This is a genomic window from Sphingomonas sp. (assembly GCF_026460985.1).
Lineage (GTDB): Bacteria > Pseudomonadota > Alphaproteobacteria > Sphingomonadales > Sphingomonadaceae > Sphingomonas.
Map to the genome: position 1 here is coordinate 1 of NZ_JAPKNM010000079.1, position 47,784 is coordinate 47,784.

The following is a 47,784-nucleotide window of genomic DNA, read 5'->3' on the forward strand; positions in this document are numbered from 1 at the left end:
AAAGGACATGTACGAGCAGCTTGTTGCTTAACCTGATTACTCGCGCCCTGAGGCCACGAGACCAGGAGCCGCCGCCCACATGTCCCTTCATCTAAATCACTATGTCAAAGAGCGCGGACCTGCCCCGCAAGGAGCCTGCCCCACACTAAAAGGCGCATGTCGGACTGCAGAACAATCCGCCAGGAGCCAAAGAGCGTGATTTCTCGCGTCGGTCGTGAACCACCGCGAAAGTTCCGGCGACGCTTTCGCATCGTGCCGGGAGCGCCGCATTTATGGAGGCGGCCCCGACCCGTCAACCCACAGAATCAAAAAAAGTGACATAAATCGATTCCGTCCGGCGCTCCGCGGGAATCCGCCGGCTCGACCCTTCCTGCTGCGCGGCTCCGGCATCGAAGCCCGGCCCGGTCCTCAGAGATCCGTTATCCGCGTCCAGTCCAGCCCGAATCGTCCCAGGTACTTCCGCAGCCGATCGGCGTCGTTGGCGCTGGTGCGTCGCGTGCGCGACGCCGCGAAGAGCGTGCGCCCGGCCTCGGAAAGCGAACGACTCTTCCGACAGATGCGAACGGCCTCGGCGAGCTGCACGCGGTCGAACGGATCGATCTCCGCAAGCGCCTCGGGCGCAAGAATCTCCGTCAGCACGCTGGCGCCGTCGTCACGCTGCCCGGACCATAGGCGCTTCAAGCGTCCCATCTCGGCCTCGACGCAATCCATGTCGATGCGGCCTTTGGGGCTGAGCGTCGCCATGCGGGTGACGCTGGCCGCGAGATCGCGGAAATTGCCCGGCCAGTTCGCGTCCGGGCTGGTCGCGAAGGCGAGATAGCGCTGACGTGCCTCCTTGTTGAAGCTGGCACGATCGCCCTCGCGCTCGGCGAAGCGGTCCAGCTCATAGTCGAGATTGGGCTCGATATCCTCGCGCCGCTCCGCGAGACCGGGCAACTGGAACGTCCACAGGTTGAGCCGAGCATAAAGGTCGTCGCGGAACGTGCCCGCGGCCACCGCCTCACCCAGATCGCGATTGGTGCCGGCGATCAGCTGAAACTCCGACGCCGCCTCCTTGTCCGAGCCCACGGGCAGGAAACGTTTGTCCTCGATCGCGCGCAGGATCATCGCCTGCTCGTCGAGCCCCAGCTCGCCGATCTCGTCGAGGAACAACATGCCCTCGTCGGCGGCACGCAGCAGCCCGGGCCGATCCGCCACCGCGCCGGTGAAGGCGCCCTTGCGGTGCCCGAACAGGGCGGACATCGCGCCATCGCCCTTCAACGTTGCGCAATTCACCTCGACGAAGGTCCCTGCGATCTGGTGCTTGAGACGCTTGAGCTCGTAGATGCGCCGGGCGAGTTGGCTCTTGCCCGCGCCGGTCGGCCCCATCAGCAGGATCGGCGCCTTGGACCGCAACGCCACCCGCTCGATCTCGTCGATCATGCGGTTGAAGGCAGCATTCCGCGTCTCGATCCCGGATTTCAGAAACGAGGTTCCTTCCTGCGCGGCAACGGCGAAGCGCGTGGCGATGCTGTCGTAGCGGGACAGGTCGAGATCGATCGTGTTCCAGATCCCCGCAGGGTTGAGCGTACCGCGTTCGGGTTGGGTCTGGAGGAGGCGCCCGGGCAGATAGCGCGCTTCGGTGAGCAGAAAGAGGCAGATCTGCGCCACATGCGTGCCCGTGGTGATGTGGATCAGGTAATCCTCAGCCTCCGGATCAAAGGGCTCGGCGCGGGCGAAGTCGAGGAGCTTGCCGTAGACTTCCTCGAAGTCCCACGGATCGCGGAAGTCGAGCACGCGCATTTCGACCGCGGTCTCGGGCGAAACCGACGCGATGTCCTCGGCGACATATTCGGCGAGGCGCCGGTGCGCGGTGCCATGGATCAGGGTCAGCCGATCGACGCGGAGATCCTGATGCATCGCGAGTCCGACGGTCGGGCGCCACTTGTTCCAGCGGGATGGCCCGAACTTGCTGGCGTCGAGCGTGGAGCCGAGGAATCCGATCACGACATTAGGCTTCATGCTTATACGATAAGATAATCTCTGATCCGAATCGATAGGGGTTTCTGTGGACTTCAATTGGTCGGCGGATCGCTGATTGACAATCAGTGCTCAATCTAACGCCGTATTATCAATCTCTTATCGGAATTTGAGCCGCGCTACCGGCAAGTTGGCACGCGTCCTGCGAAGTAGATTGTCGTCGGATGGGAGCGGTCGAACCTTCCAGCCGGCGGCAAGATGCGGGGCGGCCGGAATGGGCCGGCCGCCCCAAAAGGAATTCACAGGGCGTAGCTCAGTCTGCGCGAGAGCGCCCGCCTTGGGAGCGGGAGGTCGCAGGTTCAAATCCTGCCGCCCTGACCAGTTGAGGAGTTGGACGATGGCCAACAAGGGACTTTTCGCTTCGGCAGTGGCGAAGCTGTTGCCGCGTGCGGACACGCTGAACCGCGAGTTCGCCCCGGCCTACACCTATGGGCCGGAGCACAAGCTCGCGCAGCTCGCCGCGACCGGCACGCTGGCCGACAATTTCTACGGCGCCGCGGAAACGCAGCTGGCCGAGGTGCTGGAAGCGGCACGCGCTTGCGATCCCTATTTCGTAGCGCAGGCCGCTATCTATGCCCGCCAGTCGGGCGCGATGAAGGACATGCCGGCGCTACTCGCGGCGTACCTCACCGTCGCCGATCCCGATCTGGCGGTCCCGGTGTTCAACCGCGTCATCGACAACGGCCGCATGCTGCGCAACTTCGTGCAGATCATGCGCTCGGGCCAGGTCGGCCGGACGTCGCTCGGCTCACGGCCGAAGCGTCTGGTCCAGCGTTGGCTGGAGCAGGCGTCGATGCCGCAGCTGATGGCCGCGGCGACGGGCAAGGATCCGAGCCTGGCGGATATCGTCCGCATGGCTCACCCCAAGCCCGCCGATGCGGCACGGCGCGCCTTCTATGGCTGGCTGATCGGCCGTCCCTACGACGTCGCCGCACTGCCCGCCGAGATCGCCGCGTTCGAGGCATGGAAGGCGGACCGTTCGCTTCCGCTGCCGCCGGTGCCGTTCGAGTGGCTGACCGCCTTTCCGCTCACTGCGGAGAATTGGGCGGAACTGGCCGGGCGCATCGGGTGGCAGGCGCTGCGGATGAACCTCAACACGCTGGCGCGCAATGGCGCGTTCGGCGTGGCGGGGGTCGCCGACATGGTCGCTGCGCGGCTCGCCGACGGCGATACGCTCGCGAAGGTCCGTCCCATGCCCTACCAGCTGATGGTGGCGCTGGGGCAGGTCGGTGAGGGCGTGCCGCTCAAGGTCCAGGCGGCGCTGGAGGATGCGCTCGAGCAGTCGCTCGTCCGCGTGCCCGCGGTGCCGGGCCGGGTGGTCGTCTGCCCCGACGTGTCGGGATCGATGGGTTCGCCGGCGACCGGCTATCGCAAGGGCGCCTCGTCCAAGGTGCGGTGCATCGATGTCGCGGCTCTGGTCGCGGCGGCGATGCTGCGGACCAACCGCGATGCCCGGGTCCTGCCGTTCGAGCAGGCGGTGGTGAAACTGACGCTGGATCGCCACGCCCGCGTCGCCGTCAATGCGGCGAAGCTGGCGGCGATCGGCGGGGGCGGAACCAGCGTCTCGGCGCCGTTGGCGCTGCTCAACGCGGAGCGGGCGCAGGTCGACCTGGTCGTGATCGTCTCGGACAACGAGTCCTGGGTGGACGTCACCCGCGGCGGAGCGACCGCGACGATGCGCGAATGGAACGAGCTGAAGCGCCGCAATCCGGGCGCCAAGCTCGTGTGCATCGACATCCAGCCCTACGGCACCAGCCAGGTGCCGCAGGGTCGGGCGGACATACTCAATGTCGGAGGCTTCTCCGACGCGGTGTTCGATGCGGTCGCGCGCTTCGTCTCGAACGAGACGCGCGACTGGGTGAGCATCGTCAAGCAGACGGAGGTCTGACGAATAGGGCCGTGGCGAATGCCGACGGGATTACATTGCTCCAAGGGGAAACCCGAAAGTCCAGAGTAGAGCGCCCGGGAAGCAGAAATGCCGAACGGGAGATGGGGTTCGAGTCCCCCCGTTGCAGCGGTAGCTCAAGGACGTTCTCGTCACTCTTGTCGCCACGGCCCGATACGAACATCACGGCGAATGCCGGGCAGGACTACATATGGTAATGCGGGTGTCGCGGGTTCGAATCCCGCCTGCTCCTCCTGTGGGCAGTAGCTCAGCGGATAGAGCACCGGCCCTTCGGGGCAGTCCTTCCCATCCCTCGTCGCCGTGACCCATTTTCTCCGGCGGATGCCGCGTTGGACTACACCTTGCCAAAGTGTCCCCTCGGGGAACGTCCAGCGCACCTCTCGCCGCCGGAACCCAATGCAACGCTGGCGAATGCCGGCGGGACTACATGGTAAGGCCGCAAGGCCGTGGCGGTTCAAATCCGCCCCCGGGCCCGCCCGGGCTGTCTCGCCAAACATCGTCGCCGGCACCATGATCGAATGTAGAGGAAATACCGTGACCGAGACTTTGTACGACAATCAGCACGTCGAGGGGGGCGTGCCGATCAAGATGTGGACGCGCGGCGTGCCGGTCGAGGACGAAGCGCGGGCCCAGCTCGCGCGCGCGGCGCGGATGCCGTTCGTGTTCAAGCACGTCGCCGCCATGCCCGACGTCCATGTCGGCATCGGCGCGACCGTGGGCTCGGTGATCCCGACCAAGGGGGCGGTGATCCCGGCGGCCGTGGGCGTCGATATCGGCTGCGGCATGATGGCGGCGCGTACCTCGCTGGCGGCGGGCGACTTGCCCGACAATCTGGAAGGCATCCGCTCGGCGATCGAGCAGGCGGTGCCGCACGGCCGTTCGGTCGGCCGCGGCAAGCGCGACCAGGGCTCGTGGGGCGATCCGCCCGCGGCCATCGTCGAGGCCTGGGCGACGCTGGCGGCGCGGTTCGATCGGATCACCGAGAAGTACCCGCGGTTCAAGAACACCAATCAACTGGTGCATCTGGGGACGCTGGGCACGGGGAATCACTTCATCGAACTGTGCCTCGACGAGGCGCAGCGTGTGTGGGTGATGCTCCATTCGGGCTCGCGCGGGATCGGGAATGCGATCGGCAGCTTCTTCATCGAGCTGGCGAAGCAGGACATGCGCAAGTGGCACATCAACCTGCCCGACGAGAACCTCGCCTATTTCCCGGAAGGGACCGACCATTTCGACGACTATGTCGAGGCGGTCGGCTGGGCGCAGGATTTCGCCGCGCTCAATCGTCGGATGATGATGACCAACGTCATCCGCGCGCTGCGGGGACAGATCGCCAAGCCGTTCGACGCGGAGCTGGAGGCAGTCAACTGCCACCATAATTACGTCCAGCGCGAGAATCACTTCGGCGAGAATGTGCTGGTCACCCGCAAGGGCGCGGTCCGCGCGGCCAAGGGCGTGCTCGGGATCATCCCGGGATCGATGGGCGCCAAGTCGTTCATCGTGCGGGGACTGGGCAACGCGGCATCGTTCGACAGCTGCAGCCACGGCGCTGGGCGCGTGATGTCCCGCACCGCGGCGAAGAAGCTGGTGACGCTCGACGAGCATATCCGCGACACCGCGGGCGTCGAGTGCCGCAAGGACGAGGGCGTGATCGACGAGACCCCGAAGGCCTACAAGCCGATCGAGGCCGTGATGGCGGCGCAGGCCGATCTGGTCGAGATCGTCCATACGCTCAAGCAGGTGGTGTGCGTGAAAGGGTGATCAGGCGAGAAGCGGCATGCCGCAGCCTGATCACCGACGCCCCGATCGTCTCTTCCTGGAATTGGTGAACACATGATCGTCATCGACGGAGCGGAGGGCGAAGGCGGCGGCCAGGTGGTGCGCAACGCGCTTGCGCTGTCGCTGGTCACGGGCCGGCCCTTCCGCATCGCCAATATCCGCGGGGGCCGCGAGAAGCCGGGTCTGATGCGCCAGCATCTGACCGCGGTGGAAGCGGCGTGCGCGATCGGCGGGGCAACCTGCGAGGGCGCGTCGGTGGGCGCTTCCGAGTTCGCCTTCACGCCCGGCAGGGTCGTGCCCGGCCAATATCGCTTCGCGGTCGGCACCGCGGGAAGCACAAGCCTGGTGCTCCAGACGGTGCTCATGCCGCTCCTCTTGGCCGACGCGCCTTCGCGCCTGGTGCTGGAGGGCGGCACGCACAACATGATGGCGCCGCCGTTCGAGTTCCTCGAGCGGGTGTTCCTGCCCCTCGTCAATCGCATGGGGCCCAGGATCTCCGCGCGGCTCGTACGGCACGGCTTCTTCCCCCGCGGCGGCGGGCGGATCGAAGTGGAGATCGCGCCGGCCCCGCTGGCGCCGATCGATTGCGTCGAGCGCGGCGCGCTGCGATCGGTATCGGCCACGGCCCTGTTCGCGGCGCTGCCGTTCAACATCGCCGATCGCGAGATCGAGACGGCGCGCAGGCTGCTGCCCGATTGGCCGGAAGAGGCCTTCGCGGTGCGCCAGCTCCCCGACGAGCAGGGGCCCGGCAACGTGCTGCTGCTCGAAGCGGCGTTCGAGCATGCGACCGAGATCGTCACGGGCTTCGGCAAGCTGGGCGTGTCCGCCGAATCGCTCGCCAGGACCGCGGCGCAGCGCATGGCCGGCTTCCTGGCTTCCGACGCGTTCGTCGGCCCCTATCTGGCGGACCAGCTTCTGCTGCCCTTCGCGCTGGCGCGCGGCGGATGCTTCACCACGGTGAAGCCGAGCCAGCATGCGCGGACCGCGGCAGAGGTGATCGAGCGCTTCACCGGCCAATGCTGGGTGTTCGAGCAGCAATCGAACGGCTGCCACCTGGTGCGGCTTCCGTAGGCGGGACAGCGTCGTGCTTCTCTGGGCGCTCAACCCATTCGCGGAAATGTCGGCGAATGGGAAAATGGTGCCCAGAAGAGAACTCGATTAGTTTAAATAACAATTTGAATAGATTAGATTATCTAGAAGTAAAAAACTCTACAATACCCATTTAATGGCCAGTGTTTTTTCACTCTGCTTAATTGTTAGACGATTTGATTACATTAACTCCCAAGTTATGTCAAATTGTCTTGCTATGTCCTCCACGTCTTTGGGCTGTGAGTCACTAGGCTGCGAGGATATCTTCAATGCGCGCGCTGAGCCTGAGCCCGGGCACTGCGGAGCCGACCCGATATCAGCGCTGAATGACACATGCGGTGTCGTTTGCCGCCCGTCCGCTTACGGCGCGGCGTTATCACCGACGAGTGGCTCGAACTGCGTGGAGAGAGGTCGTTGCTCTCGGGTCCTCCAGCTTCGCGCTTTGAACAGATCCGATGGGGACGATGGGGAAACGCGTTCCTAATGCAGCAAACGCCGCTTTGCCGTCAGCGCGGGCAGCGAAATGGCGGAAAATCACTTCCGAACTCACGGTCCAAACGAAATCATGCCGAAGAGCACATCGCCCGGTGCGCTGGTCTCTATGCGGTGATATCGCGATTACAGATGTTCGATCCCCCCTCCCCTCATCCCCTGGACCACGACTGGCGCTACGACGAAGCCACCGCTCGGCGGCTCGCGGATCGTCTCACCGGCATGCAGCCGGTGCTATGCCTTGGCGCTCCCAGCGTCGCCCGTCTTCTTGAACAGCGGGGCGTCGACGTCACCTTAGTGGATCGACAGCCATTACAGGGCGTCGCGCGCCATTTGGTCCAGTCAGTCGAGCGGTTCACCGCAGACCGCCGTTACCGGTCAGCCCTGGTTGACCCGCCATGGTATCCGCGTCAGCTTCAAGAATGGTCCAACGCTGCGGCTCGCGCGGTCGGCAACGGCGGCGCGATTCTTGTGTCGGTGTGGCCCTGGGACACGAGACCCAGTGCGCGTGCGGAGCTGGACGACGCGATGAGCATCTTCGGCCGATGGGCGGTAGTCCGGCGCTCCGTCGACAGTTTGCAATATGAGCCGCCGCAGTTCGAGCTCGTGGCCCACCGACACGCCGGGGAACCCGATCTGTCGCGATCCCCATTGGTCGGCGAGCTGCTGCATCTCACGGTCACCGGAACGCCTCCCCCGCCATTCGTCCTGTCGCCGGGCGTCAGATGGCGTCGCTTCACGGCGGACTGCTATCAGCTTGCAGTCCGGGAGGGTGGAGACACCAAGCTGGATATCGCCTTCGTACCGGGCGCCGATGGCTGGCACTGGCCCTACGTGAGCGCGCGGGCCCCTGACATCGGGCGAATCGACGTCTGGAGCTCAGAAGGGGAGGTAGCCGGCTGCGGCGCGGGCGACGCTCTAGCGGCAATCCTGCGCCGCGCCTTAGCCAGCCCTGACGCGCGCGCCTTCGACGAGGCCATGGCGCAGGCCCCGTCCCTGCTCACGTGGGGAATTCCACGTCCGCCATACAAGAGATGGATAGAATGGCAGCACCAGCAATAGCACTGCGCTTCCGTGACACGACGGTGGGTGTGGACACGATCGACGAACACCGCAAGCTGCTCGACCAGACCGGCAGGGTCGGCTGGGGCTGGTGGAAGAAGGAGTTCGAGGCCGCCGAGCACGAGCGGATCTTCGATCTCCTACGAGAATCGGAAGAGGTCGAGATTGTCCTCATCGACCGGTCGACGAGCCGGGCGTTTCGCTGCGCATGCACCGCCTACCATTCACCCGCCGAGGCCGATCCCGCCACCGTGCCGTCGTATTACCGTGACCACCTCGACGAAACCGCCGGCGTGTTCGTCATGCGGTCACTCGCCGACACCGACTTTGACCCCGCGCTCGCGGACGCGATAGGCGACCAGACGTTCCTTTGGATCGGAACCAAGGCCGATCCGACACTCGGCCACCTCGCCGAACCTGCGCAGGCGCCAGGTCGCTCATGTGTGCTGCATTTGTCCGACCTTCACTTCGGAGCGGACTACGGGTTCAGGCTCCAAGACGAGGCTCTCGAGATCGGCGACCCGCGGCGCACCCTCACCGAATGCGTGGTGGAAGATCTGAAGCGGCTCGGATTGGAGAACGAGATCGCCGCCGTGATCGTGACGGGCGACTTCATGACCAACGGCAAATTCGACGACGATCCGAAAAAAGCAGCCTTGGCGGAGTTCGACGCGTTGCGATCGGCGCTCAGACTTGAGCGGGATCAGATCATCGCGGTGCCAGGCAACCACGACGTCGTGCGCTACCCGCCAGGCGAGAAGATCGATATCCGCGACCGCGCCGTGGAGACGCAGACCAATTCGAAGCACGAAATCAGTTTCCGGCTTTTCGTCGACGAGCTCGTCGGCCGCGACTGGAAGGCGTCCCTGAACTATGTGCGCCGCATCCACCTGGGCGACGCGGACCTGGATGTCTGCGTCCTCAACTCTTGCACCGTGGTGGCCACCGAGTGGACCGAATACGGCTATGTTGGCCGCAGCGGCCTGGATGCGATCGCCGAGCTGCGTGGCAAGCCCGCTGAGCGACCGACCTTCCGCTTCCTCGCGCTCCACCATCACTTGCTGCCGGTCGCGGGGGTCGAGGCTCCGAAGTCAAAGGGGGTGACCCTGACCCTCGACGCCTCCGACCTGCTGATGGCCGCCCAGCGGGCTGGCGTGCACGTCGCGCTGCATGGGCATCAGCACAAGCCCAAGATAACGCGCTACCAGAACTTCGGACTGAACGGTGAACCGACCTTCGATCCGATCTACGTCGTCGCGAACGGCAGCGCAGGGGTCAGGAACGCGAGGCTCCCGGCGGGAGAGCGGAACACCTACTGTCTCTTCAGGCTCGACGCGGGCTCCATCGAGCTCTGGATTCGCGAACTGCGCCTCGACGGAGCGGCCGGTGCCCAGACGTTCCAGGGCAATTTGCCCGCCTCACCCCTAACGAGCTAACGAGGGAGCGCTTCGGCCGGAAAGCGCTCCTCCGCCCAGCCATGCCCGCTTCCTCGACCAGCCAAGACTGGGCCTTGAACAGACTTTGAATAGTGCCGAACACCGACGCGACACATGGGGGAGGTCCGCGCCCGCATTCAGATGGTCGATGATGACCGGCTCGCCAAAGGCTCCCGGTCGAGCCTAGCCTGTGGTGTTAGCCACATCTCGGCGGCTCGCTGAGCCTAATCTTCGACTGTTCGGCTGCGCCCGCACTAATGCATCGAGCCGAATGATGGATCTTGCACAGCTAGATTCCGCCGGTCGCGATCCGCGCGGGGCGTCCGGCGCGGCGCAGGACATCCGCAATATGTGAGGTCATCCCGAACTGCCCGATGACGTTGACGCCGCTTCCCTCGGGTGCGTCGGCGAGCAACACGCGAAGCGCCTCCAGGCCGTCGCCAACGGTGAAATCCAGCCAGTGCGTTGCGTCACCCGGTACAACTTCTGTCGCTGTCGATGCTGTAGCCCCGAGATGCAGCTGCACAATCCACGTCTTTTGCCCGTCATGCACCCACTCGAAGCGTACTGGTCCGAATGCCGTGTCCAGCGCGCGAAAGCTTGTCACAACGTCGCTGATAACCCGCTCAGGGAGTTCCTCCGGGTCACGCGCGCCGAGCATAAACAGATCACCTTCCCCGGCGAGACCCTCGACCGCCAAGGTATCGTCCGCCTGGACAATCGCCGCGCCCGAAAATCGTGCCGGGACCGCATCCTGCCTGAGCACTGAAGCCAGCACATCGCAGGAGGGGTCTTCCTTCGTGAGCAGCGCGAACGGGTCGGTCCAACCCTTGACCGTGGTGTATAGCCCGGGGTGTGGCTCGGCCGGACAGGTCCGCGTCCACACCTCCGACGACCCGGTTGCCGTGCCGAACGAGAAGGGCGCAATCCGGCGCGGTATCGCCAGCGTACGCGGCACCCGATGTCCAGCCAGATGCGCCATCAGCAGCCCGAACGCCTTGTCACCAATATGGCGACTGAAGCGATTCGGCCAGCGCGCGGTCGCCTCGGCCTGACCGGGCACATCATCCTCTTGCTCCCAAAGCAAGGTATGCGTTCCACGCCACCCCCGCCGTAGCGGATGGATCGAGAATTCGGTGCGCCGACCGGGCCGGCTCTCGAGCTCGGGACGGAAGCCGTAAACCAAGGTCAACAGCTTCATGCCGACCTCGAACGGCAGCGAAACCACGCCAGGCTTCTCGACGCAGCGAGGCGTATCGTCGGGAGCAAACTCGATAAGGTCACCCTGGACCACGCCCGACACGCCGCCATCACGCACGTCAATCGTCTCGTTTACAATCAGATGTAGCCCCTCATTGGCGAACCGCGTGACGACGGCGAGCGCGGCCTCGACCGACGTCAGGCCATAGACAAACTCACGGCTGCGTGGGTCATGAGGCAAATAGCTACGGACGTTAACCATCGCGCTGCCGCTAGCGGCAAGCAGCGCGGCAATCGCCTCGATGGCGCCGGAAAACGGGGTGTTCGGGTCCATGTCGCGCAAGCGGCAGAAGGACTGCTTCAGACCGCCGGCGACCGGACGCAATGCAACGAACTGCGCGACATTCGCCTCATCCGCGAGACGATCGAGCACTTCGTCCTTTTGCAGGTCCATTGTCTTTGCGTCCTCCCAACCGGCGCTCAACTGGCTGATGTTTTGCCGATCCCGCATATTACGGATCGCGGCGTGATGGCCCATGCAATTTTCCCCGAATCTGAATCACCGCACTCTATACGTGCGAACAGGCCCTCCGGTAGAGAGGCGAATAACAAAGGAACGATTACGAACCCTACATGAAGGCACTGGCATGCACCATTTGCGGCGAGCCGAGATCGGCACGCCGCCAACATGCTAGGGCTTGTCCGACGCCACCGCGTGCGGCGCTTTCCAGATTTCCTTGAGGATCTTATCGTCGCGCACCGCATGTACAGCGAGTACAAAATCGGCAACGTCCGGCACCGAATGATCGACCACCAGTTCGACGACATTATTTGATGGCTGGCGCGTCTTGGCCCGCGCGGCGAACGGAAAGTCGGTAATGCGCTTGAATGTGTCCAGGCCTCGCGGCTGCGCTTTGAACAGAGTGGAGCCGCTGTTTATCGGGCTGAGCCAGATGCGTGGTCCATGCTTTGCAACGAGCGACGCCGTGTCCAACGTCAGCACGGTCTGCGTGACGTTGCGATAGGCGCGCGCACCGAGCAGACGCCAGATGCGTTCGCGCGACAGCCAAAAGAAGGTCCGCGAGTTGAGTAGCTCATACCATTGTTGCGGCGTCAGCCCGTCCTCAAGGCAGTTCGCCAGAACGTCGTCACGCATCGGCTTTTGATCGCGTAGCACTGCCAGCGGCATGCCTTCTGCTTTGAGCGGTACCGATTCCGGCCGACGGCACGACCCTAAGGTGTGGCGCTGCGGGTCTTTAATCCCATAATCATCGAGTAGTGCCGATGCACTTTTCAGGCCATGGTTCCTGATCGCGTCCCAAGCGCCGTCATGAGCCATATGATATAGCCGAGGGTAGTGCGTGATCAGCTCGTCCTGCGTCATGTCTAAAAATTCCGTTCAATCACGCCGTCGAGGGCGAATTCCTTTGAAATAAGCGTGACCGCGGTGCCCGCGACGCGCTCCAGTCGTACGATGAAGTCGCGCGCAGCTTCGTTCAATTCATTGAATGTAGTTGCTTTGCGATTTTCGACCCCGAGATAGTCAGCAAAGGTAACAGCGATATCGGTTGCACCATTCAATTCCGCTGAACGCCGGATCTGCGCCCAGTCAAACTCGGCAACGCGACGCTCGACACCCGAGATTGTGCCTTTCTCGACCTTGCGAAATTCATCTAGCGAAATGCCCGAGCGCTTCGAGACGTCGGCTAAGGTTAGGTTACGACCCATCCAGCCCGAGGTGCCTCCCACGCGGATTGGGTAGGTGCGCACCACCATAATCACCTTGCGTATGCGATTGGGCGAGATGCCGGCATCCGACAGGCAGCCGGCCGCCGACGTTTCGCGCGAGGTGACGCTCGGCCAAAAGCCATGATGGATACTGAGCAGGGTACCCTGCGTGCCTTCCAGTAGCACACGCGTACCATTGGCAAAGTGCTTGTCGAGTTCCGCACGCACATCGCGCACGAAGTCGCGCAACTGCGCGACGTCCCTCGCAAGGCACACCGGCGGCCCGAGCATCGGCGTGGCGCCGCGATTGGCTATCTTGCGGGCGGAGGCGGCGCCTACGCCCTGTTTAGTCGACGAAATCGATCCCAGCGCTCCTGCTTCGAGACGGCGGTCCTCGTCATCAATGACCATCGCCTGCGGATCGATCGATAGTCGCTCGGAGGTAAGCTTCAGATCCATGATTTCGCGCAGCAGTTGCGGCAGCCACAACGTCGATCCAGCGCCGATCAGAATCTTGGCGTCCGGGTTCGACCCGGTGCCCGAGGGCAGCTGAACATACTTATACTCCGGCTCCTTAACGAGGTGCCCAGCATTCGGCCCGCCGATCCGCATCAGCACCCCGTAATGCTTGGCAAGATGCGCGCAGACATTGCCCTTGCCCTCGCTGCCATATTGGCCGCCGACGATCACGTCGACCAACGCTGCCCGCTCACGCACGCCTGGACCCTCCCGCCAGTCAAGCGCGGTCGCGGCAAGCGTCTCGGGCGCGACATGGTCGGCGTCGAGCACTAAATCCGCGATCTCGCACAGCGCTCCGACTGACGCCTCGGTGGCGTTCAGCCGGACCTCTTCGTAGGTCGCGAACTCCTTCAGATGCGGCGGGCGACTGAGATACCGACGCGACAGAACCTCGTCCTGCGCGTGAAGATGGACGTGGAACACTTTGTCGCCCCAGCGCGCGCGCAGCGCCGCGACCTGCGGAACGATCCGCACCGAATCGAGCAACAGGACTGCATCTGACGCCTCTTGGCTCTCGCGCTCGGACACGGCGTCGACGACCCAAGCGCCGCCTGTATCGATATCAAGCTGATCGCCGGCGGCTTGAAGTGCACGACGATCGTCCAAGGTTCCGGTACGTGTTTGAATGAACTTGCGGGTCGAGACTTTGAGCGCGCCGCTCAGTTTGATGAGCTCGTCACCAAACGATGATTTTCCGACCGCAATCGGGCCTGACAGAACAATGAGCAAGCGCATTCAATCCCCCCGGATGAACAATACGACACAGTAGAGCAGCAATTCTCAGCCACGTCACGGGATTGCACATCAACGCCACCAGATCGGATACAAGTTGAAGTTCTGTCGGCGGGGTGACGCCTTCGATGAGTTAACCCCCAAAATGTTGCCGGCCATCGATACCTGGATTGCGCTTAGTACAATAGCGCATTCTTCGCTGCTGCTTATCTTTGACGCCAAGCGCGAGTCCCGCCAGGCGCTTTGCGGGGATCTTATCTGTGTCTCCAATCGCCCTCACGACGCGCGCCCCTGCCCGGGACGTTTACCGGGAAAGCCGGCGCGGCAGGCTTCGGCTCATCAGCGAGATTAGCAGCTCCGGCGTCTCGGGACTGGTCAGCCTTGGCCCTGATCGCCGCGGCATAGGTCACCTTCATCTGCGCTGCGACATTACGGATCAGCGGGTTGCTTGAGTATCCGGCCGTTTTCGCGTCAATCGCACGTTCCATCTCGCGAACCGCCTCTTCGACACTGGCTGGATCATTGGGATTGAACCGAAGTTGGGCGATGGTGCCGTCCATCGAACCAAGAACCTTGCTGGCATCGGAGAGCGTCCGCTGCAGCTTGTCTAACCCTGTGATTTTCATGTCTTCCTCACTTTGACCAGTGGCCGAGGACCCATTCCCACTGGCGGCGATCATAGTCGTAGCGCCAGTGCGCCTTGATCCACTTGGTCTTTCCCAATGGGCGCAACGTCTTCATGTTTTGCATCCGATCAATCGGCTTGGGTGGACGCGGGGGGCGAATCTTCCTGAACATTTGCTTCTCCAAAAAAGAAGCCGCAGCTTTTGCTGCGGCTTCGTTGCTTAACCTTTCGGCGGGTTAGGATCGTTGCCGTGGCTGTCGCTGCTGGCGATCTTGCCGTCGCGATTGTGGATGACGAACTCAGTCCCCGCGTTCCGGCTGATCTCCCGCCCGCGATCGACGGCGGCCTGCTTGGTATCGAAATGACCGCTGGACCGTTCACCGCCGCCGCGCTTCACGTCCCAGCCGCCGTCCTTGTTGGGCACCACATGGTGCGTATCACGCCCTTTGCTCATTCGACTTTCCTTCCTTCGTTTCGGTATATTTAGTACCGCTACACCGAACAAAATGCGCGATTGCCATTCGGCAGTCAAGTGCGTAAAGTGCGCCTACACCGAACAACGAAAAATCAAGGAGATAGGTCGCGTTGCCGAACATGCTGGGGGATAAGATTCGGAAACTTCGGAAGGAAAAAGGGCTGACGCTGGACGCGCTTGCCGACCTGACCGATTCGAGCAAAAGCTACATCTGGGAACTGGAGAACAAGAACCCGCCGCGGCCATCGGCAGAAAAGCTGGCCAAGATCGCCGAGAAACTCGACACCACGCTCGAATTTCTTCTCGACGAAGGTGACACGGTGACCGAAGAAGACGCAGCGGATGCCCGTTTTTATCGTGACTATCGAAAGATGGACGCCGCCACCAAGACCAAGATACGCCAGATGGTGAAGCTTTGGGGGGACGATGAATGACCACGCGTCTGTCCCCGCACCGCGCTGCTAACGATCTAACTCGTTTGCTCAATGCGGCGTTTGGGACAGGCCCCGACCGTTTTCCGGTCAATGTAGCGACAGTCGCAAAGGATTATTCGAACCAGTTTTTTCCCGAAGATCCGATAACCCTGGTCAAGGGTGATGCGCTGCCGAATTTCGATGGGGGCCTATACAAGGCCCCTCCCGGCAAAAAGGGCTGGGGAATTCTATATAACGACGCGATCACCTCACCGGGGCGGATCAATTTCACCCTTGGCCACGAACTCGGCCATTATCTGCTGCACCGATTGCTATTCCCGGACGGGCTCGAATGCCGCCCTCAGGACATGGTGCGTTGGGATAGCGAATATGCCGAGATCGAGCATGAGGCGAATGTCTTTGCCGCCGGGCTCCTCATGCCGCTTGATGATTTCCGCCGTCAGATCGACGGACGCAGCAAACCTTCTTTGGATGATCTTGGCACCTGTGCCGATCGCTACCGCGTCTCCCTGATCGCTGCGGCCCTGCGGTGGCTCGAATATACGGAAAGGCGCGCGGTTCTCGTCGTATCCCGCGATGGATATATTTTGTGGTCGCGCTCAAGTGCGTCCGCCCTCAAGACCGGAGCCTATTTCAAAACAAGTGGTCGCCCCCCGATTGCCGTTCCATCGACATCTCTCGCAGTCCGTTCTGACCTGCTCGTGAAAAGCAAGGGCGTCCTGCCGCACGAGGCAGACGTGTGGCTTCACGATCCTTGCGAGGAAATGGCGCTGCTGTCTGACCAATATGATTTCACGATCTCGCTCCTCCATCTCGATAACGCATCGCCGCGTTGGGGACGGGACGAGGAAGAAGAACAAGACGTTTTCGACAAGTTCGCGCCGCAGACAGGCATGCGGCTGTTCGAGCAAGGTTAGGGCAGCGGCTTGTGGGATCGCCGGTGGGCCGATCTAACGATCGCTATCGGGCGCTTACCTGCCGCGTTTTGCTTGTTTCGGACGAGAAGTTGCAACCATTCTTTCGCCGGCCTCTCGTTGATCGAGCCCTATCGTTCTGGCAGCCATCCACTCCGGTATATGCCAGCTTTCCGGGAGCGATCTGGCGACAGCGCCCGGCAGAATAGCCATCAACAGCATCGCGCCCGCCGCGGCACCGATACCGGTGGAGATAAGCAAGCGGCGCTGATGGTGTGCAGCCCGGCCGTGATCGACCATCGTGTCGAGCCGGCCAATGGCCCGAATCATCTCGTCGCGGACGTCATGCATCTGCTTCCGGTCCGCCGCACGCGCAGCTTCGCTGGCCTTGACGATCTCGGCCGCCATCACAGCCGGTGAGAGGCTGATGGCAGGGCTGCGCTCGATCCGGCTCAGGCGGTCGTCGGCACCCTTTTGCACCGCGAGCATCTCGCCAAGCGTGTCGCTATAGTCGGGGATACGCTCGCGTGCGGCGGTCAGTCCTTCGACCGCAGCGCGTGTCAGGCTGACAGCTCTGCGCAGCTCCTCGAACGCAGCGGTCGGATCATCTGCAGGGGCGGTTTGAGTGGATTCGTTGGTCACGGGGCGAGCCTAACGGCTCAATCCCCGCCCACGCGAGAGGCCGGGACTATTCAGGAGCTCGTGGGAAAGTGCCCCCCCACTGAGCTTGCCGATTCCGAGGTCTTTCACCCGATTCCGCAGCAGCGACTCGAGCTGCGGGTCGCGGTGCAGGCTCTTCGCCATGTCCGTGAGATTGCTCCTGACCCGGTCGCCGGCGTCATAGTCGCCGCTGCGCTCATGAGCATGGAGCCGGCGCACGTTGTACTGCCAGGCAGCGACGAACTGATCGGCGCGCCGGGCACCGTCGATCCGCAGCTCGGCTTCCAGCGCCATCGCGCGGATCGCCGCCGCGCTCCTGCCGTTCGCCGCCTGATCGATGAGCCCGTGATCCGCATTGAACGCGCTGCGCAGATCGCGCGCCGCATCCGGCCGGATCGCATCCAGTTCCCTGCCCGCCTGGGCGAAAGCGGTTCGCTGGTGCGGAAGCTCATCCATGCCGCGAGCGCGCATGCGCAGGATGTCCGCGGCGGCGCGGGCATAGCGTTCGACCGCCTTATCGAGCGATGTCGCCTGTGGCTCGGCCGCAGGTGCACGTCCAAGTTTCAAGCCGGCGAACGGAGTGCGCGGCGGCGATGGTACATGCGCCGGTTCCGGCACTCGCTGGTAATCCGACGCCATATCCTTGCCGCGCTCGCGCGACAGCGCACGCACCAACCTGCCCGGATCGGCGAAATCGTCCCGTCCATAGTGGACATCAACCGCATCGCGATGCCGCGACAGCGCGACATAGGCGGCATGCCGGTCAAGCCCGGGCGTGGCGAGCACATGGACGCGATCAACGGTCACGCCCTGCGCCTTGTGCACTGTCGCGGCGTAGCCGTGATCGATGCTGGCATAATCCTTCACGTCGAACACGACCGCGCGGCCATCGTCGAGCATCACCGCCATCCGCGCCGGCGTGAGCGACTCCACCTTGCCGAGCGTCCCGTTCTTCACGCCCAGACTGCTCTCATTGCGCAGGAACATCACACGGTCTCCGGCCGCGAGCACCCGCTCTCCGCGCTCGGCGCTAACCGTGACATCCCCGCCAAGCTCCCCACGCGAACGCAGCCGCTCGCGTGCCGCGATATTGAGCGCGCGGACCTCGTCGTTGGTGTGGGTGAGGATGATCCGGGTGGCGCCGGGCGAAGCGCGGCGATCTCGATCCCAACGCTCGATCAGCTCGCCTCTCGCCTGATCGCGGGTGTCGGTTGCGTGAATGCGCCCACGCTCTTCATATGCCGTAATCGCTTCGGCCGTTCGGCCGGTCGCGAGCTGGCGGGTCGCATCACGCTGCCAATCCTCGCGCTGACGGCGAATCTGGGTGATCTCGACGCAGCCGTGACGCTCGGCCGTGGCGCGGAACGCCGCGCCGGCTTCGATTGCCTGAAGCTGCTCGGGATCGCCGACCAGCACGATCTTGGCGCCGCGCCTCTGCGCTTCGCTGATCACCCGCTCCATCTGGCGCGTGCCGATCATCCCGGCTTCATCGATGACAAGCACGTCGCGGTCGGTCAGCAACTTGCGACCTTGCGCCCATTGATGTTCCATGCTCGCGATGGTGCGCGACGCGATGCCCGATCCACTCTCCAGATTTTCAGCGGCGATGCCGGACAACGCAGCACCCCGGACCGAATAGCCAGCACTCTCCCATGTGTCGCGGGCAACGCCGAGCATCGCCGACTTTCCGGTACCGGCGTAGCCGATGACGACGCCAAGGCCCTTCGCCTCAGTAACATGCTCGAGCGCCGACCGCTGCTCGGTCGAGAGGATCATTCCCCCCGCCGCGGCTCGCGCCAGGGCAGCGTCGCGATGCCGATCCAGCGCGGCGTGACGATCGCGATTCGCCATGACGCTGGTCGCGCACTCGAGCCGCTGCTCGGTCTCGATCATCGCGCGGCTGGTGAAGCGCGGCTCGCCGCGTCCGTCCTTGCCGAGCGCAACCAGTTCGGGCGCGGCCTTCACCGCCGCCATGACGCGATCGAACTGTTCCTTACCTTCACTATGGCGATGCACGAACATCGCCAGGTCGCGCGTGGTGAAGGTCGCCTGATTGTGGGTGATCGCGTCGATCGCCAGCGCCGGATTTGCCAGCAGCTTTTCGCCATTGGCACGAGCGATGGCGTGATGCTCGTCGAGCCGCTCGGACGCCAGACCCTGCGCCGCCATGCGCGACGCGGCCGGGCCGATTTTGTCCTGTGGCTCCAGCTCGATCCCTTGCGCCTGGATCGACCGGTGATCGATGCGCGCATCGATATCGAGTTCGGCAAGACGCTGGTTGACGTGTTCGGCCCAGCGCTCGCGCCATTTCTCCAGCAGGTCGGTCCGGTTCCAGTCGCGGTTCTTCTTGCCGAACCCATCCTCGCCGACGTCGCGCAATGTCAGCATCACGTGCGCGTGCGGCTTCGCCAGCCCATCCGCACCGATGTCCCAATGCACATTGAGGTCGGCGATCATCCCACGATCGACGAATTCGCGCCGAACAAACTCGCGGGCGAGGTCAATCCCCCTTTCTGGGGATAGCTCGCGCGGGATCGCGAACTCGACCTCACGCGCCAGCTGCGAGTCGATCCGCTTCTCTGCCGCCTCGACCGCGTTCCAGAGTTTCTCGCGATCGGAGAGATGCTCGGGTGCACCGTCCGGCAACATCACCTCGGAGTGAACGACGCCGGCCTTGTTCGAGAAGTCGTGGTGGCGATCGAGCCGCTCGTCATAGAGCCGCGACGCCGAGCGATAGGCGGCGGACGCGAGCGCGGACGACCCGTTGGCGCGGGAGATGATCTTGGCTGAGAAGTGGTAGATCGCCATGGCGATCACACCATCTACACTTCAAGCGGCACGTCGGCACGACGTATAAGCGCGCCCTCGAAAGAATTCATCTTTCTCGGGACTGCAGAATCCCACTGCGTTTCAGGGGATTTACGCTGATCGAGCGCTCCGATAACTGGACTGTCCTCATCGCACTATAGAGGACAGACCCATGCGCAAACCTCGCGACTATGACGCGGAACTCAGAGCACTCGATGACAAGGCCAAGCGTCTCAAGGTTCGCAAGGTCCAGCAGCTCGGCGAGCTGGTGGTCGCGTGCGGCGCCGACGCGATCCCGCTCGATCAACTAGCGGGCGCCTTGCTCATCGCAGCGTCGAGCGCTGACCCCACGGCGAAGGAGAACTGGCGCAAGCGCGGCGCCGCGTTCTTTCAAGGATCGCGCGGCGATGGCGACGGCAATCGCCGCAACGGTCGCGGCGCTGCGGCGCGCGCAGGCGGCGCGCAACCGGATGCAACTGACCCGGGCGCGGCATGACACGCGCGTCTGGGCTGTGAAGCGCCGCGAGCGAACGCGCCAGCTGATCGAACTTGGCGGTCTCGTCGCCAAGGCGAATCTGGTCGAGCTAACAGACGATGATCGAGCAGTAATGCTCGGACTCATGATTGAAGCCGCTGCGACGCTGCGGAGCGAACGCCGCGAACAGGCAATTGCACTATGGCGGCGGCGCGGAAAACGCGCCTTTGAGCAATCAGTCGCCGATGAAAATCGTCGTTCCCGCGGCAACTAAGCGCCCCAATCTCAGCCGTTCAGAGACATCGTTGCTTATCCCAGAAGCTGCCGTTCATTGATGCGCTTAACAACCTTGCCCCCGAACCAGGGATTTGGGAACTTAGATTCAAGGCTGTCAGTCCTTGTACGTTATGTGGCCGCCGGTGTCGGCGCGAATGGGGCGCCATCCAGCAACTGCTGCGCCTGGACGAGGACGGTGCAGCTGCGACGCGCCCGCGTGATCGCGTTATAGAGAAGCCGCCGCCGTTGATCATCACCGTTGGGGACTCGGTGCGGCCAGATCACGACCACGTGATCAAACTCACGGTTTTTAGCCTGATGGATTGTCATCGCGGACAAAGTTGGATCGCGCCGGCCGCCAAACTGGCGTCGCCGTGTTACCAGCCGTTCGACTTGAGCACGGACTTCGGCTGCGGCTATGTGGGTAATGCCAGAAGTGCGCTCCTTGCTCTTTAGCCAATCTCTTGTCCGCAGTAGTATCGGGTCGGCGCGGACCTCGTGCAGAGCTGCGATCGCGTCGTTGATCTGGCATTGTCCGTTAAGCGCGACGCGGTTCCAGATACCGTCGAGATCCTCCGCGTCGCTGTTTTCCCAACTGATGGTGAAGGGGCCGCTCTGCTGACGTCCAATCGGTCCAGTCGCAACGCGGGCAACGGCAGCTGCGGCAGGCCCCCCGCGGGACGGTGTCAGGACTGCTAGAGTTCCACCATTTCGCCGAAACCTCACAGCATTGGCCAACCATGTCGCCATCAATGGCAAGCTTGGCGCAGCGGTGAGGCGAAACTCACGGCCTCCATCAGGAATGGCCAATCCTTGCCGGACAGCATCGGCAGCGGCAAGCAACTGAGCAATGTTCGTCCGTCGATTGCCTTGCAACGTAGCTGGAGGCGCGTTCTCCGCGAGCCATGCTTTAATAGGAACGGGGCGAAGTTCGGGCGCGAGGCATTGGAATTCGTCGAACGCCAGGATCACGGTGACCGTGGCCGAAAGGGCTGAAACGATCGCGGTACGGTTGGCGCACAGGTCCTGCGCCTCGTCGACAATCATGATTGGGAAGGAGGATTTTACCCACTGCGCGACGATCGGGATAGCTACGAGCCGGGCCGCTATCGCGCAGCAGGCATCGAAATCACGTTCCCGCGGCACGGCGAACCCAAGATGGGCGATCAGCCTGCGCCAGCGTTGGATCAAGCACCAAGCGAATCCATCCAGCACGACCGCTTCGTAGCGACCCCGGAGCGGCTCGATCATCGAGAGGCGGCTTTCCAGCCGGCGCCGGGAGCCGTGCATGAACGTCACTGCAAGCACGCGCTGATGTGATTCCAGCGGCTCGCGTTCAAGGGCAGCGACAAGTTCGTCCATCAGCCGATGCGTCTTGCCGCAACCCGCCGGTCCTTCGAACGCGGTCATCGTCACGGCACGAACACCATGATCGGCACCGCCTGCCCCTGGTTCTGATGGACGAACCGAGCCGTAGGCTTCTCGCAGGCGACGTCGGCAATGCCCTGAAGAATTTGCGCAGCTCGATTTCTGCAGGCGGTCCGGCGCGCCAGCGCATTGGCGATCGTCTCGTGAGCGATCCGATCGTCTTTCAGTCCATTTGGCTCGACCCCGCTTCGTTTCGCCTTCAGGCGAATGATCAGCGTTGCGAGGTCGCCGGGAGCAGTCGGGAGATCGGTATTGAGAATGGCCAGCACTGCCCCTTCGTCCGCCTGTATTGTCCAAGCGATAGCATCCTCAATCGTCCAGCCATCGGGCCAACGCAGGATCGCCCCACAGGTCTGGGCTTGAACGAGGGCGGTCGAGTAATCGTGTCCAGCGGGGTCTCCGTCAACCAAGGCGATAACATGGGGATGACCGCGAGAGAGAGAAGCGCATGTCACTTCGACGCACGAATCATGAGTCGGGATGACGCCGACGTGGCTTCCGAACGAGCAATTGATCTCACCGCCGTCGCCCAGTTCGACCACTCGCAGCAGCAGATCGAGCCATTCGAAGTCGAACCGGCCTTCGGGCACGAGCACCCTGTCGCTCATCATGGCAGCAGCCGTCTCGATCCGGTTGATCTGGAAGAGCTTACGAACGCCGTTGGAGACGTCCGCGGCGAGAGGCGCCCTAAGAAGCGGCTTGGCGTTGAGGGAGCCCGCGTCATTTCGAACGATGAGAAGTGAGGTCGGCTCGCAATAGGCGGAGATGAGCGGCGAATGCGTCGTGACAATCGTCTGGGTCGAAAGCGCCTGGAGTCGGGCCAGGATTCTGCGCTGCACGCTTGGTGGCAAATGCAGCTCCGGCTCCTCAAGCGCCATCATGAAGCTGCCGCCCTCCTCGATCCGTTTTTGCGCAAAATGGAGGAGGAGAAAGAGGCTTTGCAGCGAAATGAGCCCATTCCCCTGCCGCTTGGACGGAACCGGCAACTGGGCCGCGTTCGAGAAATGTGGTGCGATCGCTTCGAGGACGCCGACGCTGTCGGTTGATGTGAGGCGGAGGCGCAGTGCGGAGACGCCATCGCCCATGAGGCGAGACATCTCGTCATTGACCGCATCGACGATCGGCTTGAATCGTGGATCCTCGTCGAGCTTGTTTTCAGGATCGCGCAAGCGATCGCGCTCCTCCAGGACGGTATCCGATGGCATGCCATCGGCTGATCGAACGACCCGTCGGAATAGTTCGGAGCTGAATGACAGCATCCGGTCCCATGTTCGGCTAGCGGGCATGATGAACAGCCCGAGTTCCCGAATGAGTTTGGGTGAAACAGAAACGAAGCTTTCTTCGCCGAACACGTCGATATCGTCCGCATCGGCAAAATGCCGCGCGGTTTCCACCTCCAAGGAGTCACGATCGAAGCGCGCGGAAAAGATGATCTGGCACGCTAGGGTCTGGGTGTCATTCGCCCGCTCCGGAACGACGCCTTCCGTCGCGGGGTCGAACCAAAAAGGCACCCCCCGCCCATCGCGAAACCAGTCCGGATGATCGGCGGGGTCTTCGGTTCCAAATCCGATCACTGTCGCAACTATCTTGAGGCGGTCGTTCGCGGCCGGATCGGAGCCAAAGAAATCGTGCTCTGTCAACGACCGGACGAGACGGTCTCGTCCAAGGACTAAGGCCAGTGCCTCGACCACGGTTGTCTTACCGCTGTTATTAGGTCCGATCAAAACCGAGTGGTCCCCGAAGACCACCTTTCCCGACCTAATCCCACGAAAATTTTCAATTTCGAGAAGCGCTATTCTCATAATCCCCCTAGCACGGCCATATATCTTCCGATGGGAGGACTGTGGCAACACAGTCCTCCCCAGACCAACTATAGGTCGGCGGAGCATGATGGAAAAATGCGCCCCTGAAGCTCACCATCAAGGAGCTCGTTCCGATTACTGCAAGTGCCAAAATAGTCTAGTGCCCTATCTAGTGGGGAGGGTCGCGATCTTCGTCATCAGACTCGTCCCATCCATTGGCCTCGTCCGACTCGAAAATATTGTCCCAATCCTGGTCGTCCTCTTCGTCTAATTCCGAAACATATCTCTCGCCGGCCAGAAGTTCGCGGAGTAATCTCAACCGTTCCAGCAGTTCGTCAAACGTGATGACACGCACGTCCTTGAACTGGCTTCGGATCAATTCGAATGAGGTGATTTCCGCCTCGGTGGGTGGCGTCCGTCCCGCCAGGACAACGCACTCCACCGCCGACACATCAAGATCATTGATCTTACTGTTATAGCGAGTCTGAGCGATGTTGGTGAGTAGCTTGAGACGCTGATCGAGCACCTGGGATACCGAACCCATTAGCTCACGCGAAGGGGGATGAACGCCTCCGCGATATTCACTGCCGAGCAGAGGGGTCTTCGGCCGCTTTATCTCAACCAAAGCCGCATTGTGGGTCAGGGGGTTGGCCGCAAGGAAGTCAGCGATTTTCGTGCCACTGCCATCGAACGTTTGCCCGCCCACAGATGCGCTTGGTCGGAGGATCACAATGGGCTGACCAAATAGCATCGAGAGAAGAAATGGGTTGAGTTCCAGCAATCTCTGCCATGCACTCTCGATGCTATTGCGCCGCATATGTGATTCAAATGACGCGATGAGCCGATCGAGGCCCACTACCTCAATGTCTTTCTGAAGCTGCACAAACTCCTTTGGATCGCGGCGCGCTATGGCTTCCGCATTACTGGCCAATGCATTGATCAGACCTAAACGGTCTTTGCCGCGCAAGTTAACAACTGAACTCTTGTTGCCGCCTAGTAGCTTGAAGACAGTGCCCGGTTTATAGGGGCGCTCCTTGAACTCGAATTGGCCGGGTTGAGCGAGATGGATAGAAGCGTTGTGCGCCATTATTTCGCGCTCAGTGAGGCTTTCGGCTTGGTGCACCCGTGCGATACGGTTCATGCCGTTCCTCAGGGCGTTGTATTCTTCCAACTCCAGATAGAAGGTGTCGCCCTCAACGCGGGTACGTTCATCGAGCGCAAGCACCAGTCGAGTAACACCTTTGATTTTCTCCACCGAGTTAATGAGCGGGCGCATCTCCTTGACAACGCCAAGGCCGAATGACGGGTCTTTGATAAATCCCATCAGGATGCCCTGCATAACGTCGACGACGCCGAAATGCTCGTCGGGAATCTCCACGTGTTCCGGTAACGGAATCTGGATTTCACGGATGCTGCGATACTTTTGCCCGTAAAGTCGGTCGGAGAAATAGATGAGCTGTGGGAAAATGCTTATCGTCTGGGCATCGAAGTCGATTTGAAGCGCAGTGCGTGGCTCGGGCTCCTCGCCCTCGTGGTATTGCGCTGCTACTCCTCGAACCAAAGCGTCCGACGCCCGGATCGAAGCACTGACCTGATTATTCTTTCGCGAAACGACGAAGCGGGCTTCCCCATAGGGCGAACTGCTGCCTGCTCGGGCGTCGTCGGTGCTCTCTTCGCTTAGCAAGTTGCTGAATAGATCTTCGGACATCAGATGAGCCTATCCGGGTTCTTCATGCTTGGAAATCTAATGTCGCTTTGGCTTCACTCAGCGAACTATCACGGCGGCGGAAGGGCAGCTATCTGGTCACTGTCCCTAAAAGATGATCCGCAGCTGACCGCCCATCTCGCTCCGTCCGTAGTCCGAACCGCTGATGCTGCTGATGTCCGCTTTTCGCAGCCGTCCATCGGAAAGCAGACTGGCGGCTAGCGGCCCACCAGCGGTCATCGCGCGAGACCACTTTGCGATGAAAGGCACCGGAAAATGCTGATCTAAGCGGCGGCGCTGTGTTCGAGTGCCGCGATGCGTTCTTCGCAGATCACTTGCACGGCCTGACCCAGCGCTTCCACCCGCTCGCTGAGCCAAGCAAGCTCCTCATCGGTGATGCGGTAGTGCTTGGAGTATCGCGCTTTCACATAAGCTTCCTTGAGCTTCTCGAAGCGCGAACGATCAGCGCGGTTGTCGCGCGGCCAAGCGTCGATCAGGCGCGGATCGATGCGCTCGGCCTGTGTGCGCAGAAAACCGAGGTTGTGAACATGCGGCGTGTAGAAGGTACAGACCAGCAAAACGCAGTGATATAAGCGCTCCGTGGCCTGATGAAGATCGAAGGCCGCCTTTTTGGAACGGCCTCGCGCGCGGGCATCGCGACAGCCCTGCAGAAAGTCTTCCGCGCTCGGAAGCCACTCCTGAAAATACTCTCTCGCCATCGCGAGCGCCTGCTTCGGCGTTTTCGGCTTGGGCTGGTGCAGCTCGGTGTCGTCGCTCTGGTAAAGCGCGATCCCATCGCGGGCGACGTCCATGAAGAAATAGCGCCCGTGCGCAAGCCCATCGTTCACCTCCTGCAAGGTGTGCACGATGAAATTGACTGGGGTGCGAAGCGTTTTGGTGATCGCCAGCTCGCGGTTGAGCCGGTCCTCGGCCGATGACCAGAACTCCACGCGGTCGGTGAGCTTCGGGTGGTTGACGATCACGAGCAGGTCAAAATCGGACTGGTAGCCCTTGGCGGTGTGCGGCTCATCGACCCATCCGCCGCGCGCATAGCTGCCATAGAGAATGACCTTGAGGATGCGCGCCTGCTTCTTCCAATCCGAGGTCGCGATTGCGGTCGCGTCGCGGAACTCCTCGAAGAGGATTTGCACGACGCGCTCCAGCTCGCGCTGCTTGGCAGGGGGCAGATGATCGAGGTCGGTACGCATGTGCCATGATCCTATCGAAGCATTTCAGCAAAGCACAGCCTCGCGGGGCTGCCCCGCGAGGCTGAGGTGTGGGTCACCATAAGCGCCACCAGCGGCGCGGGCGGTCGACATGACGCGAGATATTGAACAGCGCCTCCGCAAACAGCTGCTCGACCTCGCGGAGGGTGAGCCCGGTTCGCTCGGCAATGTCGACGTAGCTCAGGTCGTCAAACCGCACCGCGTTGAACACTTGGCGCTGGCGCCGGGGCAGCCTGCGGATCGCCCGCTCGATCCGCTTCAAGGTCGCGGGATCCACATCGTCGGTCATGGAGCCTCCGATATTGGAGGGTCCGGCGGCACGGTGGCCGCCGGATATGTTCAGGCGGCTTGCCGCAGCAGCTCAGGCTGAGAGGTGGCGGGCATGCGGAGATCAGCGAGCCGGGCGGCGCGGCTGACGGTCCCCACGCCACCACGTTCGGTGTAGGCGGCAGGCGGAAACGCCATCCACTTCGGCACCCAGCCCTCGTGCCTATCGCGCCCGTTCTCGCCACTCAGGCAATCGCGGATGATCCTGCGCTTGACCTTGCCGGTCTCGCCCTCGTTGGCGGTGGCAACCTGCGCACCCGCGACATCGGCCAGCAAATGGCCCAGCACCTCGCGGTCCTTGATCAGGTCGAGCAGCACATCATCGGCCTGCCAGACCTTCGGCATGCTGGTGGCGACCAGCGACCCGAGAAGCTCGATGAGCTGGCTTCCCGCTTCAAGCGTCTCGGCCATGACGATGGCGAGGATGTCGAGCACCGCGGGATCGGGAAGCTCGATCAGGCGGATCAACAGCCCGGCAATCCCGTGCTCGCCCTCATAACCGCCGGTGACGGTCGGCGTCTCGGGATCGAACCCGAGCAGCGCCAGCACCGCCCGCCGCTTCTCGTCGAACACGGCTTCCGATGTGCAGTTCTCCACGCTCTCGGCGATGGCATCGCTGGCGGCACGCTGCGCCTCCACCCGGACATTCCACAGCGGCGAACCGACAATGGCATGCGCCACCATCACGCGCAGCGCGAGCGACGGCTGCCCCGCAAGGTCGGCCCGCACCGCTGCATGCCGGTGCAGATCGACATAGTTCTGGATCGGTGCGCTGATCTCGGGCCGGACCGGCTTTCCGTCCGGATTGGCTTCGCTCTGCTCGCGCCGACGCGCTTCCTTGCGGGAGATATAGCCCTCGTGGATCGCGACATCCCCGCGCGAACCGACCGCGATGAACACCTTGCCGCCCTTGCGCTTGGGACAACGCTCATGTTCCCAGCTGTGGAAGGCCTCGCCGGTCGGAAGCACGGTCACGTCCCATCCGGCCTCGCGATAGCTCTCCGCCTTCGCCTCGACGGCAGCGGTCTGCGCGGTCCAAAAGGTTGCGCTGTCCGCAAAATACCGCTCCTCGCCGAACAGGTCAGAGACGATCTCGTCTGGATAATCGGCCAGATCGAACAGCGCCGCGCTGACCGGGATCGACGCGCCGCCGAACAGCCACGCCTTGAGCTGATGGCCGGTCGGGCAATACGCGTCCGGGTCGTCGAGCAACGCCAGCCACTCGCGCTGCCGCGCCTTCGACGCGAGGGTCAGATGCCGCACCGTCGCCGCATCGATCTCACCCTTGCGATAGAGGCCACGGATGCGGGGCAGCAGATTGCCCAGCGCCAGCGTCCGTTTCACCCGAAGCTCAGTCAGCCCGAAGGTGAGCGCAATATCCTCGGGCGACCGGCCCTCGCGCACCAGCCGGGTGAAGGTCTCCCACAGGGTCACCTCGTCCGGGTCCAGCCGCGCGATGTTCTCGATCAGCGAAGCTTCCAGCGCCGCCGCGTCGTCACCCGCCGCCATGATCGCGCAGGGCAGCGGCTCGTCCTCCCCGCTCTCCGCCGCGACCGCCAGCGCCGCATGGTAGCGCCGCTTGCCCGCTACGATCTCGAACCGATCCTCGTCATTCGTGGGCCGCACGATCAGCGGCACGAGCACGCCCCGCGCCCGGATCGACGGCAGGATGTGCGACAGGTCCGCCTTGCGCTTGGCCCGCATGTTGGCAGCCGAGATGCAGAGCTTGGCGGTATCGATGTGCTTGAGTTCCATTGTCCTTACTCCTCAAACCACCGCAACCGGCGCCGGAATGGCGGGGTGGGCGGCAGGAGCGAACCGGAAGTCCCGCTGGCAGAGGCGGGCTGCACCCGCAGGGCCGCAACGAAGAGGAGGACTTGGGCAAAGCCCAAGTTGCGGCACGCCGCGGCGGGACTAGAGGGCAGCGACGCCCATCCCGCCAGATCGAAGCCGGAGGCCAACGCCGCCGCGCCCGGCGCGGCGTCCGCAGCCACTGCGCGCCAGCGCACCGGCTCCGCGAGGAGCCCATCAATGCGGCTCTCTCGAAGCCGGCAGGCCGTCGTGGCGGCGTGCGCGCGGGCCTTGGGGCCAGCCGCCGCCGCGCCCTACGGCCGGATCGAGCGCGCCACGCGGAAAGCAAAGGCGCTGCGGCCCCTGATGGCTGCGCAGCAGTCCGTCAGTGTACGCTCAATCGATATCGCGTCCCGCTGCCGGCACTCGCCGGCCTCGCGTCATGCGATCGCAACCCGCATGGGCCGAGATGTGGCAAACGACTCGGCGACGCGATTCGCGGCTTGAGAAGCGCGGTCACGCGAAGCGTGAGACGCTATGAGACGTCGTCCTCCCGTTCTCGACAACCGACCCGAGGTACCTTTCTGACGCACCTCACCGCATGGCACCGCAAAGTGCCGCTCTGGCACCAGAGAGCACCTTGTCCGGCGTGACTCTCGATCGCATCCTTGGCTCGGGGCGCACCATTAACCCGCACATGATGCAAGGTGATGCCAATGCAGACCGAGACTCCCGACAACATCCTCCGGATCCAGACCGTTCTCAAGCGCACCGGCCTCAGCCGCTCGACCATGTACCGTAAGATGGAGAACGGCACGTTCCCCGGAAACATCCGGATCAGCACCCGCTGCGTCGGATGGCGCGAATCCGCCGTCAACGCCTGGTTGCGCAATCCGATGTTCTATTCCGCAGCTGATTATATCGACTAGTGCTGCATATCCGTGATGTTTCTAATTGCTTTGCGTCGGTCCGCCCTCTCTTGCGAATCGGCCGACCAAGGTAGAGAGTCCGGTTCCGGCTCGGACTTCGACACGCATGTTAGGACGGTGATCCTGCGTAGAAAGTGAAGCCGGGTCGATGAAACGGAGCCGCGTATGAGCGAAGGCTTACGCTGGGCCGGCGTGGATACCTCAACTCGGACGTATTCCGTCTGCGTCGTAAATGCGGCTGGTGGGGTCGTGACCCAGGCAGACCTACCAGCGGATACCGAGGCCGCCCACGCTTTCCTGAGCGGCTATACCCCAACGCTGGTGGAGGTCGCTCTGGAGACCGGCACTACGTCGGTTCACCTTGCGCGAACGCTTGCCGAACTCGGATACGCGGTTTCTATCTATGACGCTTTGAAGGTTCGTCGCTTCTTACAGGTAAAGCTAAATAAGACCGATGCGAACGATGCACACGGACTAGCGGAGGTGGCCCGCATAGGAGGGGCGCACCTTCGAAAAACGTACCTCAAACCGCTGAGTTTGTCTGTCCTGCGGTCGAAGCTCGTAATCCGCGAGCGCATGATAAAAATGCGCAAATTGAACGAAGCGGCGATGATGAGCCTCCTACACGCCTATGGGGTGCGTGCCGACGTCACGCCATCTTCTCAACCCTCGTTGCGCCGCATCGTGATGAAGATGATACGAGATGTTGAGCGCAACTACGAGGTTCCAATCCGCGGATTGATTATGCCATTATTAAAACTGAGCGCAATCCTTCGTAAGGATGAGCTTCTACTGGAAAAGGATCTTAAGGATTATGCTTCCCACAGCGACATATGCTGCAGACTGATGGAGATTCCGGGCGTAGGCGTGATTACAGCGGTGTCTTTTGTTACCGCGATTGGCGATCCCCACCGCTTCCATCAATCCTGTGATGTTGGCGCATATCTTGGCCTAACCCCGAGAGTGTGGAGAACAGGCATCTATACAAAAAGACGCGGCATTTCGAAGGTCGGGAATCGCCTAACGCGCAAGCATTTGCACATTGCCGCGAGGGGCGTCTTGGATTCTCGGATCGAGAGTTCCCTACAAACTTGGGCCAAAGGTTTGGCAGATCGTACAAATCGCCGGAAGGCCGTGGTAGCACTGGCGCGAAAATTGGCAGTGGTAATGCTGACGATCTGGAAAACAGGCTCGAGGTTCGAGCTTGTTCGGCCTTTGGCTACTGCCTCAGAGCTGTAGCTGAGCTGCAGATTATGCACGAACACCTAAGGCACTGACCTTGGCGCAATCCGGATAACTGCAGCACCTAGAGCCATGGCGCCAGCCGTGGCTCACGTTTTATAGAAATATCTCAGTTATGGTGCCGGACGGTGAGAATACGCGCTTGGGGTTCGCGTGCCGATACCTTTAGTCGCGCACGACTTGGACATACGCACCGGCCCTCCGGCACCACCCAGTATAACGGAACCCGACGAGATGGACACCTTTACGCCGCGGGCCAATTTAAGCACCCGATAGTTCAAAGGTCCGTTGAAACGGGATCCTCGACTGAACTTATGCCCTGCGTTTCTCTGCGACCTAGTCACGCACGGCTCCATCGTTGCGATATCTTCTGATCGCATCAAGGTCATCCTCCAGCAGCGGCACCAACAGGTCGCGAGTTGGTGGCGCCTCCCTGCACGCAAGTTGATCCAAGTCGATCAGGTCGCCCAGCGCGCGCTCTTTCTCAATCACGGGAACGATAAGGCGCCCGACAACATCGCCGCGCATGTTGCTGGCGGTGAGCCGCGCCTCCAGATGGGCCGCCGCGCCGGTCGCGTCGACAAGCTCGATCACCCCGTTTAGCGTGTGCACGCGTCCGTGCCGGAAATCTTGGCAACGATGTTCGATCTGGACCTCCGGATCCTCCGATTCCTCGAGCGCGAAGCTGGCGCGATCGGGGCGCATCAGCTGCTGGCCCAGATTGGGAATGCGATTGTACCAGTCGCTGCGCGTCGAGGGTGGCGGCGGTCCGAAAATATCGACCAGATAAGGCGCCGCATGCAGGATTGCGTTTCCCGAGCGAAGCTCGAGCGTGAGATGCTCGGCTGCGACCGCGCCGTAGTTCTCGATCCGAACCTCGAAGCCATATTGCGAGAATTGCCTGGCGAGCCCGTGATGAATGTTAGGAATGTCACTTGCCACCAGCTCGGCAGCATAGTCGTCATATTCCTGGTCGTAGCTATCATTGACATGGAGTCCGACGCTCATGAAGCCCGTGTGCTCGCGCGGGTGCCGGGCAAGCACCATTCGCGCCAATGGCTCGATCAACTCGGCGGCGAGCGGCGAGACGCGGCAGCGCATCAGTGGCGGCTCGCTCAGCATGCGTATCGCCAGCCGCAGCTGCGGCTCGCTCGCTTGCAGCAGCCGTACGCGCTGCTCCAGCTCAGCGACGCGACGATCCGCCGGAGAGGGTTCTGGGTCGAGCAGCCAAGACTCATTGGGTCGCAGGGCGCTGAGGCCGTGGCGGCGGGCCGCTGCCCGCGGTCGGCTGTCGAAACTCAGCACCTCGATGCGCGAGGGGTGATCGATCAGCGCGTGCAGCGCCTGCGCGACAATTCGGTCGTCGCCATTATCCCGCTCGAGATCGTCGAGCTGGTCCCAATCGATACGGGTCGCAGGGACGTATGCGAGGTCCACGCTTATCGGCGCCTCCACGAGCCGGGTCGCCCCGCCGCTCTCGATCGACGGCTCCAGCATTCGGTTGAAGTCGCGAGCGCGCTGCCCCAGCCGGCCGTCGCGCTTGCGCGCATCGATCTCGGCGCTGACTTGGGGAAGCACCAAGAGCAGAATTGGACCCGCCGAGATCGAGGCCCAATCAAGCTGCTCAAGCGGCCGCGCCTCGAATACCATCTGCGTATCAAGGGCGAGCACACGCTTATAGCCGTTGGTATCCAGACGGTCGCTCATCCGCGGATGATGCCATCCTCGACCGCGGTCGAGCAACGGGCGTCAATGCTTGGTTGCGGAAACCCTCGAAACAACCGTTTCCCGGCTTCGCGAAGATGCAATCGAAGATCATGCTCAACGCAGGCGCGCAGCCGCGCTAGGAAAGGGAGATGACTGACGACCTACGATCCCTGTTTTGCTTACGCGACCCAGTGGCGGAGGCCGTCAAAAGCCGCCCGCAGGTCATCATCGCGCTACGGCAGTACCATCGATACGGCGCTCTGGCAGCAGCTGGTGCGCGTAACCCATTGGACGCCGAGGATATGGAGACGCAAGCGCGCCTCAAGTCCAAGGCAGCAGGTGGGCGCGCCGACATCATTTTCGATGATTTCGCAGGCTTGCTCGAGCGGCTGCGCATCGAGGCGCCACCACTGGCTCGTCACGGCTAGGGGCCGGCGCGAGATGGCAGATCGCCTCGATCGGGAAGCGCGCAGCGATCATATGCGTCGCATCAGGAAGGTTGATACCAAGCCCGAAATCGTGGTGCGACAGGTCGCGCATGCGCTGGGATACCGCTTCCGGCTCCATCGCCGCGACCTGCCCGGCACGCCCGATCTGGTCTTTCCCCGCCACAGAAAGGTCGTGCAGGTGCATGGCTGCTTCTGGCACCAGCACGAAGGCTGCCGGCTCAAGCGCCAACCCAAGACGCGGCCCGACTATTGGCTGCCGAAGCTCGCGCGCAACATGGCTCGGGATGTCGAGACGTGCGATCGACTAGCGGCGCTGGGCTGGGAGACGTTGGTGATCTGGGAATGCGAGACGCGTGACCGTGAAGGGGTCGCCGAGCGCCTCACGCGCTTCCTTCAGCCGCCCCGGGTATGCTGATCAGCGAGCCCCAAAGTGTGAGCGCCTCCTCAGTCACCTCAAGTTCGATCAAGCGCTGCTCGATCCGTCCGGGCAGCTCTGAGGCGCCATCGAGGGTGGGCAGCGGTCCCCAATGAAGCGCTTGGCCGACCAGCGTCGCCCAATCGCTGCACACGCTGAGCGAGACGCCGCGTTCCGCAGCCCATGCGCGCGCCTCGTCGAGTAGGCTCATCGAAGGGCTGGGCGCGATCGCGACCATCACCGCCTCGTCGACCTCTCCGCCAATGCATTTGTTGACCAGCAAGTAGAGATCCTCGCGACTCACCGCCTTGTCACGCACCTCGAAAACACGCTCCCAGCCTTCACCATCCCGACGCCTGACATTGACGTCCGCCGGAATTGTGCGGGAAGGATCATTGATTCGCCGGGCGTCCACGCGATCAGCGCCGGCGAACACATCCATCAGCCCGGCGACCACGGCTTGCGCGCGCCGGCCACCTTCGGACGAAGCGGAGACGAGCGCGTCGATGCTTCGCACTAGCGTGTCGATGCTGATTGCAACCCGATCGGAGACCGAACGGGAATATCGGGTGCCATGGCGCCGGCGCACCTCGATGTACGCGCGCAGGGCCTGACGCGCCTGTTCCTCGGTCGCCCCCTCGAGCCGATCCAGGATGTCGCAAAGCAGATTAAGCACGCCCTGCACGGTACTGCGCACCGTCGCAGCGCGCGTGAGCCGGTCGATTCCGACATAGGGCTGATTGTTTAGCGGCTCGCGGCCGGTGACCCCGAGGCTGATATCCAGCTCTGGCGCGTTCGGCACGAGCACGCCGTGGCATAGGCCGCGCGCAGAGTAGGTGTTCTCGCCGCCTCGCTTTTTTACCGAGAAGACGTCGATGGTCGGCACGGTGCATTTCGCGAGGATCGCGGTGCCCAGGAAGGCGATATGTGTCAGACTCTTGCCGGCGGCCGCCTCCGACAGCGCCTCGATCGGCTTGACCCAGCTTTGATCGACATAGCCGGCGGCGGCCTTCGCGGCCTCCTCGTACAGAATGCCACGCGCCAGCCTATAGTCCATCCCCGCCTGCGCCTTGCTCACGCGACACTCTTGACGGCGCGCTCGAGCTCGAGCAGCTCGCCTGGCTCGCAGCCGAGCGCGACACAGATCCGCTCGATCGTGGCAAGGGTGGCGTTGTAGCCTGGGCGTGTGGCAAGAGACTCTAGGCTGGCGCGTGAGACGCCGGCCTCGACTGCGAGAAGCGCATAAGTCATCGGCTCGCCGGTGCGGCGACGATAGGCCTCCATCTGCTCTTTAAGCCTCACCCGCATATCTTGTATTGACAATACAACCCCACCCGATAAGTGATTTGCACGATAGCGACTTTTGTAGAAGAATCGACCGCGTGAAAGTCATCAGCCTGTTCACTGGCGTCGGCGGGCTCGATTTCGGGTTCGAGGCGGCCGGCTATGAGACCGCGGTCGCGCTCGAGATCGATGGCGCCTGCTGCCGTACCCTGCGCGCGAACCGCCCCTGGACGGTGATCGAGGACGATATTCACGACGTCACCACCGTCGATCTGCTCGCTAAGGCGGGGCTATCGGTTGCCGAGGCCGATGTACTGATCGGCGGTCCGCCGTGCCAGCCTTTCTCCAAGTCGGGTTATTGGGCGACCGGCGACTCCAAACGACTGAAGGATGAGCGCGCGGACACGCTTTCGGCGTATCTGCGAGTCCTCGAGGAAGCGCAGCCAAAAGCCTTCCTGCTCGAGAATGTCTACGGCCTCGCCTATCGCGGCAAAGACGAGGGGCTCAATCGCATCCTCAAGGGGATCGAGGCGATCAATCGCCGCACCGGGCTCAACTACAAACCGCGCTGGCAGGTGCTGAACGCCGCCAGCTATGGCGTGCCGCAGCTGCGTGAGCGCGTGATCATCATCGCGAGCCGCGACGGCACTGAATTTGAATTCCCGAAAGCAGGCTTCGGGCCGCCGGAAGCGCTTGAGCCTGGGCAGCAGCCCTATCGCACAACGTGGGACGCGCTCGGCGACTTGCCGGCCCAGCCTAATGAGCCCGACCTCGAGATGGGCGGAAAATGGGCGGACCTGCTTCCCTCGATTCCCGAGGGACAGAACTATCTCTGGCACACCCGGCGCGGCGGAGGCCTACCACTATTCGGCTGGCGCACGCGCTATTGGAACTTCCTGCTCAAGCTGGCCAAGGACCGACCGTCTTGGACGATCCAGGCGCAGCCCGGCTCTGCGACCGGCCCGTTCCACTGGACGAGCCGTAAGCTTTCGTCGCGTGAACTCGCGCGCCTGCAGACCTTTCCCGAGGGCTTGACCTTTCCGGTCAGCCGCAACGAGGTGCAACGGTTGGCAGGCAATGCGGTGCCGTCGCTGCTGGCCGAGGTGCTTGCCCGCGAGATTGCCGTACAGCTGCTCGACCGTGGGCCTTATGCCGCCCCGCCTAAACTGCTGCCCGCCCCGCGGAAGCGCCGTCCCGGCCCGGAGCCGGTCATCCCTGTCTCGCGGCCATACCTCGCCCTGATCGACGACCACGCCGATCATCCTGGCACTGGGCTCGGCCGCGGCGCGCAGCAGCGCACGACGCGCGCCGCCTAGCTGTGCAATGCGCCAGTAGATCGATGTCCGGCCTCTATTTCCTGGCCCGATCTCTACAGGGTGAGGAAGTCCATGCGGGATCCTTCCCCTCGGGTCCATCGCGCAACAAGTCGAGATAGTCGCTCCACCACTGGTGCATCGCCACCCTTTCCTCCCAATAAGTGCCGCGATTATAAGTACCGCGCACCGCATCCTTGTCCGCATGTGCCAGCGACCGCTCGATCGCGTCGGGGCTCCACTTGCCGCTCTCGTTCAGAAGGGTGGAAGCGGTGGTCCGCAGTCCATGTGCCGTCACCTCTCCAACTGCGTAGCCCATGCGACGGAAAGCTTGATTGACGGTGTTCTCGCTAAGCGGTCGCCGCGACGTGTGGAACGCCGGAAAGATATAGCCGTCCGGGCCTGTCAGCTCATGCAGCTCCAACAGGTACGCCTTCACCTGTCGTGACAAGGGAATGGAATGCGGTCGCCGCATCTTCATTCTGGTGGCAGGGATTCGCCAGACAGAGTTGTCGAACTCAATCTCGGGCCATAGCGCCTGCCGGATCTCGCCCGGCCGGGCCATCACGTGCGGTGATATCTGGCAGGCAAGGCGTGTGATGCGATGGCCGGGATAAGCTTCGATCGCGCGCAACAGTTCCCCGAACGCTGCGGGCTCGAGGATCGCCGCGTGGTGCGTAGTTTTGGGTGTGATTAACGCGCCACGGAGCAGCGAGGTCGGATCGCTTTCAGCTCGACCGGTGGCCACGCCATAGCGAAACACGCGGCCGGCAAAGGATCTGCAACGGCGGGCGGTCTCGAGCTTACCTTTCGCCTCAAGTCGCTTCAGTGCAGCGAGAATGTCGATCGGCTTTAAATCAGTAAGTGGCTGACCGCATAACGGACGCAGCTGTTCGAGGAGCCAACCGGCCTTGGCCGTTGTCGTATCCGCGCGCCCTTCGGCGACCATCTTGCCGATATATTCTCGGGCCACGTCGCCGAAGGTGTTCGCCGCTTTGTAGTGGGCCAGCAGCTTCGCGCGCTTGCGTTCGGCCAGCGGATCGACGCCATCCCGCAACTTCTGCCGGGCCTCGTCGCGCTTCTCCCGGGCCTCCGCTAGGGTAACCTCGGGGTACCGGCCAAACGCCAGGCGCTTGTCCTTGCCGAGGTATCCGTATTTGAAGCGCCAGAGCTTTGATCCGCTCGGATGCACCTCGATATAGAGGCCTCGCTCGTCAGCCTTCTTGTAGATACGATCCTTCGGCTGGAGGGCGCGGATTTCCAGATCTTTCAAAGCCATATGCCAAACTCCCGATTTGATCGGTTCTGTTCGGATGGCGCCCACCTTTCCGGTCGATATGGCCCACCGGGCCATCATTTTTCCGGGGCCATTTTATGCCCCGACCGTGGCCCATATGGCCCCGGGATCGACTGGAACCTGCTCGGACATTTTCGCACAAAACCAAGCAAAATTGGCAGATTTCTGCCGTTTTTGTCGATGTGCTGGGATGCCCTGAGACAGGGAAATGGTGCCCAGAAGAGGACTCGAACCTCCACGGCCTTGCGACCGCCAGCACCTGAAGCTGGTGCGTCTACCAATTCCGCCATCTGGGCACGGGGTAGGCGGCGCGCTCTAGGGGAGGGGCGGGGGGCTGTCAACAGGCCATGCCGGGCGAAATCAGCGGCGTGCGGCGCTTGCCGTTTGGCCGGCCGCGCGGCATGGGAGCGGCTCGCACGAAGCTGAAGAGGCAGGGATGAAGGACAGGCTGGTAACGCTGATCGGCGGCGGCGGATTTCTGGGGCGCTATGTCGCGCAGGAACTCTATCGCGCCGGCGCACGGGTCCGCGTGGCGCAGAAGCGGCCGCGCGACGCCTGGTTCCTGAAACCCCTGGGCGGGCTCGGCCAGACCCAGTTCGCCGCGGCCGACGTGACCAGGCCCGACACGGTCGCCCGCGCGATCGAAGGGTCGGATCTCGTCGTCAATCTCGCCGGCACCTTCGGCAGCGCCATGCAGGCCGTGCATGTCGCAGGCGCGCGCAACGTCGCGGAAGCCGCGCGGCAGGCCGGCGCTACGGCGCTGGTGCACATCTCCGCGCTCGGCGCCGATCCCGATTCGCCCTCGGCCTATGGCCGCTCCAAGGCGCAGGGCGAGCAGGCGGTGCGCGAAGCCTTCCCCGATGCGACGATCCTGCGCCCCTCGATCCTGTTCGGCCGCGAGGACGCCTTCGTGAACCGGTTTGCCGGGCTGATCGCACGCGCGCCGGCGGTGCCGGTGCTGCGCGCCGGGGCCAGGTTCCAGCCGGCCTATGTCGCCGACGTCGCCCAGGCGGTGGCGAAGGCGCTGGACAATCCCGCGGCGCATGGCGGGCGCATCTACGAATTGGGCGGCCCCGACGTGGCGACGATGGGCGAACTCCACCGCTGGATCGCCGAAACGATCGGGCGCGACGCGCATTTCGTCGAACTTCCCGACGCGCTGGGCAGCCTGATCGCGATGTTCGGAATGCTGCCCGGTGCGCCGATCACGCGCGACCAGTGGCGCATGCTCCAGAGCGACAATGTCGTATCGCCGGTCGCCGAGGGTTTCGCGCGCGTCGGCGTGACGCCGACGCCGCTCGCCGCCGTGGCACCCGCCTGGCTGGTCCGCTTCCGCCGCCACGGCCGCTTCGGCGAATTCGGCGCCGCCTAAAAGACCGCCGGCACCGGGCCGGCCGCACGTGATCGAGGGCCCCTCTCCCCATGACCGAACTTCTCGTCGCGATCCTGCTCGGCATCGTCGAAGGCGTCACCGAATTCCTGCCGGTCTCCTCGACCGGGCATCTGATCCTCGCGAGCGAGCTGATGGGCTATGACGCGGCAGAGTGGGCGGTGTTCAACATCGCGATCCAGCCCGGCGCGATCCTCGCGATCGTCGTGCTCTACTGGCGGACCTTCCTCGCGGTGGCCAAGGGGCTGCTGCGCTGGGAACCGACCTCGGTGGCATTCGTCCGCAACCTGCTGATCGCCTTCTTCCCCGCAGTGGTGCTCGGGCTGGTCTTCGGCGACCAGATCGAGGCGCTGCTCGAAAATGCCGTGGTCGTCGCCTGGGCGCTGATCGCGGGCGGCGTCGCGATCCTGGTGATCGAGCGGCTGGTGCGCACCCAGAACGTGCTCGGCATCGCCGGGGTCTCGACGATGCAGTCGACCAAGATCGGGCTGGTCCAGTGCCTGGCGATGATCCCGGGCGTGAGCCGCTCGGGAGCGACGATCATGGGCGCGATGGCGCTGGGCATCGATCGCCGCACCGCTGCCGACTTCAGCTTCTTCCTCGCGCTGCCGACGCTGACCGGCGCCACGGCGCTCCAACTCTACAAGCATCGCGACGCGATCACCGCGGACAGCCTGGGCCTGATCGCAGTCGGCTTCGTCGTGGCCTTCGTGGTGGCGCTGGCGGTGGTCAAGGCGTTCCTCGCCGTGGTCACGCGGCACGGATTCGCGCCCTTCGCCTGGTACCGAATCGCCGCCGGAATCGCGGCCCTGTTCTGGCTTTCCGCCCGATAAGTCCGCATCGGCCATTATTTTCGCGCAACAATGTTCCAAAATCGCACTTAGCCGCCCTTGAATCGTTAAATAGGGCAGTAATACTGCCTTTTAATCCGGGCCTCCCTCCCGTAGGGGGCCCGCATGGCAGACGATGCGATGCTCAAATTCGTGGCGCGCGGGCAGGAATATCCCGCCAAGCGCGAGGCAGAACTCCGTGCGGAGGATTTCCGCGAGATCGCGGAGCGATACGCCGTGCCCGAGGCCGAGGCGCAGGCCGGGCGCTGCTCGCAATGCGGCGTGCCTTATTGCTCGGTGCACTGCCCGCTGCACAACCACATCCCCGACTGGCTGCGGCTCACGGCGGAGGGCCGGCTGCGCGAAGCGTACGAGCTGTCGAACAGCACCTCGACCATGCCCGAGATCTGCGGCCGCATCTGCCCGCAGGACCGGCTGTGCGAAGGCAATTGCGTGATCGAGTTCTCCGGGCACGGCGCGGTGACGATCGGCTCGGTCGAGAAGTTCATCACCGACAAGGCGTGGGAAGAAGGCTGGGTCGAGCCGGTCCGCGTCGGGCCGGCGCGCGGCCAGTCGGTCGGGATCATCGGCGCGGGCCCCGCGGGGCTCAGCGCCGCCGAATATCTGCGCGAGCTGGGCTATGACGTGCACGTCTACGACCGCCACGACCGCGCCGGCGGGCTGCTGACCTACGGCATCCCCGGGTTCAAGCTCGAGAAGCACGTCGTGATGCGCCGGATCGAGCGGCTCGCCGAGGCGGGCATCGTCTTCCACACCAGCTTCGAGGTCGGCCGCGACGCGAGCATCGACGAATTGCGCGCCAAGCACGACACGATGCTGATCGCCACCGGCGTCTACAAGGCGCGCGGGATCAAGGCGCCGGGCGTCGGCGCCGAAGGCGTGGTCGAGGCGCTCGACTATCTGACCGCGTCGAACCGCAAGGGCTTCGGCGACTCGGTCCCCGCCTATGACGACGGCAGCCTCAACGCCGACGGCAAGCATGTCGTGGTGATCGGCGGCGGCGACACCGCGATGGACTGCGTGCGCACCGCGATCCGCCAGGGCGCCGCGTCGGTGAAGTGCCTCTACCGCCGCGACCGCGCCAACATGCCGGGCTCGCAGCGCGAGGTCGCCAATGCCGAGGAGGAAGGCGTGGAGTTCGTCTGGCTCTCGGCTCCGGAAGCGTTCGACGGCAGCGACAAGGTGACCGGCGTGCGCGCGACCAAGATGCGGCTCGGCGCGCCCGACGCCTCGGGCCGCCGCGCGCCCGAGGTCGATCCGGGCGGGGCGTTCCAGCTCCAGGCCGATCTGGTGATCAAGGCGCTCGGCTTCGAGGCCGAGGACCTGCCCAGGCTGTTCGGCACCGAGGGGCTCGGCGTCACGCGCTGGGGCACGCTGCGCACCGACGGCAAGTCGATGATGACCAGCCTCGACGGCGTGTTCGCCGCAGGCGACATCGTGCGCGGCGCGAGCCTGGTGGTCTGGGCGATCCGCGACGGCCGCGACGTGGCGGCGCACATGCATGCGTGGATGCGCGCCAAGGCGAAGGTCGCCGCATGAGGACGTTCGCAAAGGCGCTGGGATTGGGCGTCGCCCTCGCGCTGGCCGCGCCGGGCGCGGCCATGGCGCAGGCCGCCCCGCAGGTGGTGCCGGCCAACCCCGATCCCGCCCGGCTGGAAGTCGCCGGGAAGATCGTCGCCAGGCTCGTTCCGCAGGGCGTCTATCTGCGCATGATGCGCGATTCCTTCCCGCAGATGATGGAAGCGATGATCGGCCAGATGAGCGGGCTCACCGCCGCCGATCTGGGCGAGAAGGACAAGAGCGGCAAGACGCTCGAGCAGATCGCCGCCGAGCGCGACCCCGCCTTCCGCGAGCGCATGAGGATCATGACGCGCGTGATGGGCGAGGAGCTGGGCACGGTGATGGACAAGCTCGAGCCGCGCGTCCGCACGGCGCTGGGCAAGTCCTTCGCGCGGCGCTTCACGCTCCAGCAGCTCGCCGACATGGACGCCTTCTTCGCGACGCCCTCGGGCGCCGCCTTCGCGAACGCCTATCTGCTGACCTTCATGGATCCCGAGATGATGCAGGAAATGTCCGCGGCCACGCCCGAGATCATGCGCGCGATGCCCGCGATCATGGCGCGCGTCGAGAAGGAGACCGCGCACCTGCCGCCCGCGCCCAAGCCCGAGACGAAGCAATGACCCACGAGACCGAACGCACCCGCCTTGCCCGCGAGGGCATGTACCGTCCCGAGTTCGAAGGCGATGCCTGTGGCGTCGGCATGGTCGCCGCGACCGACGGCCAGCCGTCGCGCCGCGTCGTCCAGTCGGCGATCGACGCGCTCAAGGCGGTGTGGCACCGCGGCGCGGTCGATGCCGACGGCAAGACCGGCGACGGCGCCGGGCTGCACGTCGACCTGCCGGTGCGCTTCTTCGACGACGCGATCGCCGCGGGCGGGCACCGCGTGCTCCCCAACCGGCTCGCCGTGGGCATGATCTTCCTGCCGCGCACCGATCTGGGCGCGCAGGAGGCCTGCCGCACGATCGTCGAATCGGAGATCATCGAGGCCGGCTACACCATCTATGGCTGGCGCCAGGTGCCGGTCGACGTTTCGGTGATCGGGATGAAGGCGCAGGCGACGCGCCCCGAGATCGAGCAGATCATGATCGCGGGCCCGATGCCGGCCGAAGTCGACGCCGGCGAGTTCGAGAAGAACCTCTATCTGGTGCGCCGCCGGATCGAGAAGCGCGTGATCGCCGCGCAGATCAACGGCTTCTACATCTGCTCGCTGTCGACGCGCTCGATCATCTACAAGGGGCTGTTCCTCGCCGAGAGCCTCGGCGACTTCTACCCCGATCTCAAGGACGAGCGCTTCACCAGCCGCGTCGCGATCTTCCACCAGCGCTATTCGACCAACACCTTCCCGCAATGGTGGCTGGCGCAGCCCTTCCGCTGCCTCGCGCACAATGGCGAGATCAACACGATCCGCGGCAACAAGAACTGGATGCTCAGCCACGAGATCAAGATGGCGAGCATCGCGTTCGGGGAGCAGAGCGAGGACATCAAGCCGGTGATCCCGGCGGGCGCTTCCGACACCGCGGCGCTCGACGCGGTGTTCGAGGCGATCTGCCGCTCGGGGCGCGACGCGCCCACGGCCAAGCTGATGCTCGTCCCCGAGGCCTGGGACGACAACACGCCCCAGAGCCACCGGGCGATGTACAAGTATCTCGCGAGCGTGATGGAGCCGTGGGACGGCCCGGCCGCGCTGGCAATGACCGACGGCCGCTGGGCGGTGGCGGGCGTCGACCGCAACGCGCTGCGCCCGCTGCGCTACACCCATACGTCCGACGGGCTGCTGATCGTGGGCTCGGAGACGGGCATGGTCCAGATCTCCGAAGGGAGCGTCGTCGCCAAGGGCCGGATGGGCCCGGGGCAGATGATCGCGGTCGATCTCGAAAAGGGCGTGCTGTTCGACGACGCGGCGATCAAGGATCGCATCGCCGGCGAGGCGAACTATGCCGCGATGATCGGCGAGTTCATCACCCTGGGCGACCTGCCCGCGGCCGAAGCGGGCGACTATTATGATCGCGCCGAGCTGACCCGGCGCCAGGTCGCCGCGGGGCAGACGCTCGAGGACATGGAGCTGATCCTCGCGCCGATGGTCGAGACCGCCAAGGAAGCGATCGGCTCGATGGGCGACGATACGCCGCTCGCGGTGATCTCGGACAAGCCGCGGCTGATCAGCCAGTTCTTCCGGCAGAATTTCAGCCAGGTCACCAACCCGCCGATCGACTCCTTGCGTGAACGCCAGGTGATGACGCTCAAGACCCGCTTCGGGAATCTGGCGAACATCCTCGACACCGAAGGCACGCCGGGGCGCGTGCTGGTGCTCGAGAGCCCGGTGCTCACCAATGCCGACTGGCACCGGCTGCGCGCGCATTTCGGGACGCAGGCGGCCGAGATCGACTGCACCTTCGACGCGCAGGGCGGCCCTGACACGCTGCGCGCCGCGATCGCGCGCATCCGCACCCAGGCCGAGCAGGCGGTCCGCGCCGGCTGCACCGAACTGTTCCTCACCGACGAGCATATCGGCCCGGACAAGGTGGCGCTCGCCGGCGTGCTCGCCGCCGCCGCGGTGCACACGCATCTCGTGCGCCGGGGGCTGCGCTCCTATGCCAGCGTCAACGTCCGCACCGCCGAATGCCTCGACACGCATTATTATGCAGTGCTGATCGGCGTCGGCGCGACGACGGTGAACGCCTATCTGGCCGAAGCCTCGATCGCCGACCGTCAGGCGCGCGGCCTGTTCGGCGATCTCAGCCTCGCCGAATGCCTCAAGCGCCACCGCAAGGCGATCGACGAAGGGCTGCTCAAGATCCTGTCGAAGATGGGCATCGCGGTGATCTCGTCCTACCGCGGCGGCTATAATTTCGAGGCGGTCGGCTTGAGCCGCGCGCTGGTCCACGACCTGTTCCCCGGCATGCCGGCGAAGATCTCGGGCGAAGGCTATGCCTCGCTCCACTTGAACGCGACCATGCGCCACGAAGCGGCGTACGACCGCGCGGTCGCGGCGCTGCCGATCGGCGGCTTCTACCGCCAGCGGCACGGCGGCGAGACGCATGCCTATTCGGCGCAGCTGATGCACCTGCTGCAGACCGCGGTGTCGACCGACAGCTATTCGAGCTACCTGCAGTTCGCGCGCGGCGTCCGCGACCTGCCGCCGGTCTATCTGCGCGACCTGCTCGAGTTCAACTTCCCGAACGAAGGCGTGGCGATCGACCAGGTCGAGGCGATCACCGAGATCCGCAAGCGCTTCGTGACGCCGGGCATGTCGCTCGGCGCGCTCTCTCCGGAGGCGCACGAGACGCTGGCGATCGCGATGAACCGCATCGGCGCCAAGGCCGTGTCGGGCGAGGGCGGCGAGGACAAGATCCGCTACAAGCCCTACGAGAATGGCGACAACGCCAATTCGGTGATCAAGCAGATCGCCTCGGGCCGCTTCGGCGTGACCGCCGAGTATCTCAACGCCTGCGACGAGATCGAGATCAAGGTCGCCCAGGGCGCCAAGCCCGGCGAGGGCGGGCAGCTGCCCGGCTTCAAGGTGACCGAGTTCATCGCCAAGCTCCGCCATGCGACGCCGGGGGTGACGCTGATCAGCCCGCCGCCGCACCACGACATCTATTCGATCGAGGATCTGGCGCAGCTCATCTACGATCTGAAGATGATCAACCCGCGCGCGCGGGTCTGCGTCAAGCTGGTCAGCTCGGCGGGCATCGGCACGGTCGCGGCGGGCGTCGCAAAAGCCCACGCAGACGTGATCCTCGTCGCTGGCCATGTCGGCGGCACCGGCGCCTCGCCCCAGACTTCGGTGAAGTACGCCGGCACGCCGTGGGAGATGGGGCTGACCGAGGTCAACCAGACGCTCACCCTCAACGGGCTGCGCGGCCGCGTGACGCTGCGCACCGACGGCGGGCTCAAGACCGGGCGCGACATCGTCATCGCCGCGATCCTCGGCGCCGAGGAATTCGGCATCGGCACGCTTTCGCTGGTGGCGATGGGCTGCATCATGGTGCGCCAGTGCCATTCGAACACCTGTCCCGTCGGCGTCTGCACGCAGGACGAGCGCTTGCGCGCCAAGTTCGTCGGCACGCCCGAGAAGGTCATCAACCTGATGACCTTCATCGCCGAGGAAGTCCGCGAGATCCTGGCCAAGCTGGGCTTCAAGAGCCTCGACGAGATCATCGGCCGCACCGAACTGCTCCGCCAGGTCAGCCGGGGCGCCGAGCATCTCGACGATCTCGACCTGAACCCGATCCTCGCCAAGGTCGATGCCGACGAGAGCCAGCGCCGCTTCAGCCTCGGCACCTTCCGCAACGAAGTGCCCGACAGCCTCGACGCGCAGATGATCAAGGACGCCGCCCCAGTGTTCGCGCGCGGCGAGAAGATGCAGCTGACCTATTCGGTGCGCAACACGCACCGCGCGGTGGGCACGCGCCTCTCGTCGGAAGTGACGCGCAAGTTCGGCATGTCGACGCTCGCCGACAACCATGTCCAGGTGCGGCTGCGCGGCTCGGCCGGCCAGTCGCTCGGCGCCTTCCTGTGCAAGGGCATCACGCTCGAAGTGTTCGGCGACGCCAACGACTATGTCGGGAAGGGCCTGTCGGGCGGGACGATCGTCGTGCGCCCGATGGTGAGCTCGCCGCTCGCATCCCAGGACAACACGATCATCGGCAACACCGTGCTCTACGGCGCGACCTCGGGCCGGCTGTTCGCGGCAGGCCAGGCGGGCGAGCGCTTCGCGGTGCGCAACTCGGGCGCCGAAGTGGTGGTCGAGGGCTGCGGCGCGAACGGCTGCGAATATATGACCGGCGGCACCGCGGTGGTGCTGGGCAGGGTCGGCATGAACTTCGGCGCCGGCATGACCGGCGGCATGGCCTTCGTCTACGACGCCGACGGCAGCTTCGAAGGGCGCGCCAATCCCGAGAGCATCGTCTGGCAGCGGCTCGCTTCGACGCATTGGGAGGGCAAGCTCCGCGCGCTGGTCGAGGCGCATGCCGAGACGACCGACAGCAAATGGTCGCAGGGCATCCTCGAGGATTGGGACCGCGCGATCGAGCATTTCTGGCAGGTCGTGCCGAAGGAGATGCTCACCCGGCTCGCGCACCCGCTCGACGACGCGGTGGAGGCCGTCGCGGCCGAGTGACGGCGTTCAGGCTAGGCTAAGCCGTTGGATTGGATGTACAAGGCGTTCCTGACGACTCGGGAGAATGTCATGCGTCTGGTCTCCGCTGCCGCCATGCTGTGCGCCATCGCCCTGCCCGCCGCCGCGCAATCGCAGCGTGAGGCCGATGCCGTGCGCGCGCTCAACGATCCGATGGTGCAGGAAGGCGTGGCCATGGCGATGAGCGGACTGGCCGGGATCGTGCTCGACACCAAGGTCGGGCCGCTCGCGCGCTATGCCGATCCGCACGAGGACATCCGCCCGAGCGACACGCTGCGCGACCTCGAGCGCCGCCGCGACCCGCATTTCGAGGCGAAGCTGCACGACCGGACGCGCCGCGCGGTCGCCGGCGTGGGCTTGGTCGCCGGCGACGCGCTCGCCATGTCGGGCGAGCTGGCGCGCACCGCCGACCGGCTGCGCGACGCGCTGGCGCCGCTCGCGGGGGCGATCGAGGCGTATAACGACGATAATTGACGCATCCGCTGGACGCGCCGCGCGTCCGCAGTAGATACGGGCTGCATGTGGCAGCTCCTTCAATTTCCCCTGTGTCCCTTTTCGCGGAAGGTCCGCCTGCTGCTCGGCGAGAAGGGCGTGGGCTATGAGCCGGTGCGCGAGTCGCCCTGGCTCCGCCGCGACGAGTTCCTCGACCTGAACCCGACCGGCCAGGTGCCGGTGATGGTCGATACCGAGCGCGGCGTGACCCTGATCGATTCGGCGGTGATCTGCGAGTTCTTCGAGGAGACCGTCAGCAAGAACGCGATGATCAACGGCACCGCGACCGACCGCGCCGAGATCCGCCGGCTGGTGATCTGGTTCGACCATCATTTCTACGGCGACATCACCGCCCCCCTGCTCCACGAGCGGATGATCAAGCGCGTCGTCCACAAGATGGCCCCCGACGCGAAGGCGCTGCGCGAGGCGATGAAGGCCGCGGTCGCGCATCTCGACTATATCGATTATTTGCTCGATCACCGCACCTGGCTGGCGGGCCCGACGATGAGCCTCGCCGATCTCGCCGCCGCCGCGCAGATCTCGATCGCCGACTATCTCGGCGGGATCGACTGGAAGAGCCACGAACAGGCCAAGCGCTGGTATATCGGCATGAAGAGCCGCCCGAGCTTCCGGCCCCTGCTGTCCGAGCGGATGGAGGGAATCCCGCCGCCGCCGGATTACGAGAAGCTCGACCTCTAGAGCGTTTTCCGAGCGACGTGAATCGTTAGGGATTCCCAAGGGCGTAGTTTTCTGATTCACGCTTCCTGCTGGTGAAGGAGGCCGGCGTGGATGGGTCGGATGCTTTCG

Annotated in this window: 39 protein-coding genes and 2 tRNA genes; 22 read left to right on the forward strand and 19 right to left on the reverse strand. The window is 63.9% G+C overall.

Going from position 1 to position 47,784, the window contains the following annotated elements; all coding sequences use genetic code 11:
- Positions 1–408: 408 nt before the first annotated feature.
- Positions 409–2,001 (reverse strand): RNA repair transcriptional activator RtcR, encoded by a 1,593-nt coding sequence (rtcR, locus tag MT490_RS13135; RefSeq protein ID WP_297388378.1) that lies wholly within the window; start codon positions 1,999–2,001, stop codon positions 409–411.
- A gap of 260 nt (positions 2,002–2,261) precedes the next feature.
- Between rtcR and MT490_RS13140 the strand changes: the two genes are divergently transcribed.
- From MT490_RS13140 to MT490_RS13165, 6 genes are all read left to right on the forward strand, one after another.
- Positions 2,262–2,340: transfer RNA gene (locus MT490_RS13140), tRNA-Pro, on the forward strand.
- Positions 2,341–2,356: 16 nt separating this feature from the next.
- Complete coding sequence (locus tag MT490_RS13145) at positions 2,357–3,907, forward strand: RNA-binding protein (RefSeq protein WP_297388381.1); 1,551 nt, start codon at positions 2,357–2,359, stop codon at positions 3,905–3,907.
- Between the two features lie 552 nt (positions 3,908–4,459).
- Positions 4,460–5,686, forward strand: coding sequence for an RtcB family protein (locus MT490_RS13150; RefSeq protein WP_297388384.1), 1,227 nt, complete (start codon positions 4,460–4,462; stop codon positions 5,684–5,686).
- A 72-nt stretch (positions 5,687–5,758) separates the two neighbouring features.
- The gene (rtcA, locus tag MT490_RS13155) at positions 5,759–6,775 is read left to right on the forward strand and encodes an RNA 3'-terminal phosphate cyclase (protein WP_297388387.1); all 1,017 of its coding nucleotides are present in this window, start codon (positions 5,759–5,761) and stop codon (positions 6,773–6,775) included.
- Positions 6,776–7,276: 501 nt separating this feature from the next.
- Positions 7,277–8,347: a hypothetical protein gene (locus MT490_RS13160; RefSeq protein ID WP_297388390.1), complete on the forward strand. Its 1,071-nt coding sequence runs from the start codon at positions 7,277–7,279 to the stop codon at positions 8,345–8,347.
- On the forward strand, positions 8,329–9,783 hold the full coding sequence (locus MT490_RS13165; RefSeq protein WP_297388392.1) for a metallophosphoesterase: 1,455 nt from the start codon (positions 8,329–8,331) through the stop codon (positions 9,781–9,783). The genes MT490_RS13160 and MT490_RS13165 overlap by 19 nt, the downstream gene beginning before the upstream one ends.
- A 289-nt stretch (positions 9,784–10,072) precedes the next feature.
- On the opposite strand, the gene MT490_RS13170 is transcribed toward MT490_RS13165, so the two are convergent.
- The 5 genes from MT490_RS13170 to MT490_RS13190 form a co-directional block, all read right to left on the reverse strand.
- Complete coding sequence (locus tag MT490_RS13170; protein WP_297388395.1) at positions 10,073–11,521, reverse strand: hypothetical protein; 1,449 nt, start codon at positions 11,519–11,521, stop codon at positions 10,073–10,075.
- A gap of 153 nt (positions 11,522–11,674) precedes the next feature.
- On the reverse strand, positions 11,675–12,367 hold the full coding sequence (locus MT490_RS13175; protein ID WP_297388398.1) for a hypothetical protein: 693 nt from the start codon (positions 12,365–12,367) through the stop codon (positions 11,675–11,677).
- Between the two features lie 2 nt (positions 12,368–12,369).
- The gene (locus MT490_RS13180) at positions 12,370–13,965 is read right to left on the reverse strand and encodes an adenylosuccinate synthetase (RefSeq protein WP_297388401.1); all 1,596 of its coding nucleotides are present in this window, start codon (positions 13,963–13,965) and stop codon (positions 12,370–12,372) included.
- A 251-nt stretch (positions 13,966–14,216) separates the two neighbouring features.
- Positions 14,217–14,588 (reverse strand): hypothetical protein, encoded by a 372-nt coding sequence (locus MT490_RS13185; RefSeq protein ID WP_297388404.1) that lies wholly within the window; start codon positions 14,586–14,588, stop codon positions 14,217–14,219.
- 219 nt (positions 14,589–14,807) lie between these two features.
- Entirely contained in the window at positions 14,808–15,041 is a 234-nt protein-coding gene (locus MT490_RS13190) for a DUF2188 domain-containing protein (RefSeq protein ID WP_297388407.1), read from the reverse strand.
- A 140-nt stretch (positions 15,042–15,181) separates the two neighbouring features.
- Here MT490_RS13190 and MT490_RS13195 point away from each other — a divergent pair, with 140 nt between their 5' ends.
- Positions 15,182–15,496 (forward strand): helix-turn-helix transcriptional regulator, encoded by a 315-nt coding sequence (locus tag MT490_RS13195; RefSeq protein WP_297388482.1) that lies wholly within the window; start codon positions 15,182–15,184, stop codon positions 15,494–15,496.
- On the forward strand, positions 15,493–16,413 hold the full coding sequence (locus MT490_RS13200) for an ImmA/IrrE family metallo-endopeptidase (RefSeq protein ID WP_297388410.1): 921 nt from the start codon (positions 15,493–15,495) through the stop codon (positions 16,411–16,413). The genes MT490_RS13195 and MT490_RS13200 overlap by 4 nt, the downstream gene beginning before the upstream one ends.
- 54 nt (positions 16,414–16,467) lie before the next feature.
- On the opposite strand, the gene MT490_RS13205 is transcribed toward MT490_RS13200, so the two are convergent.
- Complete coding sequence (locus tag MT490_RS13205; RefSeq protein WP_297388412.1) at positions 16,468–17,052, reverse strand: DUF6118 family protein; 585 nt, start codon at positions 17,050–17,052, stop codon at positions 16,468–16,470.
- A 9-nt stretch (positions 17,053–17,061) separates the two neighbouring features.
- Positions 17,062–19,878, reverse strand: coding sequence for a Ti-type conjugative transfer relaxase TraA (gene traA, locus MT490_RS13210; RefSeq protein WP_297388414.1), 2,817 nt, complete (start codon positions 19,876–19,878; stop codon positions 17,062–17,064).
- Positions 19,879–20,050: 172 nt separating this feature from the next.
- Here traA and MT490_RS13215 point away from each other — a divergent pair, with 172 nt between their 5' ends.
- Together MT490_RS13215 and MT490_RS13220 are read left to right on the forward strand one after the other, a co-directional pair.
- A complete protein-coding gene (locus tag MT490_RS13215; protein ID WP_297388417.1) occupies positions 20,051–20,374 on the forward strand; it encodes a conjugal transfer protein TraD in 324 nt (107 codons plus the stop codon).
- Positions 20,286–20,627, forward strand: a complete 342-nt coding sequence (locus tag MT490_RS13220) for a conjugal transfer protein TraD (protein WP_297388420.1) — start codon at positions 20,286–20,288, stop codon at positions 20,625–20,627. Before MT490_RS13215 ends, MT490_RS13220 begins: the two co-directional genes overlap by 89 nt.
- Before the next feature lie 131 nt (positions 20,628–20,758).
- Here the strand turns inward: MT490_RS13220 and MT490_RS13225 are convergent, their stop codons facing one another.
- From MT490_RS13225 to MT490_RS13250, 6 genes are all read right to left on the reverse strand, one after another.
- A complete protein-coding gene (locus tag MT490_RS13225) occupies positions 20,759–22,039 on the reverse strand; it encodes an ATP-dependent helicase (protein ID WP_297388423.1) in 1,281 nt (426 codons plus the stop codon).
- A gap of 2 nt (positions 22,040–22,041) precedes the next feature.
- Positions 22,042–23,946 carry an AAA family ATPase gene (locus MT490_RS13230; RefSeq protein WP_363321750.1) on the reverse strand — a complete coding sequence of 635 codons (1,905 nt, stop codon included), beginning with the start codon at positions 23,944–23,946 and terminating at the stop codon, positions 22,042–22,044.
- Positions 23,947–24,028: 82 nt separating this feature from the next.
- Complete coding sequence (locus MT490_RS13235) at positions 24,029–25,567, reverse strand: Shedu immune nuclease family protein (RefSeq protein ID WP_297388429.1); 1,539 nt, start codon at positions 25,565–25,567, stop codon at positions 24,029–24,031.
- A 281-nt stretch (positions 25,568–25,848) separates the two neighbouring features.
- Complete coding sequence (locus MT490_RS13240; RefSeq protein WP_297388431.1) at positions 25,849–26,772, reverse strand: nucleotidyltransferase and HEPN domain-containing protein; 924 nt, start codon at positions 26,770–26,772, stop codon at positions 25,849–25,851.
- Between the two features lie 73 nt (positions 26,773–26,845).
- Positions 26,846–27,079: a sigma-70 region 4 domain-containing protein gene (locus MT490_RS13245; RefSeq protein WP_297388434.1), complete on the reverse strand. Its 234-nt coding sequence runs from the start codon at positions 27,077–27,079 to the stop codon at positions 26,846–26,848.
- 50 nt (positions 27,080–27,129) lie between these two features.
- The gene (locus tag MT490_RS13250; RefSeq protein ID WP_297388437.1) at positions 27,130–28,872 is read right to left on the reverse strand and encodes a ParB N-terminal domain-containing protein; all 1,743 of its coding nucleotides are present in this window, start codon (positions 28,870–28,872) and stop codon (positions 27,130–27,132) included.
- Positions 28,873–29,624: 752 nt separating this feature from the next.
- Here MT490_RS13250 and MT490_RS13255 point away from each other — a divergent pair.
- Positions 29,625–29,837: an AlpA family phage regulatory protein gene (locus MT490_RS13255; protein ID WP_297388440.1), complete on the forward strand. Its 213-nt coding sequence runs from the start codon at positions 29,625–29,627 to the stop codon at positions 29,835–29,837.
- 165 nt (positions 29,838–30,002) lie between these two features.
- On the forward strand, positions 30,003–31,076 hold the full coding sequence (locus MT490_RS13260; protein ID WP_297388443.1) for an IS110 family transposase: 1,074 nt from the start codon (positions 30,003–30,005) through the stop codon (positions 31,074–31,076).
- Between the two features lie 339 nt (positions 31,077–31,415).
- Here MT490_RS13260 and MT490_RS13265 read toward each other — a convergent pair whose 3' ends face one another.
- Positions 31,416–32,786 carry a hypothetical protein gene (locus tag MT490_RS13265; protein ID WP_297388445.1) on the reverse strand — a complete coding sequence of 457 codons (1,371 nt, stop codon included), beginning with the start codon at positions 32,784–32,786 and terminating at the stop codon, positions 31,416–31,418.
- A 149-nt stretch (positions 32,787–32,935) separates the two neighbouring features.
- On the opposite strand from MT490_RS13265, the gene MT490_RS13270 reads away from it, so the two are divergent.
- Together MT490_RS13270 and vsr are read left to right on the forward strand one after the other, a co-directional pair.
- A complete protein-coding gene (locus MT490_RS13270) occupies positions 32,936–33,214 on the forward strand; it encodes a hypothetical protein (RefSeq protein WP_297388447.1) in 279 nt (92 codons plus the stop codon).
- Positions 33,215–33,227: 13 nt separating this feature from the next.
- Positions 33,228–33,650: a DNA mismatch endonuclease Vsr gene (gene vsr / locus MT490_RS13275; RefSeq protein ID WP_297388450.1), complete on the forward strand. Its 423-nt coding sequence runs from the start codon at positions 33,228–33,230 to the stop codon at positions 33,648–33,650.
- On the opposite strand, the gene MT490_RS13280 is transcribed toward vsr, so the two are convergent.
- Complete coding sequence (locus tag MT490_RS13280) at positions 33,616–34,728, reverse strand: restriction endonuclease, SacI family (protein WP_297388453.1); 1,113 nt, start codon at positions 34,726–34,728, stop codon at positions 33,616–33,618. The two genes, vsr and MT490_RS13280, sit on opposite strands and share 35 nt — an antisense overlap.
- Positions 34,725–34,934, reverse strand: a complete 210-nt coding sequence (locus tag MT490_RS13285) for a helix-turn-helix transcriptional regulator (RefSeq protein WP_297388455.1) — start codon at positions 34,932–34,934, stop codon at positions 34,725–34,727. The genes MT490_RS13280 and MT490_RS13285 overlap by 4 nt, the downstream gene beginning before the upstream one ends.
- A gap of 98 nt (positions 34,935–35,032) precedes the next feature.
- Here MT490_RS13285 and dcm point away from each other — a divergent pair, with 98 nt between their 5' ends.
- Complete coding sequence (gene dcm, locus MT490_RS13290) at positions 35,033–36,250, forward strand: DNA (cytosine-5-)-methyltransferase (RefSeq protein ID WP_297388458.1); 1,218 nt, start codon at positions 35,033–35,035, stop codon at positions 36,248–36,250.
- Positions 36,251–36,284: 34 nt separating this feature from the next.
- On the opposite strand, the gene MT490_RS13295 is transcribed toward dcm, so the two are convergent.
- Together MT490_RS13295 and MT490_RS13300 are read right to left on the reverse strand one after the other, a co-directional pair.
- Entirely contained in the window at positions 36,285–37,526 is a 1,242-nt protein-coding gene (locus tag MT490_RS13295; RefSeq protein ID WP_297388461.1) for an integrase arm-type DNA-binding domain-containing protein, read from the reverse strand.
- 227 nt (positions 37,527–37,753) lie between these two features.
- Positions 37,754–37,840 (reverse strand) — tRNA-Leu (locus MT490_RS13300).
- Positions 37,841–37,980: 140 nt separating this feature from the next.
- Here MT490_RS13300 and MT490_RS13305 point away from each other — a divergent pair.
- The 7 genes from MT490_RS13305 (at position 37,981) to MT490_RS13335 (ending at position 47,676) form a co-directional block, all read left to right on the forward strand.
- Positions 37,981–38,916 carry a complex I NDUFA9 subunit family protein gene (locus MT490_RS13305; RefSeq protein ID WP_297388463.1) on the forward strand — a complete coding sequence of 312 codons (936 nt, stop codon included), beginning with the start codon at positions 37,981–37,983 and terminating at the stop codon, positions 38,914–38,916.
- Between the two features lie 50 nt (positions 38,917–38,966).
- Positions 38,967–39,767, forward strand: coding sequence for an undecaprenyl-diphosphate phosphatase (locus MT490_RS13310; protein ID WP_297388466.1), 801 nt, complete (start codon positions 38,967–38,969; stop codon positions 39,765–39,767).
- A 123-nt stretch (positions 39,768–39,890) separates the two neighbouring features.
- A complete protein-coding gene (locus MT490_RS13315; protein WP_297388468.1) occupies positions 39,891–41,324 on the forward strand; it encodes an NAD(P)-dependent oxidoreductase in 1,434 nt (477 codons plus the stop codon).
- Positions 41,321–41,965, forward strand: a complete 645-nt coding sequence (locus MT490_RS13320) for a hypothetical protein (protein WP_297388470.1) — start codon at positions 41,321–41,323, stop codon at positions 41,963–41,965. The genes MT490_RS13315 and MT490_RS13320 overlap by 4 nt, the downstream gene beginning before the upstream one ends.
- Positions 41,962–46,467 carry a glutamate synthase large subunit gene (gene gltB, locus MT490_RS13325; protein WP_297388473.1) on the forward strand — a complete coding sequence of 1,502 codons (4,506 nt, stop codon included), beginning with the start codon at positions 41,962–41,964 and terminating at the stop codon, positions 46,465–46,467. The genes MT490_RS13320 and gltB overlap by 4 nt, the downstream gene beginning before the upstream one ends.
- Before the next feature lie 69 nt (positions 46,468–46,536).
- Positions 46,537–46,959 (forward strand): hypothetical protein, encoded by a 423-nt coding sequence (locus tag MT490_RS13330; protein WP_297388476.1) that lies wholly within the window; start codon positions 46,537–46,539, stop codon positions 46,957–46,959.
- Between the two features lie 45 nt (positions 46,960–47,004).
- The gene (locus MT490_RS13335; RefSeq protein WP_297388479.1) at positions 47,005–47,676 is read left to right on the forward strand and encodes a glutathione S-transferase family protein; all 672 of its coding nucleotides are present in this window, start codon (positions 47,005–47,007) and stop codon (positions 47,674–47,676) included.
- Positions 47,677–47,784: the final 108 nt, after the last annotated feature.

Bases quoted from the DNA above. Each gene is read 5' to 3' on its own strand.
- rtcR (WP_297388378.1), bottom strand. From the start codon at position 2,001: ATGAAGCCTAATGTCGTGATCGGATTCCTCGGCTCCACGCTCGACGCC.
- MT490_RS13145 (WP_297388381.1), top strand. From the start codon at position 2,357: ATGGCCAACAAGGGACTTTTCGCTTCGGCAGTGGCGAAGCTGTTGCCG.
- rtcA (WP_297388387.1), top strand. From the start codon at position 5,759: ATGATCGTCATCGACGGAGCGGAGGGCGAAGGCGGCGGCCAGGTGGTG.
- MT490_RS13160 (WP_297388390.1), top strand. From the start codon at position 7,277: ATGCAGCAAACGCCGCTTTGCCGTCAGCGCGGGCAGCGAAATGGCGGA.
- MT490_RS13165 (WP_297388392.1), top strand. From the start codon at position 8,329: ATGGCAGCACCAGCAATAGCACTGCGCTTCCGTGACACGACGGTGGGT.
- MT490_RS13170 (WP_297388395.1), bottom strand. From the start codon at position 11,521: ATGGGCCATCACGCCGCGATCCGTAATATGCGGGATCGGCAAAACATC.
- MT490_RS13175 (WP_297388398.1), bottom strand. From the start codon at position 12,367: ATGACGCAGGACGAGCTGATCACGCACTACCCTCGGCTATATCATATG.
- MT490_RS13180 (WP_297388401.1), bottom strand. From the start codon at position 13,965: ATGCGCTTGCTCATTGTTCTGTCAGGCCCGATTGCGGTCGGAAAATCA.
- MT490_RS13185 (WP_297388404.1), bottom strand. From the start codon at position 14,588: ATGAAAATCACAGGGTTAGACAAGCTGCAGCGGACGCTCTCCGATGCC.
- MT490_RS13190 (WP_297388407.1), bottom strand. From the start codon at position 15,041: ATGAGCAAAGGGCGTGATACGCACCATGTGGTGCCCAACAAGGACGGC.
- MT490_RS13195 (WP_297388482.1), top strand. From the start codon at position 15,182: ATGCTGGGGGATAAGATTCGGAAACTTCGGAAGGAAAAAGGGCTGACG.
- MT490_RS13200 (WP_297388410.1), top strand. From the start codon at position 15,493: ATGACCACGCGTCTGTCCCCGCACCGCGCTGCTAACGATCTAACTCGT.
- traA (WP_297388414.1), bottom strand. From the start codon at position 19,878: ATGGCGATCTACCACTTCTCAGCCAAGATCATCTCCCGCGCCAACGGG.
- MT490_RS13215 (WP_297388417.1), top strand. From the start codon at position 20,051: ATGCGCAAACCTCGCGACTATGACGCGGAACTCAGAGCACTCGATGAC.
- MT490_RS13220 (WP_297388420.1), top strand. From the start codon at position 20,286: ATGGCGACGGCAATCGCCGCAACGGTCGCGGCGCTGCGGCGCGCGCAG.
- MT490_RS13225 (WP_297388423.1), bottom strand. From the start codon at position 22,039: ATGACCGCGTTCGAAGGACCGGCGGGTTGCGGCAAGACGCATCGGCTG.
- MT490_RS13230 (WP_363321750.1), bottom strand. From the start codon at position 23,946: ATGCTCCGCCGACCTATAGTTGGTCTGGGGAGGACTGTGTTGCCACAG.
- MT490_RS13235 (WP_297388429.1), bottom strand. From the start codon at position 25,567: ATGTCCGAAGATCTATTCAGCAACTTGCTAAGCGAAGAGAGCACCGAC.
- MT490_RS13240 (WP_297388431.1), bottom strand. From the start codon at position 26,772: ATGCGTACCGACCTCGATCATCTGCCCCCTGCCAAGCAGCGCGAGCTG.
- MT490_RS13245 (WP_297388434.1), bottom strand. From the start codon at position 27,079: ATGACCGACGATGTGGATCCCGCGACCTTGAAGCGGATCGAGCGGGCG.
- MT490_RS13250 (WP_297388437.1), bottom strand. From the start codon at position 28,872: ATGGAACTCAAGCACATCGATACCGCCAAGCTCTGCATCTCGGCTGCC.
- MT490_RS13255 (WP_297388440.1), top strand. From the start codon at position 29,625: ATGCAGACCGAGACTCCCGACAACATCCTCCGGATCCAGACCGTTCTC.
- MT490_RS13260 (WP_297388443.1), top strand. From the start codon at position 30,003: ATGAGCGAAGGCTTACGCTGGGCCGGCGTGGATACCTCAACTCGGACG.
- MT490_RS13265 (WP_297388445.1), bottom strand. From the start codon at position 32,786: ATGAGCGACCGTCTGGATACCAACGGCTATAAGCGTGTGCTCGCCCTT.
- MT490_RS13270 (WP_297388447.1), top strand. From the start codon at position 32,936: ATGACTGACGACCTACGATCCCTGTTTTGCTTACGCGACCCAGTGGCG.
- vsr (WP_297388450.1), top strand. From the start codon at position 33,228: ATGGCAGATCGCCTCGATCGGGAAGCGCGCAGCGATCATATGCGTCGC.
- MT490_RS13285 (WP_297388455.1), bottom strand. From the start codon at position 34,934: ATGGAGGCCTATCGTCGCCGCACCGGCGAGCCGATGACTTATGCGCTT.
- MT490_RS13295 (WP_297388461.1), bottom strand. From the start codon at position 37,526: ATGGCTTTGAAAGATCTGGAAATCCGCGCCCTCCAGCCGAAGGATCGT.
- MT490_RS13305 (WP_297388463.1), top strand. From the start codon at position 37,981: ATGAAGGACAGGCTGGTAACGCTGATCGGCGGCGGCGGATTTCTGGGG.
- MT490_RS13310 (WP_297388466.1), top strand. From the start codon at position 38,967: ATGACCGAACTTCTCGTCGCGATCCTGCTCGGCATCGTCGAAGGCGTC.
- MT490_RS13315 (WP_297388468.1), top strand. From the start codon at position 39,891: ATGGCAGACGATGCGATGCTCAAATTCGTGGCGCGCGGGCAGGAATAT.
- MT490_RS13320 (WP_297388470.1), top strand. From the start codon at position 41,321: ATGAGGACGTTCGCAAAGGCGCTGGGATTGGGCGTCGCCCTCGCGCTG.
- gltB (WP_297388473.1), top strand. From the start codon at position 41,962: ATGACCCACGAGACCGAACGCACCCGCCTTGCCCGCGAGGGCATGTAC.
- MT490_RS13330 (WP_297388476.1), top strand. From the start codon at position 46,537: ATGCGTCTGGTCTCCGCTGCCGCCATGCTGTGCGCCATCGCCCTGCCC.
- MT490_RS13335 (WP_297388479.1), top strand. From the start codon at position 47,005: ATGTGGCAGCTCCTTCAATTTCCCCTGTGTCCCTTTTCGCGGAAGGTC.